Here is a 57,671-nt window from a genome sequence, read left to right as displayed (position 1 = left end):
CCATGCCGATCTTGATCCCGGGCTTCGAGCTTGCTCGCTCGGGTGGCGCGCGCCTTCGCCGCGGCCAGAGCAGGAGCGTCAGCACTCTCGATGCCGAGTTCGGCTAACTCTGAGACGATCTCCTCCCGACGCGCGGAGAAGTAGCGGCAGAGCTCTGTGTCCACGCCGGCGATCTCGAAGATCCCGTTCTTGCCGGTGATCTCGGCACGCAGGCCAAGGCGCTCGAGGCCTTGTGCCAAGGTCTGATGATATACCGCGCCTGCAGCCATCTTCCAGGAATGCAGCGGACGTCCGTCAAGGCAACCGAACGTGCCGTCGCCGCGCTGGGCGAGGTTCATCACCACCGCATGATGATGCAGCGCCGGGTCCGAGAAGGTTCGTCCATCCGCGTGTTCAGCCGGCCGCGCCTCGCTGTGCTGGAAAACCGCAGCGGTCAAGGAGACACGCTCCACCACCGCCCCGCCGTGTCCACGACGGCAGAAGGCCGCCTCGGTCTCAATCAGTTCTAAGGCTGACCGGACCGCTTCCTGCTGGGCATTCTCGATCGCATGGCGCAGCTCATCATTGGCCAGCGCCCACAGCACCGAGACAGATTTTGGGGCGGAGAACGTGACGTCGTAGCCGCCGACCGCGGCGGTTCGGTTGCCGTCATTAGATAACAGCGATCGGCCAGCCGCATGCCGCGCACCATGCAGGTTCTCGAAGGCCTCGCGCTCGACCGGCTGCCCCGCCGCGACGCCGAGCCCCGGACCGGCCACCAGCCACACGCCCTGCGGCTCGCGACCGCCAAGATAATACTCGACCTGCGCCAGATAGTATCGGGCTGAGGTACCGGCTGCGATCGTCGCGACCATGACTGCCTCCAGAAAGGAGGCTCTTCAATAGCCACGCGCAAAATCGCCTTTTTTGAATTCTTATTCCCAAAATACGATCTGCGAACCGCAGCCATAGGATTTGGCTAACCGGTCAAGTTGGCCCTTTGCTGACGTCTGGAACGTCCGCTTCAGGGTGAGTAAATTTAGTGACCAAGCGACCGAAGCTTTTGCGACTCATCGACCTCGACGACTGGCGACCGACGCTGCGGAGCCTCTCAGTTGGCTGGATCAAGAGCCTGCGCCACGTACAGTCGAAGCCAGTCCTCGAAACGCGTAGAGGCGAGCTGGGAATGACTTGCCGGTATGAGGGTGTCATCGCGCAAGACCGCGCCAAAATACGGCGCTTCGGGATCGGCAATTACCGGGCGGGGGTCCTCGTTCGCAGCTAGAATCTGGCGCGCCAGTTCGTCGAGCCGGAAACGATCTGGTCCTGCGACTTCCAACTCTCGATTCCGGGGCCGCTGAAGGATTATGTCGCGTAGCGCTAGCGCGATATCGTCGCCGGCGACCGGCTGAGCGTGCGCCGGGGAGATGCGAAGTGTCTCCTCGGCCCCCCCTGCCTCAACGATCCCGTTGATGTATTCAAAGAACGGTGTCGACCTGAGGATCGTGTACGGAACGCGAGAGCTTCTCGTGATCGTCTCCTGCATCCGCTTTGCCCTGAAGTATCCGCTTTCGGGGAGTTTATCGGTCCCAACGGCAGATAGAACAACGTGGTGTTGGACACCGGCCGCTTCCTCCGATGCCATCAGGTTGCATCCGGAGCTCTCGAAGAATGCCAGGGCTGCTCCCGGATCGAGTGTGGGGGAGTTAGAAACGTCGACCACCACCCGTGCCCCGAACAGCGCCTCAGCAAGCCCTTCTCCGGTTACCGTATTCACACCTCGTGAGGGCGAGGCAGTTACAACTTCAAAATCGCAACCGCCCAGCACTCCAACGAGTTTAGAGCCGATGAAGCCGGTTCCGCCTATGACTACGATCTTCATTTGAATTTCCCGCGGCGCGCTTGTCGCCCGACTTCGTCGATGTCCCCGTGAACTCAGCGTTCCAGGCGCTGCGGTGGATCCTGGAGCGCCTACATTGGACTGCATTGAACTCATTTGCCGCTTGCCCGACCTTCGCCAGGCGATCAGGTTCCCCGGCCTTGCTCCACGGTCCTAAGCCTTCAGTCGTCGAACGGGGCACGTTTGACCAAGTCGACCGAAGACGGCACGCGGTAGCCACTGACAAACCGCTCGCCGAAATCGCGCACGAAGTTGTCGTAGCTGGTTTCTGGTCTGACCCTGGCGATATGGCAAAAGCACTTCGTCATCAGTCGCTTCATGCCGAGCCTTGGATAGGCCGCGACGATGCGCTGGACCTCGTCGGTGGGGATCGCGTCGTATTGAAGTCCAACGACATCAAGGCAGATCCCGGCTGTGCAAAGCGCAACCTCCGCCTGCTTGTAGAGCGCGACGGACGGCGTCGAATTGAGGGCTACACTGTCCCAGATCATCTGAGCACGACGCTCGTCGAGGCCGCTCTCGCGGGCAAAGTCACGGGCGAGATCAGCGCCTTCGACCTCGAATCGGCGCGGCCCGTTGAAGCGCTCGTTCAGTGTGACATCGTGCAGGAGCGTCCCGACGGCGACAACCTCCTCATCATGCTCGGCATTTCGAAGCTGCCCAAGCCTAGCTGCGAAAAGCCACGAACGAACGACGTGATTGAATAGGTACGGCTCGCAGGCACGGCGGGCATAAGCGAGGGCGCTGGCGACGAGCTCGGTGTCCGGCACGGAAACGCCGGCCAGAGTCTGTCGGCCATTTTCGGTCGCAAGCATGGTCCTGCAAGCCTCCGTTGACGGATCGAGATGGGACATTTCCCTGTGGCCGACGGAGAGCCCCTCCGGGCCGGCGCGAATGGCCCCTTGGCGCTTGGCTGTTGGCCAAGGAAAAGAACGAGGCAGTTTCGATCACCGCCTCGTCCCGGAAAATCAGCTTCGGACGAAAGCGAGGATGTCCTTGTTGATGACATCTGCGTGCGTAGTGGCCATGCCGTGGGGCAACTTGTTGTAGATGTTGAGGGTCGCCCTTTTCAGCAGCTTGGCCGAGAGAGGAGCGCTGTCGCCGATCGGGACGATCTGGTCATCGTCGCCATGCATCACGAGCGTCGGCACCGCGATGACCTTGAGGTCCTCGGTGAAATCGGTTTGGGAGAAAGCCTTGATGCCTTCGTAATGGGCCTTGGCTGCGCCCATCATTCCCTGGCGCCACCAGTTCTGAACGATGCTGGGATCCGTCTCGACACCGGGCCGATTAAACCCATAGAATGGTCCGGCCGCGAGATCGGTATAGAACTTGCTGCGATTGGCAGCCAGACTCTTGCGAAGCCCGTCAAAGACGTCGATCGGCAGACCACCGGGATTGCGATCCGTCTTGACCATGATCGGGGGCACCGCACCGATCAGAACAAGTTTCCCGGTTCGGCTCTTGCCATGACGTGCGACATAGCGTGCCGCCTCACCACCGCCGGTGGAGTGGCCGATGTGGACGGCGTTGCGCAGGTCGAGATGTTCAACAACTGCCGCGGCGTCGGCCGCGTAGTGGTCCATGTCGTGGCCCTCGCTCACCTGGCTCGAACGGCCATGCCCGCGCCGGTCGTGGGCGACGACCCGGAAGCCTTGCGCAACGAAGAAGAGCATCTGGGTGTCCCAGTCGTCGGAGCTCAACGGCCAACCATGGTGAAAGACCAGCGGTTGGGCCGATTTCGGACCCCAGTCCTTGTAGAAAATCTCGACGCCGTCCTTGGTGGTCACGTAGTTCATGAGCTTGTTCCTGCTTCTGTTCGAGGAGGTGGTTGAAGTCGGGCCCGACCAGGCCGGCGTGGCACTGACCAGCGTAGCCGCCGCCATGCTTGCTGCCGTGGACAGGATGAGACGTCGGTCGACATAGGTTTCGTTGAGCCAGGGGTCGTGTGGCATCGGATCTCCCGCGCTGTGAGAGTGGGTTCAGACCAGAGAAGCGACGCCGTGGATCAGCGCCTTCGAGATCGTTTCGCTCGGCTTTCAAGCCGGACCTGTTCCCGTCCGCCCTATCGCCCCTGGAGCCCTCCACCGCTGTCACAGCGGCCGGCGCTCTCAGTGTCACGATTGTCGCGACCTCGGCCGGCGGGAACAATCAAACCCGAGCATCTTCGCCCTATCCGGCCGAATAGTGCTTCGTGTCTCCAGGTGTATCGTTCGCCGCATATCGGACTAGTCGCCCGCTGTACCGCTTCGGGCTCGCCTGGACGCGGTATCTTCAGCGGACGACGGGCCGGTCAGCGCCAGCGCGGCATCTCGGCGTCGAGGAACCGAAACAGCGCCGAGACGCGGCCGGGCACCGCTCGGGCAAAGCCATGCAGAACTTGGACGGGTACCGGCGGCAGCGGGTGTTTTTCGAGAACGGACACCAGTTGTCCCGCCGCTAGATCTTCCATCACCGACGCTCGCAGGAGCTGCGCGATGCCGAGGCCGTTGCGGGCAGCGATCCGCATGGCCTCGCCGCTGTCCGTGTCGAATACACCCTGCGGAACGAGCCGCTCTCCGTTCGCGAAGCTAATCGGAAAGGGGCGCCCCCGCAGCAGATAGCGGATGTGATCGTGCCTCGAGAGCGAAGCGATTGTGTCCGGCGCGCCCCGGCTAGCGAGATAGGCAGGCGATGCGACGAGAGCCATTGGAAGCATCCCCAACGGCTTTGCAATCAGATTGGTGTCGTCAACATGCCCCACCCTGATGGCCGCATCGAAGCCCTCCCGGATCAGTTCGACGGGCTGGTCGCTGAGCCCGACGTCGAGCCTTAGCTGCGGATAGCTATGGCTAAAGCGCGTCGTCAGCGCCTCCATCAAAACGCGCCCGAAATCGGCAGGCATGCTGATACGCAATCGACCGGCGGCGACGGCGCTCGGCGTGAGCACCGTAGCGGCCTCATCTATGGCACGGACCAGCGGTGCGACACGCTCTTAATACGCCTCACCCTCAGGTGTCAGGGAGAAGGCGCGGGTCGATCTTGTGAATAGCCGGGCTTCGAGCCTGTGCTCCAGCCTGGCCATGCTCTTCGACACGGCAGAGACCGTGGTGCCTAGCACGCGCGCGCCGGCGGTGAAGGATCCAGCTTCGACGACCGTCACGAAGTTGCTCAGGCCGTTCATGTTGACGGGTTGGAACAAGTGAAAGGCCGCTTGGAGTGCTGGCGATCACTGGTGGCGGTGAGCACCTCATGGACCATCCAACGGAGGTTTTCATGAAAGCACTGTCGAACAAGGTTGCCGTCATCACGGGAGGCAACAGTGGCATCGGCTTCGCCACCGCACGCCGTTTCGTCGCCGAGGGAGCGCGGGTCGTAATCGTCGGCCGACGCCCCGATGCCGTCGCAGAAGCTGCCGAGGCCCTTGGCGAACAGGCTATCGGGATTGCAGGTGACGTCGCAGCACTCGAGACACACGATCGCGTCGCTACCTTCGTCCGGGAGCGGTTCGAGGCCGTCGATATCTACATGGCCAATGCGGGCGGCATCCGGATCCAGCCCGGAGCCGCCGTCTCGCCCGATGACTATGACGCCCAGTTCGATACGAATGCGCGTGGCACGTTCTTTGGGGTGAAGGCGATCGTCCCGGTCATGCGCGATGGAGGCGCCATCCTGCTGACGAGTTCGATCGCGACCCATAAGGTCCTCGGCGGACATGCCGTCTATGCCGGAAGCAAGGCTGCGATAGAAGCCTTCGCGCGAAGCTGGTCGCTGGAGCTGAAGCAGCGGCGAATCCGGGTCAATGTTCTGAGTCCCGGCCCCACCGCGACGCCGATTATCGGCAAGCTCGGCGTCCCACCTGAGGCGCAACGTGACGTTGAGGAGCAGGCGGCGGGCATCATCCCCTTTGGTCAGATGGGGACCGCAGAAGAACTCGCCGAGGCTGCTCTGTTTCTCTGCGGCGAGGCGAGCGGGTTCATCACCGGAGTCAATCTGGCGGTGGATGGTGGCATGACCCTGACCTGAGGCGAGCGCCGGCGCCGCCGAACGACCGGTGGCGACGGCTGCGTGCATGTCACGGTGCACCGGCATAGATCATCACCTGAGCCGGGGTGCTTCGTCTTGCCGGAGGCGTGCAGGCAACGCTTCCCAGGCGCGGATGAGTTCGCCGATCGACGCAGCTTCCATCTTTCGCATCAGGTTGCCCCGGTGCAGCTTCACCGTGACTTCGCTGATGCCGAGATCGAAGGCGATCTGCTTGTTAAGTCGGCCACGGGCGACCTCTTGCATTATTTCGCGTTCTCGCGGTGTCAGCGTCGCCAGCCGCTCGACATAGAACTGTACGCGCGCGGCCTCCGCTCGCCGATCCCGGTCGATCGCGATGGCGGCGTTGACGGCATCGAGTAATGTCTGGTCGCGCACGGGCTTGGTTAGGAAGTCTATGGCCCCGGCCTTCATCGCCTGGACCGTCATCGGGATGTCGCCGTGCCCGGTCAGGAAGATCATCGGCTTGGCGATGCCTCTTCCCGCCAAGAGATGCTGGAGATCGAGGCCGCTCGCTCCGGGCATCCTGATGTCGACGACCAGACAGCCCGGGTTCTCCAGCGCATTTGTTTCCAGCAGGGCTTGTGTCGAAGGGAAAGCGGTCGCTCGAAACCCTGCCGATGCGAGCAGTTCGCAAAGAGCCTCGCGAAGCGAGGCGTCGTCATCGACGACGATGACGAGTGGCTGGATGTCGCCAGCGCTTTGCCGCGAGGCGTTTGGCACGTGGCTATGCGCGTTCGATCGGTCAAGCATCATGTTCAGTTTCCCCGTCCAGAGTGCCTAAGGCCTTCCCGATCGCAGCCAATAGTACGCGGCCGTCGAACGGCTTGCAGAAGAAGCTCTCCACCTCGCGAGCTCGGATTTGCTCGGCTATTTCGTGTCGCCCTGTGATCAGGAAGACGGGAAGGTCCGAGCGTTCGCTCATCGCCCGGTCCCGGAGCTCAAACCCGTCCACCCCGGGCATACCCACATCGGTGATCAGCAGGTCGAGGCCGGAGAAGCCGTGCCTGATCAGCGATGCGGCCGATGAAAAGCCTCGAACGGCGTAGCCGGCGGACTCGAGCAGGTCCTCCAGAGACTCGAGCAGCCGGGGATCGTCATCGACCACCGCCACAACATATGCGCTCCTGCCCACGCTCAGGCTCCTCCCAACCGACGTGAGTGTCGTATCGGGATCGCCAGCCGTTCCGCGATCCGCACGAGATCGGCTAGTGATGATGCCGCCATCTTCTGCATCACGTTTCGTCTGTGGATCTGGAGGGTAACCTCGCTGATGCCGAGTTCGGCGGCGGCCTGCTTGTTGAGGAGTCCGCTGACTACCAGCGGGAGAACGTCCCGCTCCCGTGGCGAGAGCTCGTGGTAGCGCTGCATAAGCAAGGAGAGCTCGGCGCGCTTAACCCTCACTTCCCGATCCTGTTCGATCGCTGCACGGATAGCCGACAGGAGAGCGACATCGCTGAAAGGCTTGGTCAGGAAATCGACGGCGCCGTGTTTGATCGCGCGCACCGAGGAGGGGATGTCGCCATGCCCGGTGATGAATACGATCGGGGGATGTTCGGCCTGCGTGATCTGGCGCTGCAATTCGAGCCCATTGATATCAGGAAGCTCGACGTCGAGGATCAGACAGGCCGGGAGGTCGGGCTTTTCCGACTGGATGTAGTCACCAGCGGAATCGAACGAAATCGCGTCGACGCCGTTGGCGGCCAGCAGCTCGACGAGCGCCTCTCGTAGAGCCGCGTCGTCGTCGACGATGAAAACGATGGTGTCGTCAGCGGTCATGATCCGCCTTCGTTTCAACCGGCAGCGTGAAGATGAACGTCGCTCCAACAATCGGATTATTCTCGGCCCAGAGCCGTCCGCCGTGGGATTCGATGATGGTTCGCGCAATCGCCAGCCCCATGCCCATCCCATCGGGCTTGGTCGTGAAGAAGGGCTCAAACATGCTGTCCTGCATCGTGATGCCCTGGCCTAGGTCGCCGATCTCCGTCTGGATGACGTCGCCGTTATGGAAGACACGCAGGCTGAGGACCTTGGCGGTGGCAACGGCATCCATCGCGTCCATGCCGTTGCGCATCAGGTTGATGAGCACCTGCTGGATCTGAACCCTGTCGAGGGCGACCAGCGGAATATCCCCGTCGATCTCGACATCCATCCGGACACGACGGCGCGCGGCTTCTTCAGCCACGAAATGTTGCGTTTCGGCGACCACAGTCCCGAACGGCATCGTCGTCCGCTTTTCCACTGATTGCTTGAACAGGGCCCGGATTCGCGCCACCACGGCCGCTGCCCCGTTGGCATCGCGAAGGATGCGCTCGACCGTCTTTTGAGCACGCTCGATGTTGGGCTGATCGGCCGCCAGCCAACGCTGGCAAGCGTGCGAATTGGCGACGACCGCCGCGAGCGGCTGATTGACCTCATGGGCGATCGACGCGGACAGCTCCGCGAGGCTCGCGGCCTGGCTCGCCCGCGCCAGCCTTTCCTGTGACAGGCGTAGCTCCTCATGTGCGCGGATCTCGCCGTCGATATCGAGGCAGATCACGTTCCATTGCACAATTGCGCCGTCAGCGCGGCGCATCGGCGCGGCTCGGGTCTCGACCCAGCGATACTCACCGTCAAACCGGCGTAGCCGGTGCCTCCTTGCATAGGGCTCGCCCGTGCAGAGGCTGTGGGCATATTGGGTCTTAACCCCCTCGACATCGTCGGGATGGACTCCGGCATCGAGGGTGGCGAGCAACCGCGATTGATTCTCGCCATCCAGCTCCTCGAGCTCGTAACCGAGGAATTCACGGAGCTGGCGACTGCGATAGACCGGCTCGCCATTGGGCTTTGCGCAATCGATCATAGCCGGCAAGGTTTCGACCAACTGCCAGAGGAAGCGCTCCCGTTCGCGCAGCGCCTCCTCGGTCCGGAGCTGATCATCGATGTCATGCGACAGTCCGTACCATTGGAGAATGCGGCCTGTGACATCCCGAAATGGTTCGGCGCGCCCCTCCATCCAGCGATAGACGCCATCGGCACGACGCAGGCGATATCGCATCGAGAAGCGCTCGCCGGTGGCCAGAGAATGGCTGAGTGTCTGCTGCAATCCCGCTGCATCCTCAGGGTGAACGGACGTCCGCAAGATTCCTGCCAACCGGTCCGGCGCAATCTGCTCGGACGCGGCGTCATTCAGTCCGAAAAAGTCGATGAGGCGCTTGTTGAAGAAGCTTGGCTCGCCGTCCGGTTTCAGTTGCCAGAGAAAGCTCGGCACCAGATCGACCAACTGCATCAACTCGCGTTCGCGGTGACGCAATTCGGCCTGCGTACTCACAAGATCATGAATGTCGACGCTAACGCCGTACCAACGGAGAATAGCGCCGGTCTCGTCGCGCAGCGGATCCGCGCGGGTCTCGGTCCAGCGATAGGAACCATCCGCCCGAAGCTGGCGATATTTGATCCTGTAAGGCTTACCCGTCGCGATCGACTCCATGTAAGCATTGATTGCAGCCTCGCGATGATCGGCATGAATCATGACGTTCAACGACATCGAACCGTCGGGCGCCGTAATCGTGTCCAGCGTCGCGCCCGTCACCTCGGTGAGATGTTTGTTGACGTAGACAGGCCATCCCTTGTCCGTCGCGCTCCAGATGGAGGCTGGGACAGTCTCGATAAGTTGCTCGAGAAGACGCTCCCTTTCCCGGAGGCCTGCTTCGGTTCGCTTGTAGACGTCGATGTCGATCGAAGTACCGAACCAGCCGACGACGGCGCCGGAGCTGTCACGCACGGCGCGCGCAGAGCTGCGACCCCAAGCAAAAATGCCAGTCTTACGACGGATACGAAACTCCGCGTTGAGGGGCTCGCCCGTCCGGAGGCAGTGACGCCATTGTCGGGCTAGTTCATCATGGTCTTCTGGATGGACGATCTGCCCCCAGGCGATATCGCCCTCATCGCATGAGCGGTTCAGGTCTTCAGGCGTCAAACCCAGAGTGGCTTGAGCGAAAGCCGGCAGGTAAATCCAGCGTCCGTCCCGGTCCAGCGCCCAGCCATTACCAAAGAGATCTTCGATCGTTCGCGCCTTGGCGATGACATCGCCGGCGTCGTCACGAGATGGGCCGCGCTCCACGACTGCCTCATGCGGGTCCAGTTCCGGCACAGAGACACCCGGCTTAGTGGCAGGCTCCCAACGCGATCGTACCCAGCGATGCGAGCCATCAGGTTCGAGCTGACGATGCTGAAGAACCTGGGGCACACCCGTCCAGAGCGCCCGTGCCATGGCGTGCGCGACGCCAGTGCGGTCGTCCGGGTGAACGGCCTCGAACCGGGGCGCGCGCTGGATGGCAGCCTCGCCATTGCCATGCAGTACTTCGGCATCATCCCGTGCTGGATTATCTCGCAGATGGGCCGACGCGCCTTGCGCACAGGAACTCACCGTAACCGCGCAGACGGAAACCGCGATTGCCGCCAGCGGCAACCAGGTCGGCAACGATTCTGGCAAAGGCGTCCCATGGAGAAAAACAGTGACCACCAGGAGGAGAATGAGAACCGCCAGCGCCAATGCGATGTGCAGGGACGATCTGAGTTTCACATAGGTGGATAGCGCCGCGAGCGGGGCAATATACCCGTACATCGCACCCGTGAGCCAAGCGACGGCGATCCCGACTACGGATGCCATGATCGCGATCGCTACTCGATGATCCAGTCGTGCCGTCGCCATTCGACCGTCCTCGTCGAAAACATTGAGCCGCTCCGTCGGCATGTTCGCGCGGCCAGAGGACGTAGGCCGAACTCGCACCCAGCACGGAGCCACAGGTCATTCGGCACGCTAGCTGTGCGAAGCCTCCAGCGCACTTATGGAAATCCATGATCTGCGTGGAGTTTAGTGAGCGTTGGGAAAGAAGGCTCAGGCGGGCGGCGCCAGCGAAAGTCCGCTGGTCTCGCATCGGCCATGAATCAGGTCGATGATCTCGTTCTTGGCTGATATCCCCATGGCAACGCTCGCGACCCGGAATTGCAATTCCACTTCGATTGCCACCGCGTCGATGGCTCTCAGAACGACGGTCGGCGGCGGATCTGCGACGATCCGGATACTGCTCTCGAGCACGGTCCGCATGGCCTCCTCGACAAAGCTCGGCCTCTGTCCGGCGGCGAAGCGCACGCCCAACGTGATCTGATGGGTTTCGTCGGGTCGGCTCAGGCTGGTCAGGCTCTGCCTTGCGAGCTGGCTGTTCGGCAGCACGACGATATTGTTCACCGCAGTCAGGAGGTTCGTGGAACGCCAGTTCGATTCCGTGACCCGTCCCGCCGTGCCGTCGCTCAACTGGATCCAGTCACCGATCGCATAGGCCCTGCCCAGCGTCAGAGCGATGCCTGAGAAAACGTCGCCCAGCGTATTCTGCAACGCCAGACCCAGGATGACCGCTACGACACCCGAGGTTGTCACCAGGGTGGCGATCGGCATGCCGAAGACGAAGCCCATGACCGACAACGCCACGCCGAGATAGATGACGGCAACCGCCATATCCATAATCAGATGCGCCTCACGCGGCTTGCGATTGAGACTGACATAGATGTGGATTAAGCCGATGGTCGTCCACGCGAGATGAGTCCACCAGAGGATCATGGCCGATTTCGAAAGCAGCGCGGTGAAGCCCTGTGTGTAGATGCTTTCGGGCTGAGCCGGAGCAATGTCTCCAACGTAGAGCACCAGGCTCATACAGAAGAAAAACAGGATCTGAACGATCAGGCGTGCTGTCGGTCGGTTGCTGCCTTGAAGGTGCCACACGACGACACCGGCAGCTCCGAGAACATTGAGGAGTACGATCGGCAGGAAATGGTCATCGCCGAACATGAGGCCCTCACCGAAATCTGCCGAACCCGTGGAAGTCAGAGCGTCGAACTGATCGGGCCGCCCATTGGGCGGCCCGTGAGCTTGTGGCTACTTTCGAGGTGCCGTCGCGAACCAGCGGTCGAAGTCGATCCGCCCGATGCGCGGATTGTTGTCGGAGACCAGCGAACCCGCGTCGAGCCGAGTACCGAAGTAGTGGGCCTCGGGGTCAGCAATGACCTTGCGAGTATCGCCAATCGCCTTGAGGTAGCGCTCGACGAAATCGCAGAGGCGCGCACGCTCCGGCCCGGCGATCTCGATGATTCCATTGGTCGGCGCCGCCAGGGCCGCTTCCGCCACGAAGTCCGCGACATCGTCGGAGGCGATCGGCTGGAGATTGCCTGTCGACAGCCGGGTCGTGTCGCCGGCAGTGCCTGCCTGCGCGATGCCGCCGAGGAATTCCATGAACTGAGTGGAGCGAAGGATTGTATAGGGGACTCCGGATTCCCGGACGATTTTCTCCTGCGCCACCTTAGCCCGGAGATAGCCGCTGTCCGGCAGCCGATCGGTGCCGACGATGGAGAGCGCCACATGGTGTTTCACACCGGCCTCTTCCTCCGCCTTCGTCAGGTTTCGGCCAGAAACCTGGAAGAACTCGAGCACCGCCTTGTCCTCGAAGGAGGGAGAGTTCGCGAGGTCGACGACCACTGAGGCGTTCTCAAGCGCCTTCTCCAGGCCTTCCCCGGTGATCGTATTCACGCCGGTGTTGGGCGCCGCGGCGACGACTTCGTGTCCGTGCTTGCGCAGGCGCTCCGCAGTCTTGGAACCGATCAGGCCAGTTCCACCGATGATGACGATCTTCATGTGATCTCTCCGTTCGCAGCCGCTCATGCGACGTGCCATTCGATAGGCATTGAGGGGAACCGACCTCGTCGAGGCCGGGCTTGTCGGCCGAACCGGGAGCGTCGTTTGTGGTGGGTGGCCCGGTCCGGCCGCGAACAGGAAGCGTTCAGTAGTCCCAGAAAACGGGCACCCAGCGGAAAGTGTCGCCATCCGCGGCCACACGTCCGACGGACGGGAATGGCAGGTGAGTGGCCACCAACTGTTCGCCGGTTTCCGCCAGTTCCGTCAGGAGACGGATGCGCACGCGGGCCGCCTCCTCGGGGTCGTGCTCGAAGCCGTTGTGCCAGTCGGGATGCTCGAAGCCGACCGCGAACACGGCGTCACCAGCGAATGTCAGCCGGTCGCCGCCGGAGGCCATGCGAACCACACTGTGGCCGGGGGTATGGCCTCCAGTTCGACGGGCGACGACGCCGGGGGCGACCTCATGCTCATCCTTGAACAACCGAAGCTGGCTGCGGTACTCCTTCGCGAACCGCTTGGCTGTTGCCCGGAGCGCGTCCGGGAAGCCCTGCGGCATGACGGCGTGGGTGAAGTCGGGCGCCTCCCAGAACTCGACCTCGGCGGCCGCAACGTGGATCCGAAGGTCCGGACGCATCCGCTCCTTGACCCCGTCGACGAGAAGCCCGCCGATGTGATCCATGTGCATGTGTGTCAAGACAACATCGGTTACGGACCCGAGATCGATCCCTGCCGCCTCCAGCCGCTTCACGAGTTGTCCGGCGCGCGGCAGGTTCAAATTCGGGTCCAACCCGAGCCCGGCATCGACGAGGATGGTCTGGCTGCCGCTCCGGACAACGACCACGTTCAGCGACCAATCGAACGCATCCGGCGGCAGGAACATGTCGTTCAGCCAAGCCGCCCGTTCGGTGGCGTCGGCGTTGTGTCCGAGCATCTTGGTAGGAAGCGGCAGAACTCCGTCGCTGATCACCAGCACGTCGATCTCGCCGACCCGCACGGCATAACGTGACGGAACTAGCTCTTCTGGACCCGGCTTCCCGGGACGCAAGGCGATGTCTAGGCTCATGATTATCTCCTGCTGATTACCGCTCTAATCACGGCTTGATTACGATGTATTAGAACGAATTGAATATCGATTGATCTTAGTGTTAGAAGATTCTATACTATATGATAGATAGATCATTGGAAATATAACGACTTGTTATGTGCTGATATTACGCAATATGAGCGCTACTAAAAATATTAAGGGCAGAGCCCAGGAAGGCCAATTTTTCGCGGGGGCAGGCATGGCCAAGGGTTCTCGCCCAGACCGAGATGGCGTGCGGATTTGGCTCCCCGCTGCCGCCGCCTAGCGCGACGCGGCCAGCTCGATCAGCGAGGCGACCCGCGCGGGATGAGAAATCATCACGACGTGCGAAGCTCCCTTGACCCTGACCGTCTTCACCGCCTGCGCACGCTGCGCCATGAACGCCATTGCCGCCGGCGGGATGTTCAGATCGCCCGTCCCGTAGATCGAGTAGGACGGCAGCGTCTTCCACGAAGGTGTGCCGGAGGGTTCCGCCAGTGCGGCTTCGGCGACGGGACGCTGCGTAACCGCCATCGCGGCTGCCTGGCGCCTCGGAACATCGGCAGCGAACTGGCTCGGGAACCTGTCCGGCTTGATGTAGAGATCGCGTCCTCCACTCACCAGTTCGACCGGGTGGATCGCGCTACTGAGAGTGCTTCCGGGAAATCTGCCGGTGAGCGACAGGCTGGATTCTCCTGTATCCGGCGCGAATGCGGCGACGTAGACCAGCGCCTTCACGTTCGGTTGCCCATTCGCAGCCTCCGTGATCACCGGGCCACCATAGGAATGGCCGACCAGCACAACGGGGCCGGCGATCGATCGGATGAGCGCTCCGACTTCCGCTGCATCGGCCTTTAGGCTCCGCAAGGGATTGGCGGCGGCGATTGCCCGGTATCCGCTCTTGTTCAACCGCGAGACCACGGCATTCCAGCTTGCGGATTCAGCAAAGGCGCCGTGGACGAGGATGATGGTCGGTCTGGCATGCGGCGCTGCATACAATGGCTGACTCGGCGCGCCGGCCAGTGCGGCTGCCACTGCGAATGTGAATGCGCTCGGTCTCATCTGCGTTCTCCTGTGTTCTCGGAGGGCGGCATGGCGAGGGTGCGCTTAGCGCGAGAGGACCGCCGCCAGTTCTGGGAATTCCCCGGGCAAGACGGGTTCTTACTTCCGGGATGGATTGCCGCGTGGGCAAGGCGAAGGGCAAAAGCGTTCTGCCGGCACGGGCCGCATCTGTGACGTTTGCAGCACAGCCTGTGGCGCGTTGCGCACTGCCCAGAAGGTCAGTACCAGTCCAAGGAGCGCCGGAAGCGTCACCGCTGGAAAGTCTCTTGGAATGACCGACGGAGAACAGATACCGACGGCAACCTCCCAAAAGTGAAACAGCGCGTGAGAGCAGAGCCATGCCGTCGCGGCCGCCCAGTATCCGACGCGGCGCTCCGGCAGGAGCAGACCCAAACCAAACGACACGCCCAGGAAGAGCTGGATCATCCCGATGTCGCGGATGAAGTGCTGGTTGAAGAAGCCCGTGTCGGTCACGCCCGGCACCAGTTCGTACCAGGCCAGCGGAGCAACGAGCATGAAGGCGCCGTTCAGGGACAGAAATATCCCGTTGAAGGCGACCATCGTCACGACGGCCGCTGCAACAGCGCGGTTTTGAGGCAGGACGGCCTTACCTGCGAAGACTTCTTTCATAGGTAGCTCCTCCCGAATGTGCGCCACGCCATGCAATCGAAATGAGTCCGAGAGGGCCGGCGGCGCGAAGACAGGACCGGAATTCTTCACATCGGAAGCTTGAGCCGCTATTGCCCTGACAGCAGCCTGCTCTCGATAAAAGTCGGTCCGACCTGTACATCTGCATAGGGATGACGGACCAAGGTCGTGCGCAGGGCTGCATGGTCGAGCGGTTTCGGCCGTTCGCCGCTCGCTTCGCGGCCTTTATCGATCCGCCAGTCGGACCGACAATTGTTCTGTTTTTTCCGGCCGAGACGGTTGTCGCTTGGAGCGGCGGACGAGCCCGATCTTGACCGCGACGAGCACCGGAGCCGCGACCACAAACAGCATCGCGACGGCAATGAACGCTGAGTCGAATGCGATCACGGTTGATTGCACGGTAACGGACTTTCCCAGCATGCTCCTGGCTCCTTGAGCGGCCGCCACTGGGTCGAGACCCTTTCCTGCGAGAATGGCGGCCACCGCCGTAAGGCGCTCGTTCACGGTCGGGATGCCCGAACTGATGTGCAGAGCGAATACGGTGGTATTGGCGGCGACGTTCCGGTCAATCAGCGTCTGGAGGGCGGCGACCCCGATAAGGCCGCCGAGCTGTCGCCCGGTATTGAAGATGCCGATGCCGGACGCAAGATTGTGACGGCGGAGATCGCCGAAAGCGATCAGCGTGATAGACAGGAACAGGAACCCGAGACCGAATCCGCGCAGCAGAACCGCCGGCATCATATCGGCGGTGCCGCTCTCGCTGGTCGATCCGGACAGCATCCACATCGCCGTCATCACCATGAGGATGCCGAAGGGCACCGTGGCGATCGGCGGAAGGCGACGAAACTGCATGAGCACGGCTGCCACGAGTAGTGCGGCGATGAAAAGCGCGCCGCTCGGAAGCAGGAGTTGTCCGGCATCTGTCGGCGTGAACGCCAGGACGGACACCGCGAAGGCGGGAATGAGATAGGCACTTCCGAAAAGCGCAGCGCCAGCTACAAAGCTGACCATGAAGGCGAAGAGGAAATCCTGAGATCGAAAGCAGCTAATATCGAGCAGACCTCGACGCTTCACCGCCGCCTGCTGCCCGATAAAGCCGACAAGGGAGGCCGCGCCGAGCCCGCTCAGCCATCTTATCCGTGGCTCTTCAAACCAGTCCCAGCGGCTGCCTTGGCTGAGAACATAGGCGAAGCAGAACATGGTGATCGAAATGAGAGCGACGCCAAGCCAGTCGAAAGGGCGTTTGGCGATGCTGGCGCTCTGCCGGTGTTCCGGGAGCAGGAGGATGCCGGCTCCCGCCAAGGCGATCGGAACGGCGCTGAAGAAGATCCAGTTCCAAGACTGATCGTCGAGCAGCCAGCCTTGGAGAGCGGGCGCTACAGTAGCGGGCGCAACGACTGCCCCAATGGCAAACAAGGCTTGAAGGACAGGCTGGTGTCGGCGCGGATAGGTGATGAACAGCAGCATCTGCCCCGCAACCAGCAGAGTGCCTCCGGAGAAGCCCTGAGCGGCCCGCAGCGCCACCAGCAGGTCCAGCCGAGTGGTGACAGCGGCCATGGCGCAGGCCAATCCCATCAGGAGAGTCGATCCTATCACCAGGCGATGTGGCTCAACGCGACTTGAAAGCGCATGGGCGGTCATGAAGGCGATCAGCTTAGATGTCGTGTAGGCAACGTCGAGCCACGCGAACTCGTCGGGCGTGGCGTGAACATCTCCGATGATGTCACTTCGCCCCAGCGACAGGACGGTGCCGGTGATCGCTTCCGTCAGCGTCGTCAGAACGATGCCCACGACCAGAAGCGCGTCGGATACGGCGCGGTTGCGAGTGGACACAATTCGAGCCTGCGACAGGGGAGCGGGCTCGGTCACGACGGGCTCGACAGGTCGATCGCAACGCGCGCCGAGAGGCCCGGTACGAGGCGGCCGGGCGGCGGATGGTCGAGAAAACGGATCTTGACCGGGACGCGCTGCACGACGCGAACGAAATTCCCGGTCGCATTGTCCGCGGGCAGCAGGCTGAATGCTGAGCCGCTGCCTGGGGCGAAGCTGTCCACGACACCGTGGAAGGCCTCGTCAGGATAGCCGTCGATCGTGATACGCAGCCGCTGCCCGGGCTGAATGCGCGCGATCTGGGTCTCCTTGAAATTTGCCACCACCCACAGATCGGCGATGGGCACCAAGTCTAGGAGCGCGACACCGGGCGCGACGAGCCTTCCGACACGGACCTGCCGATTGCCGATCACGCCATCGATCGGTGCACGGACGACGGTGTTATCCAGATCGATCTGCGCCAGTTCCTGTGTTGCCTGCGCCTGCGCGACAGCGGCTACCGCGGCCTCGCGCTGGGCGGCCAGAACAACGAGACGCTGTCGCTGCGCTTCCTCCGTTGCCGCCGCCGCCGACACGCCTGCCTCGGTCCGCGATCGCGCGGCCTCCGCTTCGTCGAGTTGCGCTTGGCTGACCGCACCACGATGGATGAGTTCGCTACGGCGATCCCAAGCCCGCCTTGCCAGGCTCAGCTCCGCCTCGGCCGATCGGTTCTGCGCCACAGCTTGTCTGATGAAGGCCTGTTGGAGTCGGGTCTCAGCATCGACATTCGTGACACGCGCTTGGGCTGCCTCGAAATTGGCGACCGCTTGTGCCAACCGGGCGCGATAGTCTCGGTCGTCGATACGGAACAACACGTCGCCCGCGCGCACGGCCTGATTGTCTCCCGCCTCGACGACAGTGACATAGCCAGCGACCTTCGGCGCAAGCGATGTCACGTCTCCCCTGACATAGGCGTTATCCGTAAAGGCCTCGTCGCTTGAGCTGGTTCGCACCCAGCCGCCGGCGGCTGCTGCCACGGCAACGAGGCATAGTGACAATCCGGCGATTTTTTTCTTCCTGGACAGCGTCACGGCGCAATCTCCGGTAATGATCGTTACCATTGACCGTTATGGTAATATGAATTACCGGTCAATGACGTGTTTTTGGGAAGGACCGTGAAGTCCCGTGAATGGATCGAAAGGAGAGCAATCGAGCATGCGACGTGAGGCGCTGCTCAGAGCGGCGGCCGAGGAGTTCTTCGAGCGCGGCTATGTCGCGACGAGCATCGACGCGATCATCCAGCGCGCCGGCGGATCAAAACGCAACATCTACAATGAGTTCGGCAACAAGGAGGGCCTCTTTCTCGCCCTTGTGGAGGCGAACGCTGACGCGGCTCTCGCCTCCTTGGAGCTGGACGAAGTCGATAGCCGCGACCTGCGTGAAACGCTGACCAAATTCGGCCTGCATCTTCTCGCCGTCTACATGTCGCCAACGCTGATCGGCATCTACCGTACCATCGTTACCGAGGCGACCCGCTTCCCCGACCTCGCCAAGTCCTTCTACGAGCGCGGCCCGGGGCGCACGACATTGCGGCTGGCAGTCGTGCTCGAAACGGCCAAAGAACGCGGCGAGATCAAGTCTGACGACACCCTCCGGCTGGCAGGCCATTTTGTCGGTATGATCCGCGACAATCTGCATCTGCAAGTCATCCTCGGCCTGCGCGCCCCGCCATCGGTTGCTGAGGCTCGGGAAGCCGTGGTCTCGGCCGTCGAGGTCTTCCTGAACGGCGCGGTCTCGCGAAACTCTACGTAGCTGTCCGCCCCAGTGAATGCGCGTTCCGACCTTGGCAACGCTATCCGGTCCACCGAGCGCACGCTGTTCGGCATGCATTTCGCTGGTACGAAACGCCTCGCGTATGTCGTGCACGGTCTGAGCATCCCGCTTCATCACCATTTGGATCAGCGTGTCAGCCAGAAGTTCTTCAAGCGTCGGCTCGGAAATCTCGCACATGTTCACCCCGATCGTGATTTTGAGGGGAACTCCGAGGCGGCCGATCAAAGCCGCCTCGAATAATCGTCGCGCATAGCGGCCAGGGCTACTTGAGCGGAGCGGGGCGAGCACTGCGTTTCGCAAGGATCTGGGTCGCCGCGATTGCCGCGATGCAGAGCCCCATCACCACATGTGTCCACATCGGAGCGGCAACGGCTCCAAAGCCCAACACGAAAGGAGCAATCACCGCCCAGGAGCCCAGGATGAGATTGTACCGAGCGGCGCCATTCTCATTTCGGTATAGTGCGATCGCGGAAAGGCACGCAATCAATCCCCCGGTGATGCCCGCGTTCCATGCTGCCAGCGGCGACCCGGCGAACGCCATAGAAGCGCAAGCCAAGCTGACTCCGAGGATCAAGTTGGTCCACTCAAGACCCTTGCTCGGCACTTCGTTCTTCATTTCAGTATCCTCTTTGCGAATTTCGGGAACCAAGAAAACAATTAGGTGCCCAATACGCAAAGTCTGATGATTTCCGGCGCCAAATCACGCTAGCTTATTTGAGAAATAACTTCACTGTTAAGACAGGAATCATGTTATAGAGATGCGCATTATCCTCTCACTCTGATGAGTCAGATATATACCTTTGGATATGTGGGTGTAATTCTTATAGCGCGAGCATTAATCCATGCCCGGCGTGCGATAATGGCGTCAGGAGAATGGCCTGCGTGTGCTTACTCGATGGCTCGCCAAAACGCTGTTGGACAGTCGACCATGTCCGGCCCTTGCCCGTCACAGTCGGTTGCAAGACGCCACCGAACAAGACCAGCTTGTCGGGGCCCGAAACCAGCGGCTCCTCGCCGTGGCCTACGGCACATCGGCGCGCAGTTTCGACGTCGAACCCGAGCGCAGCCTATTGAAACCAGCTTAGGCCATTCTGTCGACGCCCGTGGTGGCCGTCCTGCGGTCTACGATTGTGCCGTCGGGCGAATAGAAGAACTTGGCGCCGCTCGCTATCTGGTCGGAGTTGACGCCCTCCTTCGTGAGTTCCTTCCACAGGGCCGTCTTGTTCAGGGCAACAGTTGGGTTCTGCAACTCGGCATCGCCCTGATGGCGGGCGATGATCGCGTTGATAAGCTTCTGCTGGTCGGCCGAGGGGATTGCGACGTAGCCGCGCTCGTTCGCGGGGATTAACATTTGGATTGCAGGGTAATCGCCCGAAGCTTCCTGCTGGGCTTGATAAGCGAGCAAGTCGTCCTTGAACTCCTTGAGCTCCGCATCCGACGGCGATTTTTGCGCTTGGTTGGGCAGCGGTTGCGCCGACGGGCTCGATGGAGCCTTCGCTCCATTACCTTGCGCTGAGCCGAGGTCATAGGCGGGCCTATTGGGAAGGTAAGGTGAGCCGAACCCGGTAACGTTCATTTCCAACCCCATGCAACTCTCTTTGGCGTGGATCAGCAATCGCCGTGCCGTCAGCAGTCTCCGGGCAAGCTCGAAAAAAGCGAGCATTTACTATCACATAGGGCAAGGGCGCAGTCTTCAAACATCCTTGGCGGCGGCAAATTTTGCTCCGCAATCGGCAATGGTTTCCCACCGTAAAGTAGAATTAGAGCGCCAACCTAAGGGAGATGGCTTGTGGGTCGGTGTGGCTGGTAGGCTCGCGATGCTATCGCCATTCAATAAAAGGCCTCAGCATTGCAGCTCACTTCTGGTGCCTGCTGCGCCGAGGTAAGACCGGACGCAGTTCAAGGATACCCTTAGGCTTTAAGTCGCGCGGTAATCGCATGCAGGTTGAATGTCCGCTTCTCGGCGAAAGCCCAGCTTCCGCTTCTGGCGCTAGCCCGCTGTCGCCAATGGCAATTTCCCACCACCCTAACGGGGCCTTGGTCAGTTGAAGCGTGGATATCTACTCTCTGCTGAAGTCAGTACCTGAGGATGTAACTCCGTCCCCTCTTGCCGTCATGTGTTCAAGATCCAATCCCGGAACGCTGCGATCTTGGGCTGCTGCTGTCGGTTGTCCGGACAGACGAGATAATAGGCAAACTCCTCCATTCGAGCGGGCGGAAACAACTGGATCAAACGCTCGTCGCGCAGTTCATCCTCAAGCAGGGCAGCCGGGAGCAGTCCCGCGCCTTGACCGGCGAGCACCGCTTTTAGCAAGAGGCCGCTGTCATCGAAGGAGAGGCCACGCGCAGTCGTCCTTTCAGCAACGCCGTGCGTGTCAAACCACAGGCTCCAGCCCTTTCGTTCGGCATCGTGAACCTGCGGCCAACGCACGAGATCCGATGGCCGGTTCGGACGGCCGGCTCGGTCGATCAGATCGGGGGTGGCCACGGCGATCATCTCGACCGTGACGACGCGGTCGCTGCGAAGTCCGGGATATCGGCCCATCCCATGGCGGATCGCAACATCCGTGTCCGAGCGAGAAAAATCAACCAGTGCATTGCTGGTGACGATCTGCAGATCGATGCTGGGCTGCGCCGTTCGAAAGGATGACAATCGCGGCACCAGCCATGCCGATGCAAAAAAGGGCGTGGTGCTGACAGTGAGCAGCCCAGAATCCAGCTGGGCTGCGATCCGCTCGGATGCACCGGCGATCTGGCGGAATGCATTGCGTATCGATGGCAGATAATCGCGGCCCGCGTCAGTCAGAAAAATCCCTCGCGTCACCCGCTCAAAGAGCTTCACGCCGAGATTTTCCTCCAGAACCCGGATCATCTGGCTGACGGCCCCCGGCGTCACGCACAATTCTTCCGCGGCCAGTTTGATCGAGAGGTGGCGGGCAGCGGCCTCGAATGCCTTCAGCGCGTTAAGGGGAGGCAATCGACTCGGCATGAATTAGAAAATCTGATTCATCAGGGTTAAGTCTTCTGGTTTGTCCAAGCAGCGAGCGTCAGCATAATTCCCGCCGATATCAAGCGTCAATGCTGCAAGCAAGCCGCCAAGAATCGCATGAATTCTAAATCATAGACTGTCGTGCGTGGCCGCTGGAGAGGTTGGATCGGATGTCTTTCAACGTGGAGTTCTATGGTCTCACAGAGGTCGGAGAGCTTATCTCTCGCCGCGCCATCGCCTCAAAGGATGTCACCGAGGCGCTCCTTTCGCGCATTCGGCGTCTTGATGGTGAATTGCAGGCTTATGCAAGCGTCCTGGACGAGAGCGCCCTCCGCCAGGCGGAGGTTGCCGACCGCGAGATCGAGGCGGGAATCCACCGGGGCCCCCTCCATGGCGTTCCCATAGCCGTAAAGGACCTTTGCTGGATCAGGGGCGTCGCAGCGGCGGCCGGCACCGTGGTCCATAAGGACTATGTGCCGGCGCGCGATGCGACCGTCGTGCGAAAGCTCATCGACGCAGGGGCAGTGCTGATCGGCAAGACCCAGCTCACCGAGGGGGCGTATTCCGACTACCACCCATCGATTCCGCCAGTGCAAAACCCATGGAACGGCGACTATTGGGCGGGCATCTCCTCCAGCGGATCAGCGGTCGCGACCGCCGCCGGCCTGTGCTTCGGCGCCATCGCGTCCGACACGGGCGGGTCGATCCGTTGGCCCTCGGCCGCCAACGGCGTCAGCGGCCTGAAGCCGACCTGGGGGCGCGTCAGCCGTTATGGGACATTCGACCTCGCTCCCTCGCTCGACCATATCGGCCCGATTGCCCGGAACGTGATCGACGTCGCGGCGATCCTCAATGTCATTGCCGGGCATGACCTCAATGACCCGACGACGAGCGTTCGTCCGGTTCCCGACTACTTGGCCGACGCAAGCGCGAATGTACGCGGCAAGCGTATCGGGATCGACCCGCACTGGAACTCCGAAGACGTCGACGATTGGACACAGGCCGCACTGACGGAAGCCTGCGCGATATTCTCGAACCTGGGCGCCGAGATCGCCGAGGTGTCATTTCCCGATGTCCGCCAGATCGTGGCGGACTGGACACCGAACTGCGCGGTTGAAGCGGCAGTTGCCCATCAAGCGCCCTATGCCCTCCATAAGGAACAGTATGGCGCCATCCTATCGTCCGTCATCGAGAACGGAATGGCCGTTTCGGGGATGGCCTATCAGGAAATCCTTCGTCGCCGCGCGGCATTCCGTGGCCAGGTCGAGGCCCTGCTATCATCGGTCGACGCCATCCTGACGCCCGTCCATCCTTTCGCGCCGCTCACGCTGAAGACGATCGCAACCCTTGGCGAGCAGCCGGAGCTGATCGCCAAGCTGCAACGCTACACCTGCCCCTTCAACATGAGCGGCCATCCAACGCTGGCCTTCCCCGGGAGCGCCTCGGTGGAAGGCATGCCCATCGGCCTGCAATTGATCGCTGCCGAGTTCGACGAAAGCGCGCTTCTTGCTCTCGGCGCAGCGTTTCAGGACGCAACGTCCTGGCATCGTCGTCAACCGGGCCTCAGTGGCCCGCCGCGATCCTAAGGTCTTGGGAGCGGCCCGCATATCGCACGCCGAGACGGCTCGGCCCGCCAACAGAGGATAATCATGAACCTGGAAAGGCAATCGGCGATTTTTTACGGTTGGCTTGTGGTCGCCGCAGCCTTCGTCATAACCTTCGTCGGCTTCGGGAGCGCATACACATTCAGCTCGTTCCTGGACTCGCTCCAGCACGAGTTCGCGGCATCGCGCGGTTCGGTCTCGGCGGTTTTTTCGCTGGCCGGATTTATGTACTTCTCGCTCGGCATCGTTTCCGCGCCGCTCGCGGATCGAATCGGCGTGAAGGCGCTTTCCGCAATCGGAATGACGCTAGTCGGCCTCGGCCTCATTCTGGCCGGACAGGCGCAAACCATTCTCCAGGTCTATGCGGCCTATAGCATCGGTATCGGCGTCGGTGTCGGCTGTGCCTATGTGCCCACACTTGGCGCTGTGCAACGCTGGTTCGTCAAGCGCCGTGGTCTCGCATCCGGGTTGGCGGTCAGCGGCATTGGCGTCGGGACGCTCGTGATGCCGCCGTTCGCGCTTTGGCTGATCGCGGACATCGGCTGGCGGAACGCCTACACCACGCTCGGCGTCCTCGCGATCGTGGTCGGCCTGGCAGCGGCGTTCGTCATGGAGGACGAGCCTGGCCGCCGCGGCCTGCAGCCCGACGGCATCACACGTACCATCGTCGTTGGCTCCCTGCAGGCGGGCAATGATACGCCCGTGGGCCAAGCAATCCGGACGCGACGATTTGCGGGGCTCTATCTTGCGTCGTTCCTGAGCGCGCTTGGTGTCTTCGTACCGTTCGTGCATCTCGCGCCCTACGCGGTCGACCATGGTGTTCCCGCTTCGGCGGCAGTCTGGCTGCTTGGTGCCATCGGCATCGGCAGCACGATCGGCCGCTTCTTCCTCGGCGGCATCGCGGACAGGATGGGCCGCGAGAGCTTCCTGATCGCCATGTACATTGGCATGGCCGCCTCACTTCCGACCTGGATCCTTGGTGGCTCCTTGAGCCAGCTCATACTGTTTGCGTTGATCTTCGGTCTCTTCTACGGAGGGTGGGTCGCGATTTTGCCAGCAGTGGTCGCCGATCTGTTCGGTGCGCGTCATGCCGGCCGCATCATCGGGGTGCTCTATTCGAGCGTTGCCCTAGGCACGCTCGTTGGCCCAGGCGCGGCAGGCTTCATCTACGATCGCAGCCATAGCTACGTCATACCCATTGCCGTCAGCGCTCTCGCAAACGCCGGTGCCGCTGCCGTCATGTTTCTGGCGGCACGTCGAGCCTCCGCTGGCAGGGTGAGCAGATGAGCCAATCCATCCCACCCTATTGAGCCGCGGTGGAATTCGGTCGCCTTGGCCGCACCTCCGAACACTCCTTCGCAGTCTAACGCAGCGTATTTGGTGACCCGGAGCGCGCGCCCTTGAAGGGCGTCGCTATACGCGAACAGGTTCGGTTCCTTGTCCAAAATCTAAGAATGGCGTCCCCCCGGCAAGCGCGCTGACTATGGTCGACGGCATAAGATCTTGTCGATCGCCTTCCCTCGGGCGAGTTCATCGATGAGCTTGTCCAAGTAGCGGATTTCCCGCATCACTGGCTCGGCGATTTCCTCGACGCGGACACCGCAGACAATTCCCCTTATGCTGAGGCGCGCGGGATTGAGTGCCGGCGCCTGGGCGAAAAAGGTCTCATAGTCCGAGTTTTTCGCCAGCTGAGAGGCAAGTGCCTCTTGGCCGTAGCCGGTCAGCCAGTGGATGATCTGGTCGACCTCCACCTTCGTGCGCCCCTTCCTCTCCGCCTTGGCGACCAGAAGAGGATAAATCTTGGCAAAGCTCATTCTGTAGATGCGGTGCTGCGTCATCACTTGCTCTTTCCCGGCGCTGCTCGTGGCGTTTCCCGATGTCCATCTTCATATCGCGACCCTGCCGGGGGTTTGAGCTGCCCGGCCCAGGTAAGAGTTGCGTCGGACATGGTCACGAGATGATCGGCCGCTCAATGAGGGTGGGATTTTTCAGATCGACAAGGTGGCCGGTGCGCAATTGCTCCGGCTTGCCGGGCGGATGGAAAGGATAACGGAGGCAAAGAAGGCGACGAATCCGTCCACTCTCTAACAGCGTGTCCGCGACCATGCTCGCGGCGCGCCCGCCCATCGACTTGCCACCGATAACAAGCTCTCCCTGCCGAGCGCGTCGACGGCAGCGATATATCGCGGGTTTAGCTTTTCAGCGCGGGCCGACGGCATGCGCCCAACTGCGGTCCGCCGCCGCCATATAGTCGAACTCAAAGCGGGCAACGCGAAAGCCCTCTCCGGCTAAGGCATTTGCGGACGCCGTCATTGATCGCGAGCCCATCGGAGCTTCGGCCCCATGCGCCAGGAGGATCGTCACGTCGGCCTGGTCGGGGCCGTCGAAAAGAAACATTGCGCTGTCCCACGGGGCCGCTGTCAGCCGCAAACTTACCGCAGCAGATCTCCCGCGTCGGAGCCTTCCCAATGAGCAGTGGCGGCGACTCCTTCGGCACTGTTCGGCTTGCGGCCGGGCCCGTGCCTCTCTCTCAGGTCAGTGCCGGCTCTTCGGTTGCGTTGTCCAGATCTCTGCCCGCTTTCACACTGACCACTAGTGTCCATTGTTGGCGCACGCCTTTGAAAACAATCGTCTCCATGCTCAGCTTAAAGCTCGGCGACAATCCACCTCTTAAAGGCCACCATGGCGCCGGTTTCGGTCCGTGACCTCAATCGCGTCATCCAGTAGGCCCCGGTAACGATACCGACGTCGAGAGGCTGTACAATCCGACCGGAAGAGATATCGCGCGAGAACATCGCGGCGGGGACCAGCGCAACACCGAGACCTTGCGCTGCCGCTTCGACCAAGGCCAGCGAGTTATCGAAAATCCAGCCCCGCGCGACCGGCGGGGTCAGTCCCGCGGTAAGGAACCAGAGCGGCCATTCGTCCTGGCGGTATGAGCGCAGGAGGTGCTGGGCCAGCAGGTCAGCCGGAGTGCGGACTGACATGGCGAGGCCAGGGCTGCAGACCGGAGCGAGCGGGGCTTGCATCAGCTCGACCGCCTCTGTGCCGTGCCAGGCACCGTCACCGAAACGAATGAAAAGATCGAGGCCGTCGAGGAGCGTGTCGGCACGGTTGTTGTTCGTCTTGATCCGCACCTCGATCTGCGGGTGCCGCGCGTTGAAGTCCTGCAGGCGCGGCAGGAGCCACCCGAGGGCGAAGCTGCTGACCACGCCGATCGTGAGAATCTCGGCCGTGCCGCCGGTACGCAGTTGGTGCACCTTGTCGCTGACCCGACGTAGCGCATCCGTCAACACCGGCAGCAGCGCCTGCGCCTCCTCGGTCAGAGCGATGCCACGCGGCAAGCGCTCGAACAGCGTGAAGCCGAGATCTTTCTCAAGCAGCTTGATCTGATGGCTTATTGCGGTCTGGCCCACGCGCAGCTCCATCCCCGCCTTGGTCAGGCTACCGAGCCGCGCCGACGCTTCAAAGGCGCGCAGCGCGATGAGCGGCAATCTCGAAACATCCATCCAGAAGCCCCAATTTTATTCATATCAAATCTGAGTAACGATCATTTGGCTAGGGCCATGCGGCCTCGCTACCTCTGCGCCTCCCTCTGGAGACGCAACGCACATGACAACTCGCACCATTGATTTCCTTGCGGACCGGCGCTCATTCTTGATCGGCGCCGGCGCCACTCTAGTCGGCGCCGGGCATGCCGCGGCTGCTCCTGGGACTAGTCTCGATCTCAAGTCTCTTGAAGCCCGCCATGGAGGCCGTCTCGGGCTTTTCGCGACGCGGGACGGCCAGCGGGTCGGCTGGCGCTCAACCGAACGCTTCGCTTTCTGTTCGACATTCAAACTGTTTCTCGCAGCTTATGTGATGCAGACCGTGCAGCAGGGGCGCGATCGGCTAGACCGAGACGTCCCGATCACAGCTGCCGACATGGTGCCGCATGGGCCGGTCACGCAGCCGGCCATCGGCAGAACGCTCACGCTGGAAGAGCTGTGCAAAGCGACAGTCGAGGTTAGTGACAACCCCGCGGCAAATATTCTGATCCGCGAAATGGGCGGACTGGCTGCCTTCCAGCAGTGGTATGGCAGCATTGACGACCACGTCACGCGCGTGGATCGACTGGAAATTGAGCTGAATAGCGCCTTGCCCGGCGATATGCGCGATACCACGACGGCCGAGCAATATGTGGCCAACCTCGACCGCGTCTTGCGCGGCAACTTGCTTTCAGCGGCGCACCTGCAGTTGCTTACGCGTTGGATCACCGAGACACCCACCGGGGCCGGCCGGATCAAGGCCGGCGTCCCCGCCGGCTACACCGTCGGCCACAAGACCGGCACGGGCGCGCGGGGGACGCACAACAATATCGGCATCATTTGGCCGCCAAGCGGACCATCGATCCTGATCTGCGTGTTCTTCACGGGCGCACAAGACGCAACACCGGGCGCCATTGATGCCGTCGTAGCGGATGCGACGCGTCAAGCCATGAAGGCATTCGGGCTTCCATCTCGCTAGGGGAGCCGGTCGTCAGCATTCGCCGATATTTTCCGTGGCAAACTGCAACCACTGAGGTCGGGGTAACGGTTGTCGGTGGAAGTCGAATGCCCATTGATAGCGCACGATGGATGCGAGTCGAACGTGATCCACGATGATGCCCGCGCATGGATCACGCTGCGACAACCGCTATAATTGGAGGTACCACCGATGCATAATGGCTTTCACGCCTCAAATCGCGACCGGAAGCCCGTGCGATACGCGCTTTCAGAGAATGGTTCCTCGCGGAGATTGATCCCGCCGCAGAATAGCTGGGTCGATTATAACTAAACGAGGAAAGAGCCACCTGCTTGCAGAGTGTTGCACGGGAACGCTGACCGGCATGGCGGGACAGCAGCTTCTTCATCCGAGGCGTATCGCGCCGGACTTACCAGGAAGCCAGACGCTGATGCATTTCTCCGATACCAGCACATTCGCTCGTCAGATCCACTTGCACGCGGCCAAGGCGGATGGGCCCTATGTGATTGCGCTCGACGGACGCAGCGGCGTGGGCAAGTCGACTCTGGCAGCGCTGCTAGCAGATAAGGTGGGAGCGGCGCTCATTGAGGGTGACGACTTCTTTGCCGGCGGCACTGGGTTGCGATCAGATGCCCCCGCCATCCGCGCTGCCGACTGTATCGACTGGCCCCGCCAGCGCGCTGTGCTGGGCGCCTTGCGGCAGGGTCGCGCTGCCAGTTGGCGCGCGTTCGATTGGGAAGCTTTTGACGGCAGGTTGCAGTCAAGCGTGTCTGAGCTTTCACCGCGATCCGTCGTTATCCTCGAGGGCGTCTATTCGGCTCGGCCGGAACTCGCGGACCTCATCGACATGAAAGTTCTCGTGACAGCTTCAGACGCTTTCCGCAAAGCAAGACTGCTTGTGAGAGAGGGCATTATAGGTCCCTGGGAGCGCCAATGGCATGAAGCCGAAGAGCACTACTTCCGCGAGGTTATGCCCCTGGTCCGGTTCGATGCGGTCTTCGACGCGGCCAATTCGGATGATTGACCGTGATTGGACCTGATGAAGCTGCTGAAAAATTGTGGCAGAGATCCCTGCGCTGACACGCGAACCGGCTCGACGAGCTTTTGTCTCGACCGGCACCGCGGAATGTCGGCTTTCTGGCAGAGTTGCAAGTTCCGCTTATGGCGCAAAAGCCCGGCGAGATTAATGCCGGGCTCATGTCGTCTCAAAACGTGGTGCAACCGAGCTTAAGCGGCGGGGGCCGACTGGTTAAACGATCGCCGGCTGCTGGAGCCTATCGGCCATATCCCGCCGGCCGAGGCCGAGGAGCGCTACTGCGCCATGCTGGACGAGCCAGCCATGGCGGCATGTTTCAAACGAGATGGCCTCCGGGAAACCCCGAGCGATTCACTTTCTGCTCCAACCTTGTCAAGCGCTTGCACTGTGTTGGTTCTCGATTGGCTATGTTGGCGTAGGTTAATTTGGATGTTGCTGTAGCCATTCCAACAGCAGTACATAACTGACCGCCAGCAGCACCGGTCCTACGAAGATACCGAGCAGCCCGTCGACGATCATGCCACCGAGAACGCCGATCAGGATGATCGGCATGGGGACTTCAAGGCCTCTGCCGATCAACAATGGCCTGAGAACATTGTCGCTGAGTCCGACGACGATGTTCCAGATGAGGAAAAGGACGGCCGGCTGCGTCACTTCCGAATAAAAGACATAGATGACAATGGGTAAAGTCAACAGGACCAACGGCACCTGCATGATACCCAGCAAGAGAGCAATGAGGGTTAAGGGCCCGGCCGCCTGAATTCCAATGACGAAGAAGCCGACGCCCAGAAGCAGCGACTGGATCAGCGCCACGCCAACCACGCCGAGCCCCACGCCGCGGATCGTGGCTGCCGTCAGTTGGACCAGGTGCATTGCGCGGGCATCGCTTCCAGTGACCCGTTCTAGCGTGCGGCGAGCAAATTCCGAGGCATCCCGCCCACGAGCGATCAGCGCGGCGGCGATCGCGAATGAAACGACGAATGACAATTCGCCGATGGCAAGACCGCCGGCGAAGGAAGCGAACCATGCCAACGGGCCGCTGACTAAGTGGCCATATTTCGTCAATGCAGCCGGCAGGTTGGAGGCAACAAGAGACCAGATCTCCGTTAGCTTCTTTCCAACCAGCGGCGCGCCGTCGAGCCACAGCGGCGGCTGAGGCATGGTGACGCCTTGGCTCTGAAAGCTCGAGATCAGCGAATAGAGTGATGTCGCCAGCGACGTGACCAGAATCACCATAGGTCCCAGCATCAGCGCGACGCCGGTTAGGCCGATCAGCAGCGCCGATTCACGATTTCCAAGTCGCGGCACCAGCCGAAGATGGAGCGGATACAGCATCACCGCGAGGATCGCCGACCAAGTCAAAAGGAAGATGAAGGGAAGTACGATACGAGCGCAAGCAAATGCTAGAACGCCCACCAATCCGACTCGGATCGCGGTGTCGATCATGGTTGATGGCGCAACCGCGTCGCGGGACTGCAGCCCATTCCGGTCCATCGGTCAGGGTCCTTACTCAACGCGTTGTACGAGCTTGCCACCTCCGGTAACAGCCGACCGACCCTCCCCGGGCCGACTTTACCAAGGCAAGGAAGGCACTCGTCGGCCCTCCTTTGCTGGACTACGAGAAGCAGCCCCGCGCAAAGTGCCCGGCTGCTCACAGGTCCAAAGTGCCTGCAGTCAGAACTTGTAGTTCACGCCGACTCGAAGAAGCCCCGCACTACCGCTGCCGCTGGTTGTTGCGGTATAGGTCCCCGCCGGAAGGGCCCCACCTGCCGGGTTAACAAAGCTCTGCGTCCTTCTTCCCGCGCCGATGTCGACGTAAAGACCTTCGACCTTGATAGTCCAGTTGTTGGTGAAGGCATATTCGACGCCGCCGCCAATGGTCCAGCCGGCGTTGCTTGTGGCGTTGCCAGTGAGAGGGTTAGTGTTGAGGCCTCCATAGGCAAGGCCGCCCGTCATGTAGATCAGGGTGCGATCGATGGCGTAGCCCAGCCGAACGCGCACGGTGCCGAAATAGGCGCCGTCGCCTCCGCCCCGGCCGGCCCACCATGTATAGGGCCCCCAGGCGACATCGCCGCCCGTGTCGACATACTGGATGTCGGTCTCGATGCCGTAGACAACCGCGCCAGACTGCCAGTTGTAGCCAATCTGCCCACCACCGACGAACTGGCCATCACCGCCGCCGCCGCCGAGAGAGCCGGACGAGGCAGACGTTGGGCCAGTAACGATGACGCCGCCTGAATCGCTCCATCCCACGCCGGCGTTGAGGCCGACGTACAATCCAGTCCACGTGAACACCGGTGCGTAGACGATTGCAGGCGCACGACTTGGCAGGTCCGCCGCGAAGGCCGAGGCTGTTAGGCAGGCTGCTAGCATAGTCGCCGGTAAAAGGCCTAAGCGCATGTCACCCTCCTGATTTGATGAGTAAGTAGCTCGATAGTTACATATGAAACCAACTCTGGAATTTGAATTCTTCGTAAATTGCATCGTTTATGTACCCGAGGCGCATCGCGGGTATTACTCCCCGCGACGCGTTGGAGTCGCCGCAATCTGGCTCGCCGCTCCGGGCGGGGGGACCAATGGACGGCATGTGAGAGCTTCCGGACGGAAGCGCCGGCCGAACTTTCAGCGCCGGCCTGCCCGATTGACCGGGCCGCCGCGATTCATCGGTGTCCCGGGTCGCACTCCCACCCCCGGCGCTCCGACGCCCGGTGTCGCCACGGCGCGTGCGACCGGCCGTGGCCGCAGCACAACTCCGGGTCTCACGATGCACCCGGCAGGGTAATTGACATACTGGCAGTAAACGGCGGCACGGGCATCCCCGCTGTCCATCGAGGCGAATGCGGCAACGAGAGCCGACAAAGCGATCGCAAGCTTCATTTCTTCCTCCATCAACTATTGTCCGGGGTAGGCCTTGCAAAACGGCGCGGCGTGGAGTGCATCAGGATAGAAGGCTGGCCGACATGAGCACTCGCGGGCTTGATCAGATTGTCATCAGTGCGATCAGGACTGGTCCCCAGGCAGTCAGCAGAATGTTGCCGATTGCGTAAGGGACCGTGTAGCCGAGAGCCGGGATGCTGCTCTGGGCCTCGTCCTGTATCGCCCTGAGGGCGGCGGTAATGGTGCCGGCGCCGGCGCAGGCTCCGAGCACGATGAGCGGGTTCATCCTCAATACGTAGCGGCCGAAGAGAATCCCAACAGTGTGCGGGAGAAGCGCCGAGACCAGCCCGACGGCGACGAGACTGATACCGGTCGATTTCAGGCCGGCGACGAAACTCGGGCCGGCGCTGAGCCCGACGATGCCAATGAACATGCACAGCCCGACCGTGTCGAAGATCCAGATCGCCGCCTCCGGAATACGGCCGAAGAACGGGTATACAGAGCGCAGCCAGCCGAAAAGCAGGCCCATGAACAACGCGCCGCCGCTCGCCGTCAGCGTGAGCGGCACCCCCCAGACGACGACCGAAAGCAGGCCGAAGAGCCCGCCCAGGAAGATTCCCATTCCCACGAAGACCATATCGGTCGCCGGCGTACGTCGGTCGGAATAGCCGATCACTGCCGCGACGCGCTCGACCTCCGTCAGGGGCCCCACCAGAGACATGACGTCGCCGCGATTGAGGCGCGTCGTCGGGATCACCGGCATGGCGATGCCGGAACGTGTCAGCTTGGCGAGAAAGACCCCGCGCGCGAACTGACTTTCGGCCAGTTCCGCCAGCGACGTGTCGTCGAGCCTGCGGCTCGTCACGATCACATCGAGCGTTTCGAGCGGAATGTCCAACAGTTCGGGATCGCTTACCTCGGGGCCGATGATATCGCCGCGTGCGGCATGCACTTCGAAGCGCGCCATGACGACGATGACGTCGCCGGCCCGGATTCGATGATTCGAGGCGTGATCGAACAGGACATCACCACTGCGCCCGCGCAGGACGAAGACGCGAGACTTCTTCGGCAAAGCCTCGAGCTCCGCAATCGTCTTCCCAAACAGTTGCGCTTTCTCGACCCGGTAGGCGCGCACATCGAACAAGCGGGCGGCTGATGTGATACCATCGGCCTCGCCGGACGATCTCGCCTTGTCCAAATGCAGAGCTGCCGTAGCTTCGCGAGCGGCTTCGCGCAGGTCAATTCCCATAAGTTTAGGGCCTATCTTCGGAAGGAACCAGACCAGCGCGGTCGTCCCGACCAAATAGGTGACGGCGTAGGCCACCGGAATATTGTTCACGAGGGCCCGGCGCTCGGCCTCCGGCAGGTCGAGCCGCTGGATGGCCTCCCCGGCCGTTCCGATGACTGTCGATTCAGAAAATGCGCCGGCGAGCAGGCCTGCCGCCGTGCCCATGTCGTAGCCGAGCAGCTTGGCGAAGGTCAGCGCCACGAGTAGGCATGTCACGCACAAAACGACCGTAAGCGCCATCTGGGGAAGCGCGTCGCGTTTCAAGGCGCGGAAGAACTGCGGACCAACCTTGTACCCGGTGGTGAAGAGGAAGAGATCGAAGAAGACCGATTTAACGGTCGCTGGAATCTTGATGTCGAGCTGGCCGACTAGCACACCCGCCAGCAGGCAGCCGACGACGACGCCCAGGCTGAAGCTTCCGAACTTCAGCTTGCCAATCAGGAACCCAAGCGCAATCGTCAGAAAGATGGCGAGCTCGGGGTTGTTCTGCAGGGCTTCGATCACGAAACGCATGCTGGATCTTTCTGCAGAAGGATCAGACATCCGACCGTCCAAGCGACTGGTCGAATGTCTGGCGACGTGGCAACGAATGGTGCAGCCTTCAGCTCACTTCTCTTTGGTTGTCGCCGTTCCGCCAGCGGATTTCGCCGTGCTGAGCGCGAGGTTGTAGGCGTCAAAAGCTTGGCGGTAACCGCGGGCGACTGCTCGCGTGGCCCGTCCGATCTGGCCGTAGACCTCGTCGTCGAGATTGGCGAAGGACACGCGAACCGACCAGTCGGGCGCGTGGAAGCCGCCGCCGTTCAGCAGCACGATGCCGTGGTCCTCGGCGAGACGGAAGACGATGTCGAGCGGGTGAACGTGTTCCTTCATATAGGCCACGACCTCGGGGCCGACATATTTGTTGGCCCAGAATTCGAAATCGATCAGGCCGTAATAGCGATCATGCAGCAGGTTCTCCGGCACCTCGATGCCCAGCCCCTCGATCATCCGCTCGGCTCTCGCCCTGACGATCCCCATGCAGGTCTTCTGGTATAGCTTGGCCTCGTCCATTAACTCGGACAGCGAGAACATCGACATCATCACTTGCTGCGGCAAGGAGAGGCCGGCGGTGTGATTGAGCGCGATGTCGCGGCTGTCGGCGACGATGCGGTCGATCAGTTTCATTTCGCGCGGCTTCAGCGTCAGCGGCCCATAGCGGGAATCGAGCGCTGCCGAAATCTTCTCCGGATGGGCGGCGATGGCCTTGTCGAAGATATTCTCGCTGTGAATGGCGATCACGCCGAGCCGCCAGCCGGTGCAGCCGAAGTATTTCGAATAGGAGTAAACGCCGATCGTGTTGCGTGGCAGGGCGCCGAGAAGACCGCGGAAGCCCTTTACGAAGGTCCCGTAGACGTCGTCGGTCAGCAACAGGAGGTCGGGGCGCTTCGTCTCGACCAGCTTTACGATCTTGGCGATGGTCTCCTCGCTCAAGGCGACCGCGTAGGGATTACCCGGGTTGACGACGAAGAAGGCTTTGACCTTGGGATCTTCAAGCTTCTTTAGCTCCTCGTCTGTGAATTGGAAGCGGTTCTCCTGCGGCGCTGCGACCGAGATCACGTTGAGGCCGTAATCCTCCAGATGAGGCATTTCGAGGTATGGCGTGAAGATCGGCGTCGCGAGAGCGATCGTATCTCCGGCGTTCAGAAGCCGGTTTGCCTTCAGCGATTTGAAGATGTAGCACATCGCGGCCGTGCCGCCTTCGACGGCGTAGAGGTCGAACTGGCCGGATGGGCGCGGATCGCCGCACATCGCCCACTGTAAGTACTCGTGCACGACGCGCTCGTTATGGACGAGCATACGATCCGGGACCGGGTAGTTGTCGCCGATGATCGAGTCCACGAGTTCATGGACGAAGGCGTCCGGCTTGAAATCAAACTTCTTGACCGCGAAGGCGACCATGTCGCGTAGGAAGCCGGCGCCGGGCGCATCCTTGTGTTCGGCCAGCCACTCCTCGAGGCGCCTGGCGATCCCGTCGGCCTTAGGCATGCCGCCAATCCCGGCCGGCTTGTTCATCACACGCCGGCTTTCCGTGATCGCGAATTGCCCGAGCAAGAAGAAGCCCTCGCGCGGTGTCATCGCCACCCAGTTTGGATTGCCGCGGCCGGCATTGAGCAGAGCAATCGAGGAGTCTTGCGCGGTCAGCTTGGCGAGGCGGATCAGCTCGTCCTTGATCTCGAACGGGCTGAGTTTTTCGAAAGTCCGCAGAGTGACAGGATCCATGATCTTCTCCCGTTGAGAGAATTTATTCGCAAGGATAGATGCTAGGTCGTTAGGCCAGAAGCATGATAATCACCATGCCCCAGATGGTTAGAAGCGTGTTTCCGACAGCATAGGTTACAGTGTAACCCAGGGCGGGAACCTGACTCTTGGCGGTTTCGCAGACCATACCGAGCGCGGCCGTAGTCGTGCGCGCACCGGAACAGGCGCCGAGCAGAATGGCGGGATCAAAGCGAAAGATGTACTTTCCGACATACATCGACAGGATCAGCGGGATCGTGGTGGCCAATGCGCCCCAGAGGAAGAGGCCGACACCTTGCGTCTGCAATCCCTTGACAAAGCCCGGGCCCGCCGAGATGCCGACTACCGCAATGAAAATGTTCAGGCCGACGGAGTTCATGAACCAGACGGTCGAGCTTGGAATCCGGCCGAAGAGGGGGCGCACGGAGCGAAGCCAGCCGAAGACCAGACCTGAAATGAGCGCGCCGCCAGCGGTCGACAGTGTCAGCGGGACACCCCCGACCTTGAAGACGAGCGCGCCGATCAGCGCACCGAGCGTGATGGCGGCACCGATGAAGGCGACGTCGGCGACGTCGCTCGGACGGTCGGCGTGGCCGAGCGTCTTGGCGACGGTGGCGATGTCCTGGGTGCGGCCGACGACGGTTAGGATGTCGCCGCGATGGATCACAGTGTCCGGCAGGATCGGGATCGAGACGGCGGTGGCACCGCGCACGATCTTGCGCAGGAAGACACCGCGAGACGTCGGCATCTTTGACAGCTCGGTGAGAGTCTTGCCATCAGCGTCCTTGCTGGTGACGTAGACGTCGACGCCCTCGGCTTTGAGGTCGAGCAGTTCCGGATCCTCGATCTCTTCGGCGGTTTGGCCGATGAGGCTGACGAGCACCTCGCGCGGCCCAGCAATGGCGATGATGTCGTCTTCGCGCAGGATGGTGTCGACGGTGGCATCTTCGATGACGCCGTTGCGGCGGATGCGCTCGACGAAGACCCGGGCGTCCGGCACAAGCGCCTCTGCTTCCGCGGCGCGCATGCCAGCGACTTTTGCGCCCTGCCGCAAGCGGAAGGCTCGCAACTCAAAACGCCGCCATACTGAGCCTGGGCCGCCGATCTCCTTGCCGCCGCCGAGCTTTGCCTCGTAGTCCTTGCAGGCCTGGACGAGATCGATGTTGAGGAGCTTAGGTCCCAACAACGCCAAGACCATGGCGGAGCCGACGGTGCCGAAGATGTAGGTCACTGCGTAGGCTACCGGCATCGCGTCGAGATATTCCTTGGTCTGCTCGGCAGACAGCCCCAGGCGGTTGATCGCATCGGTTGCCAGGCCCATCGAGGCCGAAATGGTTTGCGTGCCTGCATAAAGGCCGGCGGCATAGCCCGGATGGTAGCCAGCGAACTTGGCTATCATGACGGGAACCGCGAGGCAGAACACAGTCACAACGACGGCAAAGACCGCCTGAGGAGCGCCGTCCTTGGCGATGCCGCGGACGAACTGAGGTCCGACGCCGTAACCCACCGCGAACAGGAACATCAGGAAGAACGTCGCTTTGACGTGGGGCGAGATCGTGATGCCGAGTTGGCCGATCACGACTGCGGCGATGAGCGTCGAGGTCACCGCGCCGAGGCTGAAGCCCTTATAGGCGAAGCCGCCGACATAATATCCGATTGCCAGCGACAGGAAGAGTGCGATCTCGGGGTAACTGCGTAGTGTTGTGACGAACCAGTCGAACATTCCGATCCCCTGTCTCTGGAATTTGAAGCCGAACAGCGTACCGACCACCTGTCAGCTCTGGGCTTGTCAGCTTGCGGCCTTGGCCGGCATTCTTATTTCTTCTTGCGGGCGAGCGCGTCGGGCTTCAGCAGCTTCAGGCCCTTGGTCTTCTCGTAGCCGTGGATTTCCTTGACATCGAGCTTCCGCATGAAGGTGATCGTCTCGTGCGTCACCACCTGTCCGGGCACTAGGATGGGGAAACCGGGCGGGTAGGGGATGACGAAGTTAGCCGAGATCAGTGCCGGGCCCGTTTCGAGCCGCCGGTCGCATTCTGCACTGTTAATTGGCAGGTATTCGCACTTCTCAGCTGCATAGGCGGTGAAGAAGGCTGTGCGCATGTCGCCCTCCGGCGTCGTCTTGCCGGCGTCGCCTCGGAAGGCCTCGTCGAAGCGGCTGAAATCCGGCAGGTCGGGGACATCATTCATCAGACTGTGCATGCGTGAATCGAAGGCGTTGCGCTCGCTTTCGCCGCCCTGGCGCAGACGCGTCTCGATCTCGTTGCTGATCTTCAGCAGGACGCCGATCAGGAGCGCGACGTCGCTGCGGGTGTTGTTGATGTTGGATTGCAACAGAACCGAGTTGCGGGAGGTCTTGTTGACTTGGATGCCGTACTGCGCGGCGAGCAGGCCTTTAAAAGAGGTGCCGTCGAAGCCTGCTGTGCCGCAGACAAGCGTCATGCGGGTCGGGTCAAGGCAAAACTCGTCCTCCCGCATGCTGCGCAACTGGTCGTCCCAGCGCGTCTCGGGATCGAGGAAATCGACGAAGCCACTGCTGCGGTACTTCTTCGGAACCATGCCGTCGGCGCCGACGACCTTAAAGTATTTCGATATGACCGGATGCGCCGCGACCTCGCGCCGGATATCGAGCGCGATCTCGATCGCGTTCATCACCAGCCCGTAGCCCTCGAGTTCCATCTGCCGACGGGCGACGTCAAGGCTGGCGATGAGCTGCTGGTTTGGACTGGTCGACGCGTGGGTGAACACTGCCTCGTGAAACTGTGCCTCGACCTTGTGGAAATCGACGTCTCTGACCAGCACCATCGAGCCCTGGCGGATTGCCGACATCGACTTGTGGGTGGAATTGGTCTGGTAGACGCGAAGCCGGACAGCGCGCGGATCGGGCAGGAGGCGCGTGGCTAGGAGCTTCTCGAACGAAGGGGCCGCTCCGAGTTCCTTTTGCTGCTCTTCATATTGCCTAACAGCCTCTGGCCCCGCTATCCAAGCCTCGATGTCTGCGGCCGCGCCCATGCCGGTACGCGGCCGCAGGAAGGGCGACCAGCGGGCGAAGCCGAACCAGGCCTCGTCCCAGAGGAATATCAGATCCGGCTTGATCGCGAGGCATTCCTCCATCACGCGCCGGGTGTTGTAGATGTGGCCGTCGAAGGTGCAGTTGGTCAGGTCGACCATCTTGACGCGGTCGAGGCGGCCCTCGGCCTTGAGGTCGAGCAGCGCCTTCTTGATGGTGCGCAGCGGCACCGCCCCGTACATCGAGAATTCGACCATCGGGAAGGCTTCGACATAGAAGGGCTGTGCGCCGCTCAGCACCAGCCCGTAATGGTGCGATTTGTGGCAGTTGCGGTCGAGGATGACGATGTCGCCCGGCGCGATCAGCGCCTGCAGCACCATCTTGTTCGAAGTGCTCGTGCCGTTGGTGACGAAGAACACGTGATCGGCACCGAAGGCGCGCGCGGCCATTTCTTGCGCCCGCTTGATGTTGCCGGTCGGCTCCAGCAGACTGTCGAGGCCGCCGGTGGTGGCGCTGCTCTCGGCCAGGAACAGGTTGAGACCATAGAACTGGCCCATGTCGCGGATCCAAGGCGAGCTGAAGACCGACTTGCCGCGCGCGATCGGAAGCGCATGGAACGTGGCGACGGGTCGCTGCGCGTAGAGCTTGAGATTGTCGAAAAAAGGCGTCTCGTAGCGTGCCTTGATGCCCTCCAACACCGAGAGGTGGAGTTCCAGCGGTTCCTCGATCTGGTACATTACGCGCCTGATCATGGCGGCTCGCGGATCGCCGGCGAGCTTCTCGACGCGCCGATCTGACAGCAGGTAAATGTCGAGTTCGGGGCGGATCGCTTTCAGCCCGGTTGCCAGGCGCAGTGCCAGATCGGCCTCGTCGGCGGAGTCGAGAAGCGGCTGCTGTGCGGCCAGAACGCTGCGTAGGATCGGCGCTTCGTGCTGGGACTTCAGCACGAAGCCCTCATAGATCACGACGGCGGCGATATCCGGGTTGAGTACGGCCGCGCAGACCGCATCCTCCAGGCTGCCGACCATGACCGTCTCGTAGACGAAGGTGTCTTCCGGCCGTCGCAGCCGGCGGAATTCGGCGGCCATGTGAGGCCAGCGTCCGGCCGGAGCCGGCGTCACTGCCAGCATTTCGAAGTAGGGGCGGTGTGTCGGCGTGTCCCCTAGCGATGACGGCAGAGCATCGACGGGGTCAGCCAGCGACAGATCGATCGACTGCCACTCCTTGGCGTCTTGCTTGTAATTGCCGGTGATGATCGCAACCGAAATCCGCTTGGCGAGCGCCAGGAAACTGTTGGTGTCGTTATTCTGAAGGTGCTGTCGTAGGGCGCCGATCAAATCATGGCCTGGAAAGGCGTAGAATTCTTCGATCGTGCCCAATTCCTCGAGTGCCTGCTCGACCTCGCCACGGGACTGTATCCCCTTGGACCAGGAACGCGCGACAGCGTGGAGATCCCGCCAGCGGTCGGTGCGGCCGGAAGGGGACGAGAAAAAATGGTCGATGGAGCGCGATTCTTGAGCCGTCGAGGACATTGCGAATTCTCTCCCTGGAAGCAATCTGCGACCAACGTACCCCGAGACACCAGGCCAGTTGACGCGGTATCCATCGCAAGGAGTTCAGCACAATGCGGGTCGACAACGTATTGTACCTGAGTACAACATTCAGCTGCGCGCATTCGTTTAAGATCAGCCCGCCAGATAGCCGGCATCTGCGTGTCTTTACTGCGTACTCAACCCGCAATTTCACCCGTGCGACCTGCCGTTAACAACGAGGTTTACGCCATGATCGGAAAGATGTTTTTCGCGACCATCTTGGCTACGGCCACACTCCTGGGTTCCGCAAGCCAAAATGATGCCGTCGCCTGCAGTAAAACCGGAGGTTGCGCCATGGATGTGATCCATGAGGACTACAACATGAGGCGGGACGGTCGCGCGGATAAAGCAATGCGGGCTGGTCAGGACAACATCGAAGCATTTCGCGCATTTCAAGCGAAGCAGAAGGCATACTCGGCCGGCAAATGAACAGCCTTTTCGCCGAAGCCTGTGGTCTCTACGCGGACTTCTGACACAGCGCCGCGGGCTGCTCGAGCCTCATTTCTGGGAGAATGCGATGCATCTGCGGATCGTGCTCGCCTGTGTCTTAGCGGGGGGGCTCACTTCCTCACCTCTGGCGCAGACGCCGCCGCCTCGATCTCAGCCGGCGGCTGGGACGCCTGCAGCGCAGGCAGAGCAACCTCTGAGCAGCGCGGAGCTAGACGCGCTCATCGCGCCGATCGCGCTCTACCCCGATCCGCTGTTGGCGCAGGTGTTGATGGCTTCGACCTATCCGCTGGAGGTGGTCCAGGCGGACCGATGGGTCACGATCAACAAGAAGCTCAGCGGAGACCAGTTGAAGGCGGCGGTCGACAAGCAGTCATGGGATGCGAGCGTGAAGTCTCTGATAGCGACCCCATCCGTCCTGGAGATGTTGAGCAAGAATCTGGACTGGACGCAGAAGCTGGGTGACGCTTTCCTCGCCCAGCAGCCCGATGTCATGGACGGCGTCCAGAGGTTGCGCACGCGCGCCTACGACGCCAAGAAGCTCTCATCCGGCTCCCAGCAGAAGGTCACGGTCCAGCAGGATAGCGGGAAGCAGACGATCCTAATCGAGCCGGCCAGTCCGGACACGGTGTACGTGCCCTATTACGATCCAGCCGTGGTCTACGGCGCCTGGCCCTACCCCGCCTATCCGCCGTCCTATTTTCCGGCCCCGGGCTATATCGCTGCCGGCGTCGTCACGACGGGCCTCGCATTCGGCGCCGCCTATGCACTGGGGCGCTGGACCGCGGGCGGCTATTGGGGCGGAAACGTCAACTGGATCGGCGGAGGGAACATCAATATTGACCGCAATCGCCTGACCCATTGGGAGCATAACCCTCAGCATCGCCATGGTGTGCGCTACGGCAACGATGCCGTCCGGCAGAAGTTTTCGAACAACAACATTCGCGCCGGGGCGGCGGACAGGATGGATTTCCGCGGGCGCAGCGGCGATCAGGTCCTGCGTCCTGACGGCGGCCGGGGCGAGGTCGGCGCGGGCGCCGGATTACGGCCGGATCAGCGACCGGGGGATCGTCCCCGAGCAGGCAACAGACCCGATCGGCCAGGCGGTGATCGGCCTGCGGCCGGAAACCGGCCGGATCGGCCCGGTGGTGACCGCGCGCGGCCCGATGGCGGGCGCGGTGCGGGACAACCACGAGCGGCCACCCAGCCGCGGCGCCCGGATGGTGGTGCGCAACGAGCAGGAGCTGCGCGCGACAACGCCTTCGGCAATATGCAGACGGGGCGCGCTGCTAATCTTCAATCACAGCGCGGGCACGCGAGCATGGCCCGCGCGCCTGGCGGCGGCGGCCGGGCGACGCATGCCGGCGGGCCCGGCATGCGCGGCGGCGGCGCCGCCATGGGGAGGGGTGGCTTCGGCGGAGCCGGAGGAGGACAGTTCGGTGGCGGTCAACGCGGCAGCCGAGGAGGCGGTAGCGGGGGGCGTCGATCCGACATCCGGCTCAAGCACCATGTCGCGCTGCTCGGGCGCATGGAGAGCGGACTCGGCTTCTACCGTTTCGAATATGGCGGCTCCAGGACGAGCTATGTCGGCGTGATCGCCCAGGAGGTTCAGCGCGTCGCGCCATGGACCGTGCGCCGCGGCGCGGATGGCTATCTGCGGGTCGACTACCGCCGGCTCGGCGTGCCGTTCCAGACCTTCGAGCAATGGAAGGCTTCCGGAGCGCAACTGCCCGCGGGAGGCGACCGGCACTGAGAAGGCCCGCCGGATCCAAGTCCTGTTTCACATGTTGGGGACGCATCTATGATCATCGCATGGCCAGCGTCACGTCTGTCTGTTCGTCTGCTCTGCGGGAGCGCGATCGGCATTCTCGCCACCCTGACGGTTGCAAACGCTCAGGAACCGTTCAAGTCGCCGGCAGAGGCCACGACGGCCCTTGTGGAGGCGGCGCGCGGCAGCAACCTCGAACGACTATACACGATTCTCGGAATGGCCGGGCGGGACGTCCTATCGTCCGGCGATCCAGTTGCCGACGCGAGCGACCGCCAGCGCTTCGTCTCCGCCTATGACAATCGGCATTCGCTCAGCGAGAAGGGCGACACGGCCACCATTCTAGTGGGGCAGGATGAATTCCCGTTTCCCATTCCGATCGTTCGCGCCGGCGACGATTGGAGGTTCGACGTGCAAGCTGGTCGCAGGGAGATCATCGCGCGTCGGATCGGCCGTAACGAACTCAATGCTATGCAAGCCAGCCTCGCCTTCTTCGATGCACAGAACGAGTACGCGGCGAAGAACCCAAGTGGTCAGGGCGCTGGCGTTTACGCACAGAGGATTTTCAGCCAGGCTGGTGCCAAGGACGGCCTGTATTGGGAAAGTGCGCAGGGCGCAGAGCAGAGTCCGCTGGGTGAACTTGCAGCCGATGCCGCCGCGGAGGGCTACCGCGTCGGCAAGATTCGACAACCATTCCACGGCTATTATTTCAAGATTCTGAAGCGGCAGGGACCAGCCGCACCCGGCGGAGCGATCGACTATGTCGTAGGCGGAAAGATGATCGGCGGGTTCGGCCTTCTGGCCTATCCGGCGGATTATGGTAGATCGGGGATGATGAGCTTCATGCTCAATCACACTGGGACCGTCTACCAGAAAGACCTTGGCCCCGGCACTATTCGGACTGCAGCCCGCACACAAAGCTTCAACCCGGACAAGAGCTGGGAAAAGGTGACGCCTGAAAAGCAGTAGCGCGGCAGGGTTCCGGTGTTCGGCCATGATCACTCGCTCGTCAACGTCCGCCCCGGGGCACAATGCAGCCGATGGTTACGGAGCATGGACGTTGCGGCTGCAACTCGACGACGATGATCCGCGACGCATTCTTAAACGCCTGCTGACGGCCGGAGCGTCAAGAGGGTCCCGAGCAAAGACCATCCAGTCGGTCTATTACGATACCGCTGCCGGGAAACTACTGGGCGCCGGCTATTGCCTGCGCACGCGATCACAGGGCGGAAAGCGAGTCCAGCACATCGCGGCGGCAAGTCCGACTTCCGTCTTGCGCATGCCTCGCAACTGGACGAAACCGCTCGCGGATGGCGTCCCGAGCAAAGACTCCATCGCAGGCACGCCGTTGGTCGACATCCTCGCTGGCAGGGCTCTCGCCAAGCTGATGCCGGTCTTCAGCGCCGATATCCACCGTCGCAGATGCGTGATCGAGCGTGAAGGAGCCAGAATCGTTGCAATCCTGGACACCGGCGCGATCTCGGTAGGCCAGGCTGCGGAACGCATTTGCGAACTGCGGCTGGAGATCGTCGCCGGACCTTTTGTGGTCCTTTTCGATGTCGCGCGTGAGCTGGGCCAAGTGTTTCCTGCGACCCTCTCTCTCCGCTCGCATGGTGAAAAAGGGTTCCGCCTTCTGCATCCGCAGCCAGGCTGCGCCGTCGGCGAACGCCATGGCGACATGCAGGCCGAGATGAGGACGCTGGACGCGATCGACGGCATCTGCCGAAACTGCGCTGCCGCCCTCCTCGACGACCTCGCGCTGCTGCGGGCGGACGGTGACCATAACGTATTGCATCAAGTGCGCATTGGCCTCCGACGATTGCGCGCCATCCTGTCTTTCTGCAGGCCGGTCCTCGGTCCAGAAGGAGCGGATCTACCCGCCCGGCTGCGCCACCTGGCGCAGTTCCTCGGCCGCGCCCGCGAATTCGACGTATTCTGCGATCGCATGTTGGTGCCATTGCGGCGGGACAATCCGGGTGCGCTGGGCGTGGATGCCCTCCTCGAAGCGTTCGAAGTCAAGCGGCGCGAGGTACGCGATGAGGTTCTCGCCCATGTGCGGTCCCCGGAGATGTTGGCTTTCGGTCTCTGGCTTCTGGAAAGACTTGGCGAACTGATGAGGTCGGAGCCATCGACGTCAAAGCAAACCCGCCTGCGCGAGAGCACCTGGGCTGACTTCGCCAAAGCTCGCTTGGGGCGCCGGCTCGCGGCGTTTCTCAAGGCGAGCCGGCATCTGCAAAGCTGCGCGACTGATGAGCAGCATGACATCCGGATCGAAGCCAAAAAGCTGCGCTATGCGACCGAGGCGTTCCAGACGATTGTCGGGGAGCATAGGGGCCGGCAGCTCGTCTCCAAACTGCAGAGCCTTCAGGATCTTCTGGGGGAACTCAATGATTGCGCGACAGGCCATACGCTGTTGCTCGACTACGCCCGGGACAGAGCGAGAGAGGGCAATGCTGGACTCGAACTTTTTGCCGCGGGCCTGGCGGCGGCAGCCTGCAGCCCGAATCGGTCCGAGATCCTCGCCAGGGCGGTCGCGACTCGCGACGAACTCGTCGCGATTGTGCGGTCGCTGCCGGGCAAGCGCTAGAAGCCGGGAGCACGCCGTGCGGTCGGTGGAAGGCTTCGCCGAGCGGCCCGGCCGGCTCCGCACGGAGAGATGCCCAATGATCGACAGATTTCTGGTCCCGAGAGGTATGCGAACTTACAGGCTGGAATGGCTGCGCTTCGACGTGACAGCGGGCCTTGCCGTCGCAGCCGTGGCGATTCCCAGCGCCATTGCCTATCCCGCCATTGCGGGCCTGCCAGCCGAGGCCGGCCTTTATGCGAGCATCCTTCCACTCGTCGGCTATGCTCTGTTCGGGCCGTCGCGCAAGCTGATCGTAGGGCCCGATGCGGCGACCATGACGGTGCTCGCCGCGGCGCTGGCAAATCTGCCGGTGGCCAGCCCGGCGGACCGCGTCGCCGCCGCCGCGGCGCTGGCTCTGATCGTCGGGGCGCTGTGCATTCTGGCGGGCAGGCTGGGGCTCGGCATCATGGCGTCCTTCCTGTCGCGGCCGATCTTAATCGGCTTCATCTGTGGTATCTCGATCTCCATCCTCATCGGTCAGATCGGACGATTGACTGGCTTACGCATCGAATCCGATGGACTCGTGTTGCCGCTGCTCGAGATCGTCCGGCAAGCGGGTCTGATCCACTGGCCCTCAGCGGTGTTCGGCGCTGCGATGTTCGGGTTACTCCTGCTGCTGGCGCGCCTGCATTCACCCATTCCAGGCCCGCTCGTCGTTGTCTTCGTGGCGGGGTTGGCATCAGCCCTCTTCGATCTTGAAGGCCGCGGCATGAAGGTCATCGGCAGCCTGCCGAACACGATGCCGGCGCTCTCCCTTCCAGACATTACCGCGCTGCCCATCGGTGATCTGCTGCTCGGCGCCGGAGCGATCTGGCTGGTCGGGGTCAGTTCCGGTCTTGTAGCGGCGCGTAGCTTCGGGGCGAAAGACAGGTTCGAAGTCGATGCTGACCGCGAGCTGACCGGTCTTGGCGCCGGCAACATTCTCTCCGGCCTGTTCGGTGGTTTCCCAGTCACCGTGACGGATTCGCGCACGGCAACAAACATTTCCGCCGGCGGCCGCTCGCAGTTCGCGGGACTGGTGGCGGCCCTCGCCCTGACGGCGCTGCTGCTTTATCTTAACGATGCGTTAAGACTCCTGCCCAATCCGGCGTTGGGTGCGATCCTTGCCTTCGCCGCGGTGAGCCTCATCGACGTCCAGGGCCTTCGGGAAATCTGGCGCGTCAGCCGCATGGAGTTCGCCTTCGCTCTCATCAGCATGTGGGGCGCCATCAGCCTGGGCGTGCTCAGCGGCGTGGTCATAGCCATTGCCGGCACACTGCTTCACGTCCTGCTCAAGGAGATGCGCCCACGCGATGCGCTGCTTGGACGCATTCGCGGCCGGCCGGGTTTCTACAAGCTGCACAGGACGCCGAATGCCACGCCGCTACCCGGGCTCGTGTTGTTCATGGTCCAGGGCAGCATTTTGTTCTTCAACGCGGACTACGTCCGTGGCCGCTTGGAACACGTCGCAAAATCGGCGCTGCCGGGCACGACATGGTTCGTGCTCGATGCGAGCGCAGTCGCGCAGATTGATTTGACGGCAGCCGCGATGCTCCAACAGTTGCGTGCCGACCTGACCGAAATGGGGCTGACGTTTGCAATTGCCGAACTCCACAAGGAGCCTAGGGATATCCTGCAGCGCGCCGGCTTCTTCGATCCCCCTGAGGCGGCGCTCGCCTTCGAAGATCTTGAGGATGCCGTTGAAGCGACCGCCAGCGATCGGCCATGACGGCCCGGCCCAAGCGGCGCCGAGCTATAGCCCCGTGCGTATCTGCGGACCAGCGTGTCGACAGTGGCGACGAGTTGCCGGAGCAGAGAGACGTCGGGTCACCTTCGAACGCTGCCCGCCCAGATCGCTATGCTCACACCGTGCCAGAGCGGAGCAGGCCGAGGCGTTCGGCGCAGGATACGAGCTCCACCACCGAGTGGACCTGCATTTTCTCCATGACCTGATGGCGGTGAGCCTTCACGGTTCGCTCGGTTGTGCCGAGTTCGAAGGCGACCTGCTTGTTCATCTTGGCGCGCACGATGAGGTCGAAGACCTGCCGCTCGCGCCGGGTCAGTTGTCTCAGCCGGGCCATCACGGCATGAGTCCAGCCTTCCCGTTCTCTGGAGAGGCGGTGTCGCGCGATCGCGCGATCGATCGCCCCGATCAAATCCTCGGGCTCGACCGGCCTGGTGAAGAAGTCCTCGGCACCGGCTTTGATGGCCCTGACGCCAGTGCGGACGTCGCACTCGCCGGTCAGAATGATGACGGGGAGGTTCGATCCGGCCTTACTGAGCCGGTCGAAGAGATCGGGCGCAGCCGTGTCATAGGTTTGCATGCCAACGACGATGCAGCCTACGCTTTCGCCGTCAGGTGTCAGCTTCAGAATCTCGTCGGCGCTGCTATAGGCTTTGGTCCGATAGCCCCAGGCTTGGAGCATATGGTCAATACCGGCCTGAGATGCCGTGTCGTCGTCGACGACATGTATGAGAGCGGACATGGCTAATCCCCCGATTTGCAGGCGGTTCGTCCAGCACCGGAGAGCGCTTGCGCCTCAAGGCGCCTGCAGGGCCTCCCGGCTGCAGAGGCGGTATTTGGTCGCGATGCCGCCATCCAGCGCGTGGTAACGATAGAGTCCTCCGTCCTCCGTCCTCGGAACGCGCGAACACGGCGCGCGCAGAATTGGTCGCAATGGAGGTCGTGCAGTTCAGACGTAAGACCTGTCGTGGTCCATTGGGGCTTACGTCGACGATCCGACAGGTCGCGAGTGGTGTCGACAATCGTTTGCCATTGACAATGAAGGCCGGTGCAAAGGCGCTTGCCGGCTGCCGGAAACCGATAGATTTCGGCCTGGCGATGAAAACGCTGGGGCAGGACGCGGTCTCCTCAAGCCAAGCCCCCTGGAAATCGATACTCGCCGACCGCGCGCCCTGCAGCGGGATCGATGCCAAGGTCAAGATGAACATGAGTAGGCGCCCGTTTTCTGCGATCATCGAGTTCTCCGCGTCCGGTGCATCCCTGAATGAGGCATAGGTGCCGCGAGGCGTGACGCCCATTTGTGGAAACACCATTTCGGGAACGCTGAGTGCGGCGGCCTGCAGCCAGGGCCGCCTGCCCAAGCCCGACGCTCGCCTGCTCTTGCGCTTCCCTTGAGGCAGAACTCAAACGCGGAAACGACTTCGCAGGTAGTAAGTTACGGTTGGCTACAGAGCGCGCTTGCTGCTGCACCAGTCCGAAGCGCAATCCGGAGGCTATTCCGTCCCGGCCGTCAAGCGCGGTTGCACCGGGAAGCCGGCCTGGAGGGCACCACGAATGAGGATGGCACGATCTCGCGGATTGAAATTGCGCTTATCGAGTTCGCCGTCGAAATCGTCGAAGAAGCCCGGGCGGAGCTTCAAGAACTCGGCGCGCCATTGCGCTGTCTCCGCCTCCAGCCCCAGGCGGGCGAAGATGAGTGCGGCGACGAATTGATAGATCGAAAACTGGCGCAGATTGGCGCGGCGAATGAGATCGGCTGCTCGCGAATCGTCGCCTTGCATGTAGGCGGCTAGTGCCAAAAGCCCGATGTAATAATCGGAATGGCCTGGATTTTTGGCCATCGCCTCCTTGAGCATGGCCGCCCCGCGCGCCCAGTCCCCAGCTTGGGCCACGCGACTGCCGAACTCGCCGAGCAGTTCGGTATCGTTTGGATTGAGCGCGAGCGCCTGGGCTCCGACCTTGAGCGCCTCGCCGGGTTCTTTGCTGAAGTACAGGACCGTCATTAGTGCCTGTAGCGCTCGGACGTCCTCCGGATCGATGCGAACTGCACGCTCGGCGGCCGCGCGTGCCCGCTTCAGAGAGCCGGGACGCGAGTTCAGTTGGAAGCGATCCTCGTCAAGATACAGATAAGCCAGCATCGCCCAGCCGGTCGCATACTCCGGGTAGTGCACTGTGACCTGCTCCAGACATCCGCGTGTCACGGCATGCGCGCTCTGATTCAGCTCGGAGCGGTAGCGATAAAAGCGAAAGGTGCACGGATAGGCTTCGAGGCTATGTGCGCCCCGTGCTCTCATCGCGCGCGGCGGCGCGCTGAAGATGATGCCGTAAGGTTGGGCGACAGTCGTGGCGACCTTCGCGGCAATCGTCATTTGCATGTCGATGATATCGTTGATCTGCGGGCCGATATCATAGACGCCGGACCAGACAATGGCGGATGTTTCACCGTCGAGAAGGCGACTGGTCACCCTGAGCTTGCCCTCCGACAGGCGGACCCCGCCCTCCAGGACGTAGCGGCTGCCGAACCGCTGCCCAATTTCCGCAGCCGAGGCGTCCGACGGGAGCGCGCCCGAGGTCTCCTGCCCGAACACTGTCAGCTCCTTGAAGCGCGCGAGCTGCATCAGGAGCTCGTCTCCGAGCCCGGCCGCGTAGAAGTCTCCGTCGGGAGTTCTCGACAGGTTCACGAAAGGCTTGACGATCAGGGAGGGCCGCTCAGGCTGGGCCGCGCCTGTAGCGGAAGCGGACGGTGGCGACGGCGCCTCCACCGGGAGGAGCGAGAAAGCGGCGATCACTGCCGTCGCGGCCACGGAGGCAGTAAGCCAGGGATGCGACCGCCATGCATCGACCAACAGGCTGAAGATTCGTTTGCGGAGCGGCTCCGATCGCGGAGAGAGCTCTCCGTGCTCTATGCGAGCCGCCCGTTGGTGGAAGCGAGGCACATAGCCGCCTTTGGGGATTTCGATCAGGACCAGGTCGGAGTTTCCGGCAAGAAAATAATACCGTTCCAGAGCACGTCTAAGCCGCCCCGCCTCGATACGAACGACCGGGTCGCTCTGAATGTCCAGATTTGCATCCCGCCCGAAAACCTCGACCGCGATCGAATAGGCCTTGATACGTTCTGACCTGCCGGCGAGCGTCTCATTGACAACGTAGAGCAGGAACTTGCGAAGCCGATCAGGTACGTTGAACTCAGCACTCGACAAAATCAGCTTTAACTGCGCGCGGACTTCGTTTTCGTTCGGCTCGGGTACAGCATGCATGCTGCTGTCTTCGCCGCTCGGATTCCCGGACCGTTGCCGCTCCATAGCGTCGCCTCCGAGCCAAAAAAAATAAAAAAGCAACTACAATTGTATTCGTATCAGTGTAACCTCCCGTAAGTTACTCCCATTTATTCCGGCTGGCCAGATATCATTGGATCTCCGCGGGGGCCTGATCCGATGGATTCGGGAATTCTAGCCGCCATTCAGTTTCTGCCGAAATACAAGACAGCGATCAAGGAACTGGCGCTACGTAGTGAAAGCTTCCGCACCTTGTGCGGGGATTTTGCCGATGCGGAGCAGGCGCTCCGGCTGTGGGAGAAGTCTAAGACCCCACACGGGGCAGCCCACTGCGCTGAGTATAGGCTACTCGTCGAAGGCCTCGGAGCCGAACTCCGACAGGCCATTCTCGATGGGAAAGCCAAGTCCGGAGGCAAAGACCAAGTTTGAAGCCAATTGCTCCTAAAATGATGCGGAGAGTTCAAATGTCGAAGCAAGTGAGCTGGATTTTCGCAATCGCTCTGGCGATGGGCCTTGCTGGCTGCGCGTCCTATCCGACGGTGACCAGCCAGACCGTGATCGTCGCCGGTGTCGGTCCGGTCGAGGTCGAGCAACTCAATGTCGATGTCGTTGATGTCCAAGCTGCCGAACGCATCGTGGTCGTCCGGCAAGGCCGCCAAACATGGCATGTCGCGGTGCCGGAGGTGTTCGGCAATCTGCGGAACATCCAGCCGGGTGACCGGGTCGAGATCCGGCGCGTCGAAGGCGTGATCGTGGGCGCCAGGCGCGCCCGCAAGGGAGCCAGGCCAAGTATCATCTACACCGAAGCGGTCAGTGGGCCTCCCTTCCAGAACCTGCCGGACAAATTTGTCGTTCGCTCGCTGACGCTGACGGCCAGGTTCGAGCGGTTCGATCCTGCCACTAGCCTCGTGAATTATGTCGGACCGGCGGGTCCGCGCTCGCTGACGGTGGTCGATCCAATGATCAAGGAGGATCTCAGGCGCCTAAGGCGCGGCGACATGGTCGAACTGACGTTCGCCGAAGGTTTCCACTTCCAGAAGTACTAAGATCGCCGGTCTCCGCCGCATGCGGGTCACAAGTGGTCTGTGTGCGGCGACGGTGCTCAATGAGGGAGACGCAAGCGATGTCGATCGCCAGCCGGAAGCTCGACGCGGAAACGCTCGGTGACGAGAGTTTCATGTCAGCCGATGACCTTCGCGCCTACATGACGGAGTTCGAAATCGCCAAGGCATCCAAAGTATTGGGAGCCATGGACAAGGCCGAGGAGGCGCGGCGGAAGCTCGTCGCTACATTACAGAACGAGATCGCTGTCACGCCCGAGAAGGTCGCGGAGATAAAGCACAGCCTGGCGAACAAAACTCGAGCGGCAGCCGGGCGCGGGGAGACGGAAGTCCTCGTCATGCGTTTTCCGAGCGCGCTCTGCACGGACGCAGGCCGCGCGATCAACAATACCGAGGTCGATTGGCCGACGACTCTCACCGGGCGACCGCTGCAGGCCTACGAATTCTGGAAGGAGCATCTTCAACCCGCCAAGTACAAGCTTCGGGCCATGATCATCGACTGGCCGGGCGGACTGCCGGGCGACGTCGCGTTCTATCTGAGCTGGTCCTAGAGCAGACGGAGGCTTGCATGAAAGCCAATGCCAGCGATCCCGTTAAGCGAAAGCTGTATGAGCGGAAGCTACGGGACCTGCATGAAGAGCTGGTCGAACTCCAAGAGTGGACGAAGCATGCCGGTGGGAAGGTTTGCATCGTCTTCGAAGGGCGCGACGGCGCGGGCAAAGGCGGCGCCATCAAAGCGATCACGGAGCGGGTGAGCCCACGGGTGTTCCGGGTCGTGGCCCTGCCGCCCCCCACAGAGCGCGAGCGCTCGCAGATGTATGTCCAGCGTTATCTGCCGCACCTTCCGGCAGCCGGCGAAATCGTGATCTTCGATCGCAGCTGGTATAATAGGGCTGGTGTCGAACGCGTCATGGGGTTCTGCACCGAGGAGCAGGCCAAGGGGTTTCTCCAGAGCGTGTCCGGCGTCGAGAAGGCTATCGTCGATTCCGGCACGATCCTGCTGAAATACTGGCTCGAAGTTGGCCAGGAGGAGCAGACGCGCCGGATGCAGGAGCGCATCACCGATCCCAGGAAGATATGGAAGCTTTCCCCCATGGACCTCAAGGCATATTCGCGCTGGTACGATTACTCACGCGCCCGTGACGAGATGTTCCGCGCCAGCGATACGGCATGGGCACCATGGTACGCTGTCCATTCCGATGACAAACGCGCCGCTCGGCTCAATATCATCTCTCATATTCTCAGCTCCGTTCCTTATGATGCGCCGCGCCGGGACAAGATAAAGCTCCCAAAGAGGCAGAAACCCGACGGTTACGATGATGTTGATTTCGCGAGAAACTGGATAGGGTGACGCATAGTTCTACGGCGCGGACCGCGGGGCCGCATTGCCGCCTGCGGTAAGATCAGGCCGCCGTTGACCTTGGCGCGATTTCTTTCTTGGAACGGGAGTGCATCCGTGGACGCTGGCCTTCACCGCTTGGCGCCGCACCATCTGCCGGCTTTCATCACTGCGCCAGGCGAGAGCGACACCCTCATGGTCGTCACCGCAGCCATCCTCGTTGCAGCTGTGCTAGGCGTCGGCTTGCTTTTCCTACGGCTGCACACCTTACCGGAGCGCATGGCGCACAAGTCTCAGAAGCTTCAGTTCGAGATCGTGGCCGTGCTCGGCCTGCTCGCACTCTTCACCCATGTGCACCTGTTCTGGGTTGCGGGCCTGATTCTGGCGCTGATTGATATCCCTGATTTCTCGGGGTTGTTCGGCAGGATGGCGCACGCCCTCGAACGCATCGCGGGCAGGCGGGCGCGCGGAGCTGCGGCCGAAGGCGACGAAGCACAGGTGCCAACTGCCTCCGGGCATGCCGCGAACGCGGAACCTCCCACCAAACGCATGGAGTCGACCCATGCTTGAGCTTCTGATCTGCTCGTTGCTCACCATCGTCCCAGACTACCTCTACAGGCGGTACCGGCAGGGCAAGCGGCTCGGTAAGGAGATCACCTTCTATTCGGTTTGGTTCGAGCTGAGGTGGGGCATCACGGCCTGTCTGATGCTGACGATCGGCCTGATCACGGTGATCTTCTACAATCATCCCTCGACGACCAACGCTGTCGTGATGTTCCGCGCCGTACCCATCGTTTCAGAAACGAACGGGCGCGTCGCCGAGGTCCATATCGGGATCAGCGGCACCGTCGCCGAGGGGGAACCGATTTTCCGGCTGGACAGCAGCAAGCAGGTGGCCGCCTTTGAGGTGGCACGGCGCAAAATCGTCGAGGTGGAGGCCGGGATCGTCGTGGCGCAGGCGGAGATCCTCGCCGACGAAGGTAAGATCCAGGAGGCCAGGGCGCAGCACAAGCAGGCATTGGACGAACTCGAGACCAAGCAGGAACTCCGGCGCCGTAACGACGATATCGTCGCGCGGCGCGAGATCGAACGGCTCGAGAACCTGACGGCGGGACGCGAGGCCGCCCTGGCGGCCGTCATCGCGACCAAGGAGGCGGCACAGGCCCGTATCACGACCTTGCTCCCTGCCGAGAGAGCGAGCGCCGAAGCCGCTCTTGCGCAGGCTCAGACCGATCTCGACAAGACGATCATCAGGGCAGGAGTGAACGGACGTGTCGAGCAATTCACGCTGCGCGTCGGCGATATCGTCAATCCCTTCATGCGCCCGGCTGGCGTGCTGATCCCCCAGGGAGCCGGGCGCATCGCGCTCCAGGCCGGGTTCTCCCAGATCGAGGCGCAGATCATGAAGGTTGGCATGGTTGCCGAAGTGGCCTGCCTGTCGAAGCCCTGGGTCGTCATTCCGATGGTGGTGACGCAAATGCAGGATTTCATAGCTGCTGGCCAACTGCGCAGTGGCGAGCAATTGGTTGACGTGCAGCAGGTTTCGAAGCCGGGCACGCTGCTGGCATTCCTGGAGCCGCTCCACGCCGGCGGGCTCGATGGCGTTACGCCCGGCAGCAGTTGCATCGCCAACGCCTATTCCAGCAACCACGAACTGATCGCCTCGGGGAAGCTTTCCACGGGGCGAAAGATTGTGCTCCATGCCGTGGACGCGGTGGGACTCGTTCACGCCCTCCTGCTACGCATTCAGGCCCTCGTGCTGCCGATCCAGATGCTCGTTTTCGGCGGTCATTGAGAGTATATTACCGCTGGGCTAGTCCGTGCGGGCTGGCCGTGTTGAGCGTGGCCCGATGGTCCGATCACAATCGGTCGCAAGATCTCGTGAACGACGATTAAGATCATCGTTGGATGGCGGTATGGCGTTTTTTCCGCCCGCCCCCCGAATCGTTGGCGATAAGGCCCATCCAGTCGACATTGGATCGCTCGCCCAGCGTCGCCTGTGCCATGTCGGTGAAAACCGCCGTTGGCACAGCCCGCACCCAGTTTGCGGATCTACACGCCTGGCTCGCGATGAAAACGCAGCCTGGGCCCGACTACCCGCAGAGGCCGGAAAGGGCAAGATCTAGAATAAAGCTGAGCTTGCAGAGAGGATCTCCGCTGGAGGCGCGACATATGCAGATATGGATCAATACTTTTCTTGTGGTGCTTGCCGCCATCTTCCCGGTGGTAAATCCACCGGGAACCGCACTCGTGTTCATCGGGCTGACAGGCACATTGACACCCCATACTCGGCGCGCATTGGCCCGACGGGTCGCAGTCAACTCCTTGCTCGTCCTCGTGTGCTCCTTTCTGCTTGGTGCGCTGATCCTGCAGTTCTATGGGATCTCAATATCGGTTTTGCGCGTGGCGGGTGGATTCATCGTCGCGGTATCCGGCTGGAATCTCCTCAATAGGGGAAGCCACAAGGAAATCGAGGCGTCACCCGACGCCGCACATCCAGCGGATCCGCTTAGCCTGGCGTTCTATCCATTGACACTGCCCCTCACTACAGGACCGGGCACAATCGCGGTGGTAATCAGCATTGGTATTTCGAGGGCGACGTTCTCGGAGCCGGCCGATGAGGTGCTGTTCATGTTCGCCAGTCTTGCCGCCATCGTGGTCATCGCTTTCACAATATGGCTCTGCTTTTCGTACGCCGATCGGATTCGAAGGGTGCTCGGTCAGGGCGGAACCGACATTGCCGTGCGTTTAACCGCATTCATTCTCTTCACGTTAGGCGTGCAAATCCTATGGTCGGGGATGAGCGAGCTCCTCATCTCAGTGTTCCACCCCGAATCAATCCGGGCCGGATCCAAGCCGATCGGCTAAGAGTCCTCTCTGACTGAAAAATCGCGTGTCGTGGAATTCCTGCGGGCCCGGGTTATGATCCAAGCTCTGGACGCGGACGCCATAGCAGCGGCGCCGAATGGCCAATCGTCGGAGGACGAAGCGCTATCCGTTGGATTTGACGGATGAGGAATGGGAGCAGATGGCGCCACTGATGCCTGCGCCCAGGCGGCACGGCCGTCCACGCGAGGTCGAGTTTCGAGAAGTGATCAACGCGGTGCGCTATCTGGTGCGTTCGAACCGCGGCTGGCAGATGCTACCGATCCATTTCGTGTCGGCGCCTATGATGAGCGCTGCGTTATCACCGGCCTCAAGCTGATCAACGGAGGCGGTCGTGCTGAGGTCGACGCCGCGCACATCCGGCCGGTCGAGGCGAGCGGCCCTGACATCGTCAACAACGGCATCGCGCATTCCGGAACGGCTCATTGGATGTTCGAACGCGAGTTCCTGGTAACTCCCGCCGTTGGAGTGCTAGCACGCCGAGAGGAACTCAACTCGAGCCGTGCTCGGTAGCCGAGCGAGGAGTGCGGGCGCTGAGGTCACGATCGATTTTGAAGGCGAACGGCCAGAAATTGCTCAGGGCTCACCGTAAAGGACCTCGAGAACCCGGAGGACCGGGCGTTGGCACTCGCTTGGCTTCAGGAGCGCACGAATGCCTTCAAAAATGTGCTCCGGCCGCGCATGCGCTCTGCGCTTCGCGACTTTGCCGTAGATTAAGTCCCTGCAGGTCGGCCGCCTCGGAGCGCTTTGGCGCCCATAAGAAGGTATATATCACGATGGACCTCTCAGGAGATCAATCCGGAACGCCTTGCGGACTCGCAAACTCTTCGTGGAAGAATGCCCGATGCCGGCCAGAGCCGCGCGCGATCTCGCTCGCGCCCGCGGCGCCGCTGTCGCGAGCTAACCGGTCCATCGTCAGCAAAGAAATTCATGCTCAAACATGGCTCGCTCAAGCATGGCTCGACGCAACAATCCGCGCTTGTCGTCGTCTGACAAGCCTGCCGACGTCAAGCGCCGGTGAAGACCTCGAGCCGCCAAACCGGCTCCGCGCCCTGAATTTAGCGCAAGCCTTAGAATCGTCATGTGTAGAGGCGCAAAAAGAATTGCGGGCATCGTCGGTCAGAATGCGGTCGGAAAGGTGAAGGGGGGACGCCGCTTATCTTTCTTCCCGCGGGAAGGCGATGGCGATGTATTGATTATAAATCGTTTCCAGGATAAATTAGTAAAATATATACTGACAAGTTATAGCATGAATTATCTAGCAAGGAGCTTAAACATGCTCGGTTTGCAAGGATCTTTTGATCAACTCCCTCATATTTTAGCTGTTAGCTTATTGTTGCAAGGCCGTGATCTGTCTCTTGAACAAGTCGAAAGCTTGCAGTCGGAGTATCAACCTGAGGAATTTTGCCCCACATTGCGCGTCTATATCTCCAACTTCCCGCAGACAAGACGACGCAGTTCACGGGGTCGCAAGAGAAAGATTACATCTGAAGCCATCGACCATGACAACATGATCATTGTCGCAAAATATTTCCGACTGCGTCTTGCGCCGCCCTCGGCGGAGAACAGGGAAGGGCGCTCTCCAGCAGAATGGGCCGCCGATCAGCTGGCCGCCGAGTTCAATGTCACGCCAAAGGCGCTTCTCAATCGGGTGTCGAAGCTCCGCTACTATGTTGATATGCAACACTTCTGGGAGTTCGTGCTCAAGAAGTATGGCGAGGATCTCGCGATTCAGCTGCTTGAGGCGATTAAACCGCGGGGAGGCCTTCCGCAAGAAACTCGAGGCCATTTCTGGCCCTCTCGACGAAGCACAGAAGATTGTTTCTGCGCATGCGCGACGTCTGCAGTAAGCCGATGCTATATCCGTCTTCCTGCGGTTGGTTAATACCACCTCACCTTGAATTCCGTGGCATAAATTTTCCGCGTCTCAACGAAATGGATGAGCTGCGCCATGCTGTCGACCTGGTCGTCATGGCCTCGCGGAAAGTCCCGGATTTCCTTCTTCAGGTTGGCGAGCCAAGGAGCTTCGGTGGGCAGATGGACGCGGCCGGCTTCGATTGCGATTGAAGCCGCTTCCGCACGCTCGATCTTGTCGAGATCGGGTTTGATCGGTTGAAGATAGCAGCCGGAGGGCATGGCTCGGCTCTGATTCAAATCTTGCAGCAAGGACTGCCCCGATGAGGCGTCCTCAATGCAAACGTACTTGGCCTGCCACTGCCCTGCGAGGGTTATCACTTGACGCCTGAGCGCAGGAAACTCCAGGCGAGCCCGATAGACATCGAGCAGGTAGTGACCTGAGACCCTTTTCTCCTCCGGTCTGAGGGAGAGTCCTGGGTTTCATTTCTGGCCTCAGGCGGCCTGTTTTTCCAGCATGGATTTGAGGGCGAAC

General features: G+C 61.7%; 52 protein-coding genes and 4 pseudogenes (1 of these 56 running past the window's edge). 23 read left to right on the top strand and 33 right to left on the bottom strand.

The window, feature by feature from the left end; all coding sequences use genetic code 11:
• The 6 genes from mobF to ASE61_RS27630 all read right to left on the bottom strand — a co-directional run.
• Positions 1-854: the 5' portion of a MobF family relaxase gene (gene mobF, locus ASE61_RS23985; RefSeq protein WP_061971284.1), read on the bottom strand. 1,798 nt of this gene lie to the left of the window's left edge; 854 of the gene's 2,652 nt are visible here — the first part of the coding sequence; the start codon lies at positions 852-854; its stop codon lies beyond the left edge, outside the window.
• 236 nt (positions 855-1,090) lie between these two features.
• A complete protein-coding gene (locus tag ASE61_RS23980) occupies positions 1,091-1,861 on the bottom strand; it encodes an SDR family oxidoreductase (RefSeq protein ID WP_061971282.1) in 771 nt (256 codons plus the stop codon).
• A gap of 179 nt (positions 1,862-2,040) precedes the next feature.
• Positions 2,041-2,694, bottom strand: coding sequence for an HD domain-containing protein (locus ASE61_RS23975; protein ID WP_061971550.1), 654 nt, complete (start codon positions 2,692-2,694; stop codon positions 2,041-2,043).
• A gap of 153 nt (positions 2,695-2,847) precedes the next feature.
• Positions 2,848-3,678: an alpha/beta fold hydrolase gene (locus ASE61_RS23970; RefSeq protein WP_061971280.1), complete on the bottom strand. Its 831-nt coding sequence runs from the start codon at positions 3,676-3,678 to the stop codon at positions 2,848-2,850.
• A gap of 494 nt (positions 3,679-4,172) precedes the next feature.
• Positions 4,173-4,808 (bottom strand): substrate binding domain-containing protein, encoded by a 636-nt coding sequence (locus tag ASE61_RS23965; RefSeq protein WP_200959685.1) that lies wholly within the window; start codon positions 4,806-4,808, stop codon positions 4,173-4,175.
• A 45-nt stretch (positions 4,809-4,853) separates the two neighbouring features.
• On the bottom strand, positions 4,854-5,042 hold the full coding sequence (locus tag ASE61_RS27630) for a LysR family transcriptional regulator (RefSeq protein WP_413813552.1): 189 nt from the start codon (positions 5,040-5,042) through the stop codon (positions 4,854-4,856).
• A gap of 92 nt (positions 5,043-5,134) precedes the next feature.
• Between ASE61_RS27630 and ASE61_RS23960 the strand changes: the two genes are divergently transcribed.
• Positions 5,135-5,884, top strand: coding sequence for an SDR family NAD(P)-dependent oxidoreductase (locus tag ASE61_RS23960; protein WP_061971548.1), 750 nt, complete (start codon positions 5,135-5,137; stop codon positions 5,882-5,884).
• A 72-nt stretch (positions 5,885-5,956) separates the two neighbouring features.
• Here ASE61_RS23960 and ASE61_RS23955 read toward each other — a convergent pair whose 3' ends face one another.
• The 11 genes from ASE61_RS23955 to ASE61_RS23905 all read right to left on the bottom strand — a co-directional run bounded on the left by ASE61_RS23955 (position 5,957) and on the right by ASE61_RS23905 (position 18,272).
• The gene (locus tag ASE61_RS23955; protein ID WP_061971278.1) at positions 5,957-6,658 is read right to left on the bottom strand and encodes a response regulator transcription factor; all 702 of its coding nucleotides are present in this window, start codon (positions 6,656-6,658) and stop codon (positions 5,957-5,959) included.
• Complete coding sequence (locus tag ASE61_RS23950; protein ID WP_156407212.1) at positions 6,648-7,037, bottom strand: response regulator; 390 nt, start codon at positions 7,035-7,037, stop codon at positions 6,648-6,650. Before ASE61_RS23950 ends, ASE61_RS23955 begins: the two co-directional genes overlap by 11 nt.
• 2 nt (positions 7,038-7,039) lie before the next feature.
• A complete protein-coding gene (locus ASE61_RS23945) occupies positions 7,040-7,681 on the bottom strand; it encodes a response regulator transcription factor (RefSeq protein WP_061971274.1) in 642 nt (213 codons plus the stop codon).
• Positions 7,671-10,595 (bottom strand): PAS domain-containing protein, encoded by a 2,925-nt coding sequence (locus ASE61_RS23940; protein WP_244493001.1) that lies wholly within the window; start codon positions 10,593-10,595, stop codon positions 7,671-7,673. The genes ASE61_RS23945 and ASE61_RS23940 overlap by 11 nt, the downstream gene beginning before the upstream one ends.
• A gap of 186 nt (positions 10,596-10,781) precedes the next feature.
• Complete coding sequence (locus ASE61_RS23935) at positions 10,782-11,729, bottom strand: mechanosensitive ion channel family protein (protein WP_061971270.1); 948 nt, start codon at positions 11,727-11,729, stop codon at positions 10,782-10,784.
• Between the two features lie 87 nt (positions 11,730-11,816).
• On the bottom strand, positions 11,817-12,569 hold the full coding sequence (locus ASE61_RS23930) for an SDR family oxidoreductase (RefSeq protein ID WP_061971268.1): 753 nt from the start codon (positions 12,567-12,569) through the stop codon (positions 11,817-11,819).
• 145 nt (positions 12,570-12,714) lie between these two features.
• A complete protein-coding gene (locus tag ASE61_RS23925) occupies positions 12,715-13,632 on the bottom strand; it encodes an MBL fold metallo-hydrolase (RefSeq protein WP_061971266.1) in 918 nt (305 codons plus the stop codon).
• 282 nt (positions 13,633-13,914) lie between these two features.
• On the bottom strand, positions 13,915-14,694 hold the full coding sequence (locus ASE61_RS23920) for an alpha/beta fold hydrolase (RefSeq protein ID WP_061971264.1): 780 nt from the start codon (positions 14,692-14,694) through the stop codon (positions 13,915-13,917).
• Between the two features lie 99 nt (positions 14,695-14,793).
• Entirely contained in the window at positions 14,794-15,324 is a 531-nt protein-coding gene (locus tag ASE61_RS23915) for a hypothetical protein (protein WP_200959683.1), read from the bottom strand.
• 243 nt (positions 15,325-15,567) lie between these two features.
• Positions 15,568-17,211, bottom strand: coding sequence for a DHA2 family efflux MFS transporter permease subunit (locus ASE61_RS23910; RefSeq protein WP_244493000.1), 1,644 nt, complete (start codon positions 17,209-17,211; stop codon positions 15,568-15,570).
• On the bottom strand, positions 17,208-18,272 hold the full coding sequence (locus ASE61_RS23905; RefSeq protein WP_061971262.1) for an HlyD family secretion protein: 1,065 nt from the start codon (positions 18,270-18,272) through the stop codon (positions 17,208-17,210). The genes ASE61_RS23910 and ASE61_RS23905 overlap by 4 nt, the downstream gene beginning before the upstream one ends.
• A 94-nt stretch (positions 18,273-18,366) precedes the next feature.
• Between ASE61_RS23905 and ASE61_RS23900 the strand changes: the two genes are divergently transcribed.
• The gene (locus ASE61_RS23900; protein ID WP_082617699.1) at positions 18,367-18,963 is read left to right on the top strand and encodes a TetR/AcrR family transcriptional regulator; all 597 of its coding nucleotides are present in this window, start codon (positions 18,367-18,369) and stop codon (positions 18,961-18,963) included.
• A gap of 283 nt (positions 18,964-19,246) precedes the next feature.
• On the opposite strand, the gene ASE61_RS23890 is transcribed toward ASE61_RS23900, so the two are convergent.
• The 3 genes from ASE61_RS23890 to gcvA form a co-directional block, all read right to left on the bottom strand.
• Positions 19,247-19,600, bottom strand: a complete 354-nt coding sequence (locus ASE61_RS23890; RefSeq protein ID WP_061971257.1) for an SPW repeat protein — start codon at positions 19,598-19,600, stop codon at positions 19,247-19,249.
• A 465-nt stretch (positions 19,601-20,065) separates the two neighbouring features.
• A complete protein-coding gene (locus ASE61_RS23885) occupies positions 20,066-20,647 on the bottom strand; it encodes a hypothetical protein (RefSeq protein WP_061971255.1) in 582 nt (193 codons plus the stop codon).
• Between the two features lie 450 nt (positions 20,648-21,097).
• Complete coding sequence (gene gcvA, locus ASE61_RS23880) at positions 21,098-21,973, bottom strand: transcriptional regulator GcvA (protein WP_061971254.1); 876 nt, start codon at positions 21,971-21,973, stop codon at positions 21,098-21,100.
• 170 nt (positions 21,974-22,143) lie between these two features.
• On the opposite strand from gcvA, the gene ASE61_RS23875 reads away from it, so the two are divergent.
• Both ASE61_RS23875 and ASE61_RS23870 read left to right on the top strand, forming a co-directional pair.
• Positions 22,144-23,559: an amidase gene (locus ASE61_RS23875; protein WP_061971252.1), complete on the top strand. Its 1,416-nt coding sequence runs from the start codon at positions 22,144-22,146 to the stop codon at positions 23,557-23,559.
• A 63-nt stretch (positions 23,560-23,622) separates the two neighbouring features.
• The gene (locus tag ASE61_RS23870) at positions 23,623-24,864 is read left to right on the top strand and encodes an MFS transporter (protein WP_061971250.1); all 1,242 of its coding nucleotides are present in this window, start codon (positions 23,623-23,625) and stop codon (positions 24,862-24,864) included.
• Positions 24,865-25,058: 194 nt separating this feature from the next.
• Here ASE61_RS23870 and ASE61_RS23865 read toward each other — a convergent pair whose 3' ends face one another.
• The 3 genes and pseudogenes from ASE61_RS23865 to ASE61_RS23855 all read right to left on the bottom strand — a co-directional run bounded on the left by ASE61_RS23865 (position 25,059) and on the right by ASE61_RS23855 (position 27,086).
• The gene (locus tag ASE61_RS23865) at positions 25,059-25,415 is read right to left on the bottom strand and encodes a DUF2200 domain-containing protein (protein ID WP_061971248.1); all 357 of its coding nucleotides are present in this window, start codon (positions 25,413-25,415) and stop codon (positions 25,059-25,061) included.
• Positions 25,416-25,527: 112 nt separating this feature from the next.
• Positions 25,528-25,974, bottom strand: a pseudogene (locus ASE61_RS23860) (alpha/beta family hydrolase).
• Between the two features lie 248 nt (positions 25,975-26,222).
• Positions 26,223-27,086 (bottom strand): LysR family transcriptional regulator, encoded by an 864-nt coding sequence (locus ASE61_RS23855; RefSeq protein ID WP_061971247.1) that lies wholly within the window; start codon positions 27,084-27,086, stop codon positions 26,223-26,225.
• 103 nt (positions 27,087-27,189) lie between these two features.
• Here ASE61_RS23855 and bla point away from each other — a divergent pair, with 103 nt between their 5' ends.
• The 3 genes and pseudogenes from bla to ASE61_RS27305 form a co-directional block, all read left to right on the top strand.
• Positions 27,190-28,083, top strand: coding sequence for a class A beta-lactamase (bla, locus tag ASE61_RS23850; RefSeq protein WP_082617698.1), 894 nt, complete (start codon positions 27,190-27,192; stop codon positions 28,081-28,083).
• Positions 28,084-28,444: 361 nt separating this feature from the next.
• Entirely contained in the window at positions 28,445-29,104 is a 660-nt protein-coding gene (locus ASE61_RS23845) for a uridine kinase (RefSeq protein WP_142022882.1), read from the top strand.
• A 219-nt stretch (positions 29,105-29,323) separates the two neighbouring features.
• Positions 29,324-29,557: pseudogene (locus ASE61_RS27305) on the top strand (hypothetical protein); the annotation flags it as partial.
• Here the strand turns inward: ASE61_RS27305 and ASE61_RS23840 are convergent.
• The 7 genes from ASE61_RS23840 to ASE61_RS23815 all read right to left on the bottom strand — a co-directional run bounded on the left by ASE61_RS23840 (position 29,537) and on the right by ASE61_RS23815 (position 40,097).
• Positions 29,537-30,562, bottom strand: a complete 1,026-nt coding sequence (locus ASE61_RS23840) for an AI-2E family transporter (protein WP_244492999.1) — start codon at positions 30,560-30,562, stop codon at positions 29,537-29,539. The pseudogene ASE61_RS27305 and the gene ASE61_RS23840 overlap by 21 nt on opposite strands.
• A gap of 228 nt (positions 30,563-30,790) precedes the next feature.
• A complete protein-coding gene (locus ASE61_RS23835; protein ID WP_061971242.1) occupies positions 30,791-31,516 on the bottom strand; it encodes an outer membrane protein in 726 nt (241 codons plus the stop codon).
• A 222-nt stretch (positions 31,517-31,738) separates the two neighbouring features.
• Complete coding sequence (locus ASE61_RS27300) at positions 31,739-31,993, bottom strand: hypothetical protein (RefSeq protein ID WP_082617729.1); 255 nt, start codon at positions 31,991-31,993, stop codon at positions 31,739-31,741.
• 103 nt (positions 31,994-32,096) lie between these two features.
• On the bottom strand, positions 32,097-33,794 hold the full coding sequence (gene aspT, locus ASE61_RS23830) for an aspartate-alanine antiporter (RefSeq protein WP_061971240.1): 1,698 nt from the start codon (positions 33,792-33,794) through the stop codon (positions 32,097-32,099).
• A gap of 93 nt (positions 33,795-33,887) precedes the next feature.
• Entirely contained in the window at positions 33,888-35,540 is a 1,653-nt protein-coding gene (locus tag ASE61_RS23825; protein WP_061971238.1) for a bifunctional aspartate transaminase/aspartate 4-decarboxylase, read from the bottom strand.
• A 49-nt stretch (positions 35,541-35,589) separates the two neighbouring features.
• Entirely contained in the window at positions 35,590-37,281 is a 1,692-nt protein-coding gene (gene aspT / locus ASE61_RS23820) for an aspartate-alanine antiporter (protein WP_061971543.1), read from the bottom strand.
• A 92-nt stretch (positions 37,282-37,373) separates the two neighbouring features.
• Positions 37,374-40,097: a decarboxylase gene (locus ASE61_RS23815; RefSeq protein ID WP_061971237.1), complete on the bottom strand. Its 2,724-nt coding sequence runs from the start codon at positions 40,095-40,097 to the stop codon at positions 37,374-37,376.
• 249 nt (positions 40,098-40,346) lie between these two features.
• Between ASE61_RS23815 and ASE61_RS23810 the strand changes: the two genes are divergently transcribed.
• The 5 genes from ASE61_RS23810 (at position 40,347) to ASE61_RS23780 (ending at position 46,706) form a co-directional block, all read left to right on the top strand.
• Positions 40,347-40,586, top strand: a complete 240-nt coding sequence (locus tag ASE61_RS23810; protein WP_061971235.1) for a hypothetical protein — start codon at positions 40,347-40,349, stop codon at positions 40,584-40,586.
• A gap of 88 nt (positions 40,587-40,674) precedes the next feature.
• Entirely contained in the window at positions 40,675-42,357 is a 1,683-nt protein-coding gene (locus tag ASE61_RS23805; protein ID WP_061971233.1) for a DUF3300 domain-containing protein, read from the top strand.
• Between the two features lie 48 nt (positions 42,358-42,405).
• Entirely contained in the window at positions 42,406-43,341 is a 936-nt protein-coding gene (locus tag ASE61_RS23800; RefSeq protein WP_061971232.1) for a DUF2950 domain-containing protein, read from the top strand.
• Between the two features lie 91 nt (positions 43,342-43,432).
• Positions 43,433-44,959 carry a CHAD domain-containing protein gene (locus ASE61_RS26170; protein ID WP_162260143.1) on the top strand — a complete coding sequence of 509 codons (1,527 nt, stop codon included), beginning with the start codon at positions 43,433-43,435 and terminating at the stop codon, positions 44,957-44,959.
• Between the two features lie 76 nt (positions 44,960-45,035).
• Positions 45,036-46,706: a SulP family inorganic anion transporter gene (locus ASE61_RS23780; protein WP_061971225.1), complete on the top strand. Its 1,671-nt coding sequence runs from the start codon at positions 45,036-45,038 to the stop codon at positions 46,704-46,706.
• Between the two features lie 133 nt (positions 46,707-46,839).
• Here the strand turns inward: ASE61_RS23780 and ASE61_RS23775 are convergent, their stop codons facing one another.
• Entirely contained in the window at positions 46,840-47,463 is a 624-nt protein-coding gene (locus ASE61_RS23775; protein WP_061971223.1) for a response regulator transcription factor, read from the bottom strand.
• Between the two features lie 191 nt (positions 47,464-47,654).
• On the opposite strand from ASE61_RS23775, the gene ASE61_RS23770 reads away from it, so the two are divergent.
• Positions 47,655-47,996: a hypothetical protein gene (locus ASE61_RS23770; RefSeq protein ID WP_061971221.1), complete on the top strand. Its 342-nt coding sequence runs from the start codon at positions 47,655-47,657 to the stop codon at positions 47,994-47,996.
• Between the two features lie 218 nt (positions 47,997-48,214).
• On the opposite strand, the gene ASE61_RS23765 is transcribed toward ASE61_RS23770, so the two are convergent.
• On the bottom strand, positions 48,215-49,978 hold the full coding sequence (locus tag ASE61_RS23765) for a hypothetical protein (protein ID WP_061971541.1): 1,764 nt from the start codon (positions 49,976-49,978) through the stop codon (positions 48,215-48,217).
• Between the two features lie 177 nt (positions 49,979-50,155).
• On the opposite strand from ASE61_RS23765, the gene ASE61_RS23760 reads away from it, so the two are divergent.
• The 10 genes and pseudogenes from ASE61_RS23760 (at position 50,156) to ASE61_RS26710 (ending at position 57,167) form a co-directional block, all read left to right on the top strand.
• Positions 50,156-50,425 (top strand): hypothetical protein, encoded by a 270-nt coding sequence (locus tag ASE61_RS23760; RefSeq protein WP_061971219.1) that lies wholly within the window; start codon positions 50,156-50,158, stop codon positions 50,423-50,425.
• A gap of 47 nt (positions 50,426-50,472) precedes the next feature.
• Positions 50,473-51,042 (top strand): hypothetical protein, encoded by a 570-nt coding sequence (locus ASE61_RS23755; RefSeq protein WP_156407211.1) that lies wholly within the window; start codon positions 50,473-50,475, stop codon positions 51,040-51,042.
• Between the two features lie 77 nt (positions 51,043-51,119).
• The gene (locus ASE61_RS23750; RefSeq protein ID WP_061971216.1) at positions 51,120-51,608 is read left to right on the top strand and encodes a hypothetical protein; all 489 of its coding nucleotides are present in this window, start codon (positions 51,120-51,122) and stop codon (positions 51,606-51,608) included.
• Between the two features lie 17 nt (positions 51,609-51,625).
• Positions 51,626-52,408 (top strand): polyphosphate kinase 2, encoded by a 783-nt coding sequence (gene ppk2, locus ASE61_RS23745; RefSeq protein ID WP_061971214.1) that lies wholly within the window; start codon positions 51,626-51,628, stop codon positions 52,406-52,408.
• A gap of 105 nt (positions 52,409-52,513) precedes the next feature.
• Complete coding sequence (locus ASE61_RS23740; protein ID WP_061971212.1) at positions 52,514-52,966, top strand: hypothetical protein; 453 nt, start codon at positions 52,514-52,516, stop codon at positions 52,964-52,966.
• Positions 52,959-54,191, top strand: a complete 1,233-nt coding sequence (locus ASE61_RS23735) for an HlyD family secretion protein (protein WP_061971211.1) — start codon at positions 52,959-52,961, stop codon at positions 54,189-54,191. The genes ASE61_RS23740 and ASE61_RS23735 overlap by 8 nt, the downstream gene beginning before the upstream one ends.
• A gap of 377 nt (positions 54,192-54,568) precedes the next feature.
• Positions 54,569-55,264: a MarC family protein gene (locus ASE61_RS23730; protein WP_061971209.1), complete on the top strand. Its 696-nt coding sequence runs from the start codon at positions 54,569-54,571 to the stop codon at positions 55,262-55,264.
• 97 nt (positions 55,265-55,361) lie between these two features.
• Positions 55,362-55,553 (top strand): annotated as a pseudogene (locus ASE61_RS26165) (transposase); the annotation flags it as partial.
• An 8-nt stretch (positions 55,554-55,561) separates the two neighbouring features.
• Positions 55,562-55,723, top strand: a pseudogene (locus ASE61_RS27295) (HNH endonuclease); the annotation flags it as partial.
• Between the two features lie 835 nt (positions 55,724-56,558).
• Entirely contained in the window at positions 56,559-57,167 is a 609-nt protein-coding gene (locus ASE61_RS26710; protein ID WP_156407210.1) for a hypothetical protein, read from the top strand.
• Here ASE61_RS26710 and terL read toward each other — a convergent pair.
• On the bottom strand, positions 57,164-57,568 hold the full coding sequence (gene terL, locus ASE61_RS26155; protein ID WP_082617694.1) for a phage terminase large subunit: 405 nt from the start codon (positions 57,566-57,568) through the stop codon (positions 57,164-57,166). The genes ASE61_RS26710 and terL overlap by 4 nt on opposite strands.
• Positions 57,569-57,671: the final 103 nt, after the last annotated feature.

It is taken from the genome of Allobosea sp. Root670 (assembly GCF_001429415.1).
GTDB lineage: Bacteria > Pseudomonadota > Alphaproteobacteria > Rhizobiales > Beijerinckiaceae > Allobosea > Allobosea robiniae.
This window is presented reverse-complemented; position numbering and strand designations above follow the sequence as displayed.

Coding starts and splice junctions, on each gene's coding strand:
- ASE61_RS23980 (WP_061971282.1), bottom strand. CDS start 1,861: ATGAAGATCGTAGTCATAGGCGGAACCGGCTTCATCGGCTCTAAACTC.
- ASE61_RS23975 (WP_061971550.1), bottom strand. CDS start 2,694: ATGCTTGCGACCGAAAATGGCCGACAGACTCTGGCCGGCGTTTCCGTG.
- ASE61_RS23970 (WP_061971280.1), bottom strand. CDS start 3,678: ATGAACTACGTGACCACCAAGGACGGCGTCGAGATTTTCTACAAGGAC.
- ASE61_RS27630 (WP_413813552.1), bottom strand. CDS start 5,042: ATGAACGGCCTGAGCAACTTCGTGACGGTCGTCGAAGCTGGATCCTTC.
- ASE61_RS23960 (WP_061971548.1), top strand. CDS start 5,135: ATGAAAGCACTGTCGAACAAGGTTGCCGTCATCACGGGAGGCAACAGT.
- ASE61_RS23955 (WP_061971278.1), bottom strand. CDS start 6,658: ATGATGCTTGACCGATCGAACGCGCATAGCCACGTGCCAAACGCCTCG.
- ASE61_RS23945 (WP_061971274.1), bottom strand. CDS start 7,681: ATGACCGCTGACGACACCATCGTTTTCATCGTCGACGACGACGCGGCT.
- ASE61_RS23940 (WP_244493001.1), bottom strand. CDS start 10,595: ATGGCGACGGCACGACTGGATCATCGAGTAGCGATCGCGATCATGGCA.
- ASE61_RS23935 (WP_061971270.1), bottom strand. CDS start 11,729: ATGTTCGGCGATGACCATTTCCTGCCGATCGTACTCCTCAATGTTCTC.
- ASE61_RS23930 (WP_061971268.1), bottom strand. CDS start 12,569: ATGAAGATCGTCATCATCGGTGGAACTGGCCTGATCGGTTCCAAGACT.
- ASE61_RS23925 (WP_061971266.1), bottom strand. CDS start 13,632: ATGAGCCTAGACATCGCCTTGCGTCCCGGGAAGCCGGGTCCAGAAGAG.
- ASE61_RS23920 (WP_061971264.1), bottom strand. CDS start 14,694: ATGAGACCGAGCGCATTCACATTCGCAGTGGCAGCCGCACTGGCCGGC.
- ASE61_RS23915 (WP_200959683.1), bottom strand. CDS start 15,324: ATGAAAGAAGTCTTCGCAGGTAAGGCCGTCCTGCCTCAAAACCGCGCT.
- ASE61_RS23905 (WP_061971262.1), bottom strand. CDS start 18,272: ATGGTAACGATCATTACCGGAGATTGCGCCGTGACGCTGTCCAGGAAG.
- ASE61_RS23900 (WP_082617699.1), top strand. CDS start 18,367: ATGCGACGTGAGGCGCTGCTCAGAGCGGCGGCCGAGGAGTTCTTCGAG.
- ASE61_RS23890 (WP_061971257.1), bottom strand. CDS start 19,600: ATGAAGAACGAAGTGCCGAGCAAGGGTCTTGAGTGGACCAACTTGATC.
- ASE61_RS23885 (WP_061971255.1), bottom strand. CDS start 20,647: ATGCTCGCTTTTTTCGAGCTTGCCCGGAGACTGCTGACGGCACGGCGA.
- gcvA (WP_061971254.1), bottom strand. CDS start 21,973: ATGCCGAGTCGATTGCCTCCCCTTAACGCGCTGAAGGCATTCGAGGCC.
- ASE61_RS23875 (WP_061971252.1), top strand. CDS start 22,144: ATGTCTTTCAACGTGGAGTTCTATGGTCTCACAGAGGTCGGAGAGCTT.
- ASE61_RS23870 (WP_061971250.1), top strand. CDS start 23,623: ATGAACCTGGAAAGGCAATCGGCGATTTTTTACGGTTGGCTTGTGGTC.
- ASE61_RS23865 (WP_061971248.1), bottom strand. CDS start 25,415: ATGACGCAGCACCGCATCTACAGAATGAGCTTTGCCAAGATTTATCCT.
- ASE61_RS23855 (WP_061971247.1), bottom strand. CDS start 27,086: ATGGATGTTTCGAGATTGCCGCTCATCGCGCTGCGCGCCTTTGAAGCG.
- bla (WP_082617698.1), top strand. CDS start 27,190: ATGACAACTCGCACCATTGATTTCCTTGCGGACCGGCGCTCATTCTTG.
- ASE61_RS23845 (WP_142022882.1), top strand. CDS start 28,445: ATGGCGGGACAGCAGCTTCTTCATCCGAGGCGTATCGCGCCGGACTTA.
- ASE61_RS23840 (WP_244492999.1), bottom strand. CDS start 30,562: ATGATCGACACCGCGATCCGAGTCGGATTGGTGGGCGTTCTAGCATTT.
- ASE61_RS23835 (WP_061971242.1), bottom strand. CDS start 31,516: ATGCGCTTAGGCCTTTTACCGGCGACTATGCTAGCAGCCTGCCTAACA.
- ASE61_RS27300 (WP_082617729.1), bottom strand. CDS start 31,993: ATGAAGCTTGCGATCGCTTTGTCGGCTCTCGTTGCCGCATTCGCCTCG.
- aspT (WP_061971240.1), bottom strand. CDS start 33,794: ATGCGTTTCGTGATCGAAGCCCTGCAGAACAACCCCGAGCTCGCCATC.
- ASE61_RS23825 (WP_061971238.1), bottom strand. CDS start 35,540: ATGGATCCTGTCACTCTGCGGACTTTCGAAAAACTCAGCCCGTTCGAG.
- aspT (WP_061971543.1), bottom strand. CDS start 37,281: ATGTTCGACTGGTTCGTCACAACACTACGCAGTTACCCCGAGATCGCA.
- ASE61_RS23815 (WP_061971237.1), bottom strand. CDS start 40,097: ATGTCCTCGACGGCTCAAGAATCGCGCTCCATCGACCATTTTTTCTCG.
- ASE61_RS23810 (WP_061971235.1), top strand. CDS start 40,347: ATGATCGGAAAGATGTTTTTCGCGACCATCTTGGCTACGGCCACACTC.
- ASE61_RS23805 (WP_061971233.1), top strand. CDS start 40,675: ATGCATCTGCGGATCGTGCTCGCCTGTGTCTTAGCGGGGGGGCTCACT.
- ASE61_RS23800 (WP_061971232.1), top strand. CDS start 42,406: ATGATCATCGCATGGCCAGCGTCACGTCTGTCTGTTCGTCTGCTCTGC.
- ASE61_RS23780 (WP_061971225.1), top strand. CDS start 45,036: ATGATCGACAGATTTCTGGTCCCGAGAGGTATGCGAACTTACAGGCTG.
- ASE61_RS23775 (WP_061971223.1), bottom strand. CDS start 47,463: ATGTCCGCTCTCATACATGTCGTCGACGACGACACGGCATCTCAGGCC.
- ASE61_RS23770 (WP_061971221.1), top strand. CDS start 47,655: ATGGAGGTCGTGCAGTTCAGACGTAAGACCTGTCGTGGTCCATTGGGG.
- ASE61_RS23765 (WP_061971541.1), bottom strand. CDS start 49,978: ATGCATGCTGTACCCGAGCCGAACGAAAACGAAGTCCGCGCGCAGTTA.
- ASE61_RS23760 (WP_061971219.1), top strand. CDS start 50,156: ATGGATTCGGGAATTCTAGCCGCCATTCAGTTTCTGCCGAAATACAAG.
- ASE61_RS23750 (WP_061971216.1), top strand. CDS start 51,120: ATGTCGATCGCCAGCCGGAAGCTCGACGCGGAAACGCTCGGTGACGAG.
- ppk2 (WP_061971214.1), top strand. CDS start 51,626: ATGAAAGCCAATGCCAGCGATCCCGTTAAGCGAAAGCTGTATGAGCGG.
- ASE61_RS23735 (WP_061971211.1), top strand. CDS start 52,959: ATGCTTGAGCTTCTGATCTGCTCGTTGCTCACCATCGTCCCAGACTAC.
- ASE61_RS23730 (WP_061971209.1), top strand. CDS start 54,569: ATGCAGATATGGATCAATACTTTTCTTGTGGTGCTTGCCGCCATCTTC.
- ASE61_RS26710 (WP_156407210.1), top strand. CDS start 56,559: ATGCTCGGTTTGCAAGGATCTTTTGATCAACTCCCTCATATTTTAGCT.